55 protein-coding genes and 1 pseudogene are annotated in these 54,503 nt (G+C 74.5%); 31 read left to right on the top strand and 25 right to left on the bottom strand.

Annotated elements, in window-relative coordinates:
• The first annotated feature begins 97 nt into the window (after window positions 1-97).
• Window positions 98-1,087: an NAD-dependent epimerase/dehydratase family protein gene (locus tag IG05_RS0135760; RefSeq protein ID WP_030348260.1), complete on the top strand. Its 990-nt coding sequence runs from the start codon at window positions 98-100 to the stop codon at window positions 1,085-1,087.
• A gap of 67 nt (window positions 1,088-1,154) precedes the next feature.
• On the opposite strand, the gene IG05_RS0135755 is transcribed toward IG05_RS0135760, so the two are convergent.
• Together IG05_RS0135755 and IG05_RS0135750 are read right to left on the bottom strand one after the other, a co-directional pair.
• Window positions 1,155-2,264, bottom strand: coding sequence for a sensor histidine kinase (locus IG05_RS0135755; protein WP_030348259.1), 1,110 nt, complete (start codon window positions 2,262-2,264; stop codon window positions 1,155-1,157).
• Window position 2,265: 1 nt separating this feature from the next.
• Window positions 2,266-3,048, bottom strand: coding sequence for a response regulator transcription factor (locus IG05_RS0135750; RefSeq protein ID WP_078894710.1), 783 nt, complete (start codon window positions 3,046-3,048; stop codon window positions 2,266-2,268).
• 124 nt (window positions 3,049-3,172) lie between these two features.
• Here IG05_RS0135750 and IG05_RS0135745 point away from each other — a divergent pair, with 124 nt between their 5' ends.
• Genes IG05_RS0135745 through IG05_RS0135735 form a run of 3 tightly spaced genes read left to right on the top strand, consistent with a single transcriptional unit; the run spans window position 3,173 to window position 5,273 of the window.
• The gene (locus IG05_RS0135745) at window positions 3,173-3,877 is read left to right on the top strand and encodes a glycosyltransferase family 2 protein (RefSeq protein ID WP_030348257.1); all 705 of its coding nucleotides are present in this window, start codon (window positions 3,173-3,175) and stop codon (window positions 3,875-3,877) included.
• Window positions 3,874-4,503, top strand: a complete 630-nt coding sequence (locus tag IG05_RS0135740; RefSeq protein ID WP_030348256.1) for a TIGR04282 family arsenosugar biosynthesis glycosyltransferase — start codon at window positions 3,874-3,876, stop codon at window positions 4,501-4,503. The genes IG05_RS0135745 and IG05_RS0135740 overlap by 4 nt, the downstream gene beginning before the upstream one ends.
• Window positions 4,500-5,273 (top strand): class I SAM-dependent methyltransferase, encoded by a 774-nt coding sequence (locus IG05_RS0135735; protein ID WP_030348255.1) that lies wholly within the window; start codon window positions 4,500-4,502, stop codon window positions 5,271-5,273. Before IG05_RS0135740 ends, IG05_RS0135735 begins: the two co-directional genes overlap by 4 nt.
• A gap of 313 nt (window positions 5,274-5,586) precedes the next feature.
• Here the strand turns inward: IG05_RS0135735 and IG05_RS0135725 are convergent, their stop codons facing one another.
• Window positions 5,587-6,822, bottom strand: coding sequence for a molybdopterin-dependent oxidoreductase (locus tag IG05_RS0135725; protein ID WP_030348253.1), 1,236 nt, complete (start codon window positions 6,820-6,822; stop codon window positions 5,587-5,589).
• Between the two features lie 112 nt (window positions 6,823-6,934).
• On the opposite strand from IG05_RS0135725, the gene IG05_RS0135720 reads away from it, so the two are divergent.
• Window positions 6,935-8,290, top strand: a complete 1,356-nt coding sequence (locus IG05_RS0135720; protein ID WP_037815338.1) for a hypothetical protein — start codon at window positions 6,935-6,937, stop codon at window positions 8,288-8,290.
• Between the two features lie 89 nt (window positions 8,291-8,379).
• Here the strand turns inward: IG05_RS0135720 and IG05_RS50350 are convergent, their stop codons facing one another.
• Window positions 8,380-9,075: a chaplin gene (locus tag IG05_RS50350; RefSeq protein ID WP_030348251.1), complete on the bottom strand. Its 696-nt coding sequence runs from the start codon at window positions 9,073-9,075 to the stop codon at window positions 8,380-8,382.
• 305 nt (window positions 9,076-9,380) lie between these two features.
• Here IG05_RS50350 and IG05_RS0135710 point away from each other — a divergent pair, with 305 nt between their 5' ends.
• From IG05_RS0135710 to IG05_RS0135700, 3 genes are all read left to right on the top strand, one after another.
• Entirely contained in the window at window positions 9,381-9,941 is a 561-nt protein-coding gene (locus tag IG05_RS0135710; RefSeq protein WP_030348250.1) for a DUF2243 domain-containing protein, read from the top strand.
• Window positions 9,941-10,744: a cytochrome c oxidase assembly protein gene (locus IG05_RS0135705; protein WP_030348249.1), complete on the top strand. Its 804-nt coding sequence runs from the start codon at window positions 9,941-9,943 to the stop codon at window positions 10,742-10,744. Before IG05_RS0135710 ends, IG05_RS0135705 begins: the two co-directional genes overlap by 1 nt.
• A gap of 229 nt (window positions 10,745-10,973) precedes the next feature.
• Window positions 10,974-11,321 (top strand): tetratricopeptide repeat protein, encoded by a 348-nt coding sequence (locus IG05_RS0135700; protein ID WP_030348248.1) that lies wholly within the window; start codon window positions 10,974-10,976, stop codon window positions 11,319-11,321.
• Between the two features lie 70 nt (window positions 11,322-11,391).
• On the opposite strand, the gene IG05_RS0135695 is transcribed toward IG05_RS0135700, so the two are convergent.
• From IG05_RS0135695 to IG05_RS0135685, 3 genes are read right to left on the bottom strand one after another with little or no spacing between them, the layout of a single operon-like run.
• Window positions 11,392-12,321 carry a M56 family metallopeptidase gene (locus IG05_RS0135695; RefSeq protein WP_030348247.1) on the bottom strand — a complete coding sequence of 310 codons (930 nt, stop codon included), beginning with the start codon at window positions 12,319-12,321 and terminating at the stop codon, window positions 11,392-11,394.
• Between the two features lie 6 nt (window positions 12,322-12,327).
• Window positions 12,328-12,726 carry a BlaI/MecI/CopY family transcriptional regulator gene (locus tag IG05_RS0135690; RefSeq protein WP_030348246.1) on the bottom strand — a complete coding sequence of 133 codons (399 nt, stop codon included), beginning with the start codon at window positions 12,724-12,726 and terminating at the stop codon, window positions 12,328-12,330.
• Window positions 12,727-12,768: 42 nt separating this feature from the next.
• Window positions 12,769-14,169, bottom strand: coding sequence for a PepSY-associated TM helix domain-containing protein (locus tag IG05_RS0135685; RefSeq protein ID WP_030348245.1), 1,401 nt, complete (start codon window positions 14,167-14,169; stop codon window positions 12,769-12,771).
• A 133-nt stretch (window positions 14,170-14,302) separates the two neighbouring features.
• Between IG05_RS0135685 and IG05_RS0135680 the strand changes: the two genes are divergently transcribed.
• A complete protein-coding gene (locus tag IG05_RS0135680) occupies window positions 14,303-14,947 on the top strand; it encodes a peptide deformylase (RefSeq protein ID WP_030348244.1) in 645 nt (214 codons plus the stop codon).
• Between the two features lie 8 nt (window positions 14,948-14,955).
• Here the strand turns inward: IG05_RS0135680 and IG05_RS0135675 are convergent, their stop codons facing one another.
• Window positions 14,956-16,386 (bottom strand): dihydrolipoyl dehydrogenase family protein, encoded by a 1,431-nt coding sequence (locus IG05_RS0135675; RefSeq protein ID WP_030348243.1) that lies wholly within the window; start codon window positions 16,384-16,386, stop codon window positions 14,956-14,958.
• Window positions 16,387-16,528: 142 nt separating this feature from the next.
• Here IG05_RS0135675 and IG05_RS0135670 point away from each other — a divergent pair, with 142 nt between their 5' ends.
• A complete protein-coding gene (locus IG05_RS0135670; protein ID WP_030348242.1) occupies window positions 16,529-16,906 on the top strand; it encodes a thioredoxin family protein in 378 nt (125 codons plus the stop codon).
• 25 nt (window positions 16,907-16,931) lie between these two features.
• On the opposite strand, the gene IG05_RS0135665 is transcribed toward IG05_RS0135670, so the two are convergent.
• A complete protein-coding gene (locus IG05_RS0135665) occupies window positions 16,932-17,933 on the bottom strand; it encodes a LacI family DNA-binding transcriptional regulator (protein ID WP_030348241.1) in 1,002 nt (333 codons plus the stop codon).
• 142 nt (window positions 17,934-18,075) lie between these two features.
• Between IG05_RS0135665 and IG05_RS0135660 the strand changes: the two genes are divergently transcribed.
• Together IG05_RS0135660 and IG05_RS0135655 are read left to right on the top strand one after the other, a co-directional pair.
• Entirely contained in the window at window positions 18,076-18,756 is a 681-nt protein-coding gene (locus tag IG05_RS0135660) for a TetR/AcrR family transcriptional regulator (protein ID WP_030348240.1), read from the top strand.
• Window positions 18,753-19,901: an FAD-dependent oxidoreductase gene (locus IG05_RS0135655; RefSeq protein WP_030348239.1), complete on the top strand. Its 1,149-nt coding sequence runs from the start codon at window positions 18,753-18,755 to the stop codon at window positions 19,899-19,901. The genes IG05_RS0135660 and IG05_RS0135655 overlap by 4 nt, the downstream gene beginning before the upstream one ends.
• A 57-nt stretch (window positions 19,902-19,958) precedes the next feature.
• Here the strand turns inward: IG05_RS0135655 and IG05_RS0135650 are convergent, their stop codons facing one another.
• Window positions 19,959-20,639, bottom strand: a complete 681-nt coding sequence (locus tag IG05_RS0135650) for a TetR/AcrR family transcriptional regulator (RefSeq protein ID WP_030348238.1) — start codon at window positions 20,637-20,639, stop codon at window positions 19,959-19,961.
• Between the two features lie 99 nt (window positions 20,640-20,738).
• On the opposite strand from IG05_RS0135650, the gene IG05_RS0135645 reads away from it, so the two are divergent.
• From IG05_RS0135645 to IG05_RS0135610, 8 genes are all read left to right on the top strand, one after another.
• Window positions 20,739-21,296 (top strand): NAD(P)H-dependent oxidoreductase, encoded by a 558-nt coding sequence (locus IG05_RS0135645; RefSeq protein ID WP_030348237.1) that lies wholly within the window; start codon window positions 20,739-20,741, stop codon window positions 21,294-21,296.
• Between the two features lie 339 nt (window positions 21,297-21,635).
• A complete protein-coding gene (locus IG05_RS0135640; protein WP_030348236.1) occupies window positions 21,636-22,601 on the top strand; it encodes an alpha/beta hydrolase in 966 nt (321 codons plus the stop codon).
• Between the two features lie 122 nt (window positions 22,602-22,723).
• On the top strand, window positions 22,724-24,148 hold the full coding sequence (locus IG05_RS0135635) for an amidase (protein WP_030348235.1): 1,425 nt from the start codon (window positions 22,724-22,726) through the stop codon (window positions 24,146-24,148).
• Window positions 24,149-24,174: 26 nt separating this feature from the next.
• Window positions 24,175-24,393, top strand: coding sequence for a hypothetical protein (locus IG05_RS0135630; RefSeq protein ID WP_030348234.1), 219 nt, complete (start codon window positions 24,175-24,177; stop codon window positions 24,391-24,393).
• Window positions 24,394-24,526: 133 nt separating this feature from the next.
• Window positions 24,527-26,014, top strand: a complete 1,488-nt coding sequence (locus IG05_RS0135625) for an SPFH domain-containing protein (protein ID WP_030348233.1) — start codon at window positions 24,527-24,529, stop codon at window positions 26,012-26,014.
• A gap of 109 nt (window positions 26,015-26,123) precedes the next feature.
• Window positions 26,124-26,489: a cupin domain-containing protein gene (locus IG05_RS0135620; protein ID WP_051790617.1), complete on the top strand. Its 366-nt coding sequence runs from the start codon at window positions 26,124-26,126 to the stop codon at window positions 26,487-26,489.
• Between the two features lie 9 nt (window positions 26,490-26,498).
• Complete coding sequence (locus tag IG05_RS0135615; protein WP_030348231.1) at window positions 26,499-26,927, top strand: VOC family protein; 429 nt, start codon at window positions 26,499-26,501, stop codon at window positions 26,925-26,927.
• Between the two features lie 28 nt (window positions 26,928-26,955).
• Complete coding sequence (locus IG05_RS0135610) at window positions 26,956-27,402, top strand: type II toxin-antitoxin system PemK/MazF family toxin (protein WP_030348230.1); 447 nt, start codon at window positions 26,956-26,958, stop codon at window positions 27,400-27,402.
• Between the two features lie 65 nt (window positions 27,403-27,467).
• Here IG05_RS0135610 and IG05_RS0135605 read toward each other — a convergent pair whose 3' ends face one another.
• The gene (locus IG05_RS0135605; protein ID WP_030348229.1) at window positions 27,468-28,316 is read right to left on the bottom strand and encodes a TIGR02452 family protein; all 849 of its coding nucleotides are present in this window, start codon (window positions 28,314-28,316) and stop codon (window positions 27,468-27,470) included.
• Window positions 28,317-28,586: 270 nt separating this feature from the next.
• Between IG05_RS0135605 and egtA the strand changes: the two genes are divergently transcribed.
• The 4 genes from egtA to egtD are packed head-to-tail and all read left to right on the top strand — an operon-like array spanning window position 28,587 to window position 33,005.
• Window positions 28,587-29,930, top strand: coding sequence for an ergothioneine biosynthesis glutamate--cysteine ligase EgtA (gene egtA, locus IG05_RS0135595; protein WP_030348228.1), 1,344 nt, complete (start codon window positions 28,587-28,589; stop codon window positions 29,928-29,930).
• The gene (egtB, locus tag IG05_RS0135590; protein ID WP_030348227.1) at window positions 29,927-31,270 is read left to right on the top strand and encodes an ergothioneine biosynthesis protein EgtB; all 1,344 of its coding nucleotides are present in this window, start codon (window positions 29,927-29,929) and stop codon (window positions 31,268-31,270) included. Before egtA ends, egtB begins: the two co-directional genes overlap by 4 nt.
• On the top strand, window positions 31,270-32,049 hold the full coding sequence (gene egtC, locus IG05_RS0135585) for an ergothioneine biosynthesis protein EgtC (protein ID WP_030348226.1): 780 nt from the start codon (window positions 31,270-31,272) through the stop codon (window positions 32,047-32,049). The genes egtB and egtC overlap by 1 nt, the downstream gene beginning before the upstream one ends.
• Window positions 32,046-33,005: an L-histidine N(alpha)-methyltransferase gene (gene egtD / locus IG05_RS0135580; RefSeq protein WP_030348225.1), complete on the top strand. Its 960-nt coding sequence runs from the start codon at window positions 32,046-32,048 to the stop codon at window positions 33,003-33,005. Before egtC ends, egtD begins: the two co-directional genes overlap by 4 nt.
• Before the next feature lie 15 nt (window positions 33,006-33,020).
• Here the strand turns inward: egtD and IG05_RS0135575 are convergent, their stop codons facing one another.
• The gene (locus IG05_RS0135575) at window positions 33,021-34,277 is read right to left on the bottom strand and encodes an extracellular solute-binding protein (protein ID WP_030348224.1); all 1,257 of its coding nucleotides are present in this window, start codon (window positions 34,275-34,277) and stop codon (window positions 33,021-33,023) included.
• A gap of 207 nt (window positions 34,278-34,484) precedes the next feature.
• On the opposite strand from IG05_RS0135575, the gene IG05_RS0135570 reads away from it, so the two are divergent.
• Window positions 34,485-34,700: a dodecin gene (locus IG05_RS0135570; protein WP_030348223.1), complete on the top strand. Its 216-nt coding sequence runs from the start codon at window positions 34,485-34,487 to the stop codon at window positions 34,698-34,700.
• 18 nt (window positions 34,701-34,718) lie between these two features.
• On the opposite strand, the gene IG05_RS0135565 is transcribed toward IG05_RS0135570, so the two are convergent.
• Window positions 34,719-35,210: a nucleotidase gene (locus IG05_RS0135565; RefSeq protein ID WP_030348222.1), complete on the bottom strand. Its 492-nt coding sequence runs from the start codon at window positions 35,208-35,210 to the stop codon at window positions 34,719-34,721.
• 165 nt (window positions 35,211-35,375) lie between these two features.
• Here IG05_RS0135565 and IG05_RS0135560 point away from each other — a divergent pair, with 165 nt between their 5' ends.
• From IG05_RS0135560 to IG05_RS0135550, 3 genes are all read left to right on the top strand, one after another.
• Window positions 35,376-36,383, top strand: coding sequence for an LLM class flavin-dependent oxidoreductase (locus tag IG05_RS0135560; RefSeq protein ID WP_030348221.1), 1,008 nt, complete (start codon window positions 35,376-35,378; stop codon window positions 36,381-36,383).
• A gap of 120 nt (window positions 36,384-36,503) precedes the next feature.
• Window positions 36,504-36,701 (top strand): antitoxin, encoded by a 198-nt coding sequence (locus IG05_RS0135555; protein WP_030348220.1) that lies wholly within the window; start codon window positions 36,504-36,506, stop codon window positions 36,699-36,701.
• Window positions 36,702-36,730: 29 nt separating this feature from the next.
• Window positions 36,731-39,061 carry an ATP-binding cassette domain-containing protein gene (locus IG05_RS0135550; protein ID WP_030348219.1) on the top strand — a complete coding sequence of 777 codons (2,331 nt, stop codon included), beginning with the start codon at window positions 36,731-36,733 and terminating at the stop codon, window positions 39,059-39,061.
• A gap of 34 nt (window positions 39,062-39,095) precedes the next feature.
• On the opposite strand, the gene IG05_RS0135545 is transcribed toward IG05_RS0135550, so the two are convergent.
• The 8 genes from IG05_RS0135545 to IG05_RS0135510 all read right to left on the bottom strand — a co-directional run bounded on the left by IG05_RS0135545 (window position 39,096) and on the right by IG05_RS0135510 (window position 46,618).
• A complete protein-coding gene (locus IG05_RS0135545) occupies window positions 39,096-39,665 on the bottom strand; it encodes a hypothetical protein (protein ID WP_030348218.1) in 570 nt (189 codons plus the stop codon).
• 30 nt (window positions 39,666-39,695) lie between these two features.
• A complete protein-coding gene (locus IG05_RS0135540) occupies window positions 39,696-40,256 on the bottom strand; it encodes a hypothetical protein (RefSeq protein WP_030348217.1) in 561 nt (186 codons plus the stop codon).
• A 98-nt stretch (window positions 40,257-40,354) separates the two neighbouring features.
• Window positions 40,355-41,188: a lysophospholipid acyltransferase family protein gene (locus tag IG05_RS0135535; RefSeq protein ID WP_037815329.1), complete on the bottom strand. Its 834-nt coding sequence runs from the start codon at window positions 41,186-41,188 to the stop codon at window positions 40,355-40,357.
• Window positions 41,188-41,958 carry a GNAT family N-acetyltransferase gene (locus tag IG05_RS0135530; RefSeq protein ID WP_030348215.1) on the bottom strand — a complete coding sequence of 257 codons (771 nt, stop codon included), beginning with the start codon at window positions 41,956-41,958 and terminating at the stop codon, window positions 41,188-41,190. Before IG05_RS0135530 ends, IG05_RS0135535 begins: the two co-directional genes overlap by 1 nt.
• A 158-nt stretch (window positions 41,959-42,116) precedes the next feature.
• Window positions 42,117-43,145, bottom strand: coding sequence for a hypothetical protein (locus IG05_RS0135525; protein ID WP_051790614.1), 1,029 nt, complete (start codon window positions 43,143-43,145; stop codon window positions 42,117-42,119).
• 104 nt (window positions 43,146-43,249) lie between these two features.
• Window positions 43,250-43,999, bottom strand: a complete 750-nt coding sequence (locus tag IG05_RS0135520) for a succinate dehydrogenase/fumarate reductase iron-sulfur subunit (RefSeq protein ID WP_030348213.1) — start codon at window positions 43,997-43,999, stop codon at window positions 43,250-43,252.
• The gene (locus IG05_RS0135515) at window positions 43,996-45,945 is read right to left on the bottom strand and encodes a fumarate reductase/succinate dehydrogenase flavoprotein subunit (RefSeq protein ID WP_030348212.1); all 1,950 of its coding nucleotides are present in this window, start codon (window positions 45,943-45,945) and stop codon (window positions 43,996-43,998) included. Before IG05_RS0135515 ends, IG05_RS0135520 begins: the two co-directional genes overlap by 4 nt.
• A 1-nt stretch (window position 45,946) precedes the next feature.
• Entirely contained in the window at window positions 45,947-46,618 is a 672-nt protein-coding gene (locus IG05_RS0135510; protein ID WP_030348211.1) for a succinate dehydrogenase, read from the bottom strand.
• A 120-nt stretch (window positions 46,619-46,738) separates the two neighbouring features.
• Here IG05_RS0135510 and IG05_RS0135505 point away from each other — a divergent pair, with 120 nt between their 5' ends.
• Window positions 46,739-47,623 (top strand): LysR family transcriptional regulator, encoded by an 885-nt coding sequence (locus tag IG05_RS0135505; RefSeq protein ID WP_030348210.1) that lies wholly within the window; start codon window positions 46,739-46,741, stop codon window positions 47,621-47,623.
• A gap of 308 nt (window positions 47,624-47,931) precedes the next feature.
• Here IG05_RS0135505 and IG05_RS0135500 read toward each other — a convergent pair whose 3' ends face one another.
• Window positions 47,932-48,822 carry an NAD(P)H-binding protein gene (locus IG05_RS0135500; protein ID WP_030348209.1) on the bottom strand — a complete coding sequence of 297 codons (891 nt, stop codon included), beginning with the start codon at window positions 48,820-48,822 and terminating at the stop codon, window positions 47,932-47,934.
• A 127-nt stretch (window positions 48,823-48,949) separates the two neighbouring features.
• On the opposite strand from IG05_RS0135500, the gene IG05_RS0135495 reads away from it, so the two are divergent.
• Window positions 48,950-49,861, top strand: a complete 912-nt coding sequence (locus IG05_RS0135495; protein ID WP_030348208.1) for a LysR family transcriptional regulator — start codon at window positions 48,950-48,952, stop codon at window positions 49,859-49,861.
• Here the strand turns inward: IG05_RS0135495 and IG05_RS0135490 are convergent.
• The 3 genes from IG05_RS0135490 to IG05_RS0135480 form a co-directional block, all read right to left on the bottom strand.
• Window positions 49,798-51,942, bottom strand: a complete 2,145-nt coding sequence (locus IG05_RS0135490; protein ID WP_030348207.1) for a putative bifunctional diguanylate cyclase/phosphodiesterase — start codon at window positions 51,940-51,942, stop codon at window positions 49,798-49,800. The two genes, IG05_RS0135495 and IG05_RS0135490, sit on opposite strands and share 64 nt — an antisense overlap.
• On the bottom strand, window positions 51,939-52,751 hold the full coding sequence (locus IG05_RS0135485; protein WP_030348206.1) for an SAM-dependent methyltransferase: 813 nt from the start codon (window positions 52,749-52,751) through the stop codon (window positions 51,939-51,941). Before IG05_RS0135485 ends, IG05_RS0135490 begins: the two co-directional genes overlap by 4 nt.
• 276 nt (window positions 52,752-53,027) lie before the next feature.
• A complete protein-coding gene (locus IG05_RS0135480) occupies window positions 53,028-53,993 on the bottom strand; it encodes an SCO0930 family lipoprotein (protein ID WP_030348205.1) in 966 nt (321 codons plus the stop codon).
• Window positions 53,994-54,286: 293 nt separating this feature from the next.
• On the opposite strand from IG05_RS0135480, the pseudogene IG05_RS49630 reads away from it, so the two are divergent.
• Window positions 54,287-54,503 (top strand): annotated as a pseudogene (locus tag IG05_RS49630) (hypothetical protein); the annotation flags it as partial.

Raw genomic sequence — 54,503 nt, 5'->3', positions numbered from 1 at the left:
CCCGCCACCCGGCCCGGCAGCGGCCCGGCCTTACGGAGCCGTGACGTGTGGGCGCGGCCGGGTGGCGCGGCGCCGGGGCGGGCCTAGCGTTGGGCGCATGCGTGTACTGGTCACCGGCGGTGCCGGGTTCATCGGGTCCCATGTCGTGGAGGCGCTGACGGCGCGCGGGCACGAGGCGGTCGTCTTCGACGTGCGGGCGGATCCGGGCGCGGACGTGCGCGATCCGGCGGCGGTCGCCCGGGCCGTGGCCGGGGTGGACGCCGTCTGCCACCAGGCCGCGATGGTCGGTCTGGGGACGGGGTTCGGGGACGCGGTGGAGTACGTCTCCCGCAACGACCTGGGCACCGCCGTCCTGCTCGCCGCCATGGCGGAGGCGGGGGTACGGCACCTGGTGCTGGCCGGGTCGATGGTGGTGTACGGCGAGGGGCGGTACGCCTGCCCGCGCGACGGGGTCGTACGGCCGGGCCCGCGGACGGTCGCCGACCTGGACGCGGGGCGGTTCGAGCCGAGGTGCCCGGTGTGCGGTGCGGAGCTCGTTCCGGGTCTGGTCGGCGAGGACGCGCCGGCCGATCCGCGCAACGTGTACGCCACGACCAAGCTCGCGCAGGAACACCTGGCCGCGGCCTGGGCCCGGTCGACGGGCGGGTCCGCCGTGTCGCTGCGCTACCACAACGTGTACGGGCCCCGGATGCCCCGTGACACCCCGTACGCCGGTGTCGCCTCCTTCTTCCGGTCCGCGCTCGCCCGGGGCGAGGCGCCCCGGGTGTTCGAGGACGGGAGGCAGCGCCGGGACTTCGTGCACGTGCGGGACGTCGCCGCCGCCAACGCCGTGGCGCTGGAGGCCCGTTGCGCCCCGGGCTTGCTCACCGCGTACAACACCGGAAGCGGCGAGCCGCACACCGTCGGGGAGATGGCCCGCGCGCTGGCCGGCGCGCACGGCGGTCCCGCGCCGGTGATCACCGGGGAGTACCGCCTGGGGGACGTACGGCACATCACGGCCGACTCCGCGCGGCTGCGCAGCGACCTGGGCTGGAAGCCGGAGGTCGGCTTCGCGGAGGGCATGCGCGAGTTCGCCGCCTGCGAGTGAGCCGGGGCCAGGGCCCTTCGTTCGGATCAGGCCGGATCAGGGTCCGGCCTGATCCGGACGGCAGGCTCTAGGGTGCCGCGGGCAGGGTGACCTCGAAGCGGCAGCCGCCGGGGATGTTGTGCACGGTGGCCCGGCCCCGGTGGGCCTCGACGATGCCGCGTACGATGGCGAGGCCCAGGCCCGCGCCGGCCGGCGGGGTGCGGGCGTCGGTGCCGCGCCAGCCGGTGTCGAAGACGCGGGGCAGGTCCTGCTCGGGGATGCCGCCGCAGCCGTCCGTCACGGAGACGACCACGCCGTCGGGCGAACGCTCGGCGGCGACCGCGACCGTGCCGTCGGCGGGCGTCCGGCGGATGGCGTTGACCAGCAGGTTGCCCAGGACGCGGCTCATCTCCTTGGCGTCGACCTCCACCGGGACCGGCTCCACCCGGTCGCCGACCAGCCGGACGCCGTGCGCGCGGGCGAGCGGGTCCGCTCCGGCGAGGGCGTCGCCGACGAGGTCGTACAGGGAGATCCGGGACGGGGCGAGCGGCAGGGTGCCGGCGTGGATGCGGGAGAGTTCGAAGAGGTCACCGACCATGTCGTTGAGGCGCTCGACCTCGGTGCGCATCTGTTTCAGATAGCGGGCGGGGTCGTCGGCGACGCCGTCCTCCAGGGCCTCCGACATGGCGCGGAGCCCGGCGAGGGGGGTGCGCAGGTCGTGGGAGATCCAGGCGACCAGTTCCCGGCGTGAGGTCTCCAGCAGGCGTTCCCGCTCCCGGGACGCGGCGAGCCGCGCGCTGGTGGCCGCCAGTTCGCGGCTCAGCTCGGCCAGTTCGGCGGTGGCCGGGGCCGCGGGGGCGGCGAAATCGCCGGCCTCGCCGAACGAGCGGGCCGCCAGGGCCAGTTCGTGGCTGCGGGCGACCACCCAGCGGCCGAGCAGGAGGGCGGTGGCCAGGGAGACCACGGCCGCCATCGCGACGACCGTCGTCACCACGGTCAGGTCGTGCGGGGAGAGGAACATCGCCCAGGCGACCGCGAGGGTGCCGGTGAGCACGCCGCCGACACCGACCGCGGCGACGACGGTGAGGGACACGGTGAGCGAGCGGCGCCGCAGCAGCCGGAGCGCGGCGGCCCCCGCGAGGCCCGTGACGGCGGCCCCGGCGAAGGCGTACAGGGCGATGAGCAGGGTGTCGCGCATGTCAGCCCTCCTCGTCCCGGCCGCTCGGGTCGAAGCGGTAGCCGACGCCCCACACGGTCTGGATCAGCCGCGGCCGGGCCGGGTCGTCCTCGGTCTTGCCGCGCAGCCGGCGGATGTGGACCGTCACGGTGGACAGGTCGCCGAAGTCCCAGCCCCACACCTCGCGCATCAGGTCCTCCCTGCTGTACGCCCGCCCCGGGTGCCGCAGGAAGAAGGCGAGGAGGTCGAACTCACGCAGGGTGAGGGCGAGTTCATTGCCGTTCTTGGTGGCGCGGCGGGCGGTGGGGTCCAGCGTGAGGCCGGCGGCGGCCAGCGGGCCGGCGGCCCCGGCGGGGCGGGCGCGGCGGAGCACCGACTGCACCCGCAGGACCAGTTCGCGGGGGCTGAACGGTTTGGTCACGTAGTCGTCGGCGCCGACCTCCAGCCCCAGGATGCGGTCGTCCTCGTCGCCGCGTGCGGTGAGCATGACGACGGGTACGGCGGCCCGTGCGCGCAGCCGGCGGCAGACCTCCAGGCCGTCCATGCCGGGCAGCATCAGGTCGAGGACCACCAGGTCCGGCCAGTGCGCAGCGGCGCGGACGAGGGCGGTGGGGCCGTCGTCGGCCCGGTCCACGAGGTACCCGGCGCGGCCCAGGTAGCCGGCGACGACCTCGGCCACGGTGGCGTCGTCGTCGACGACCAGGATCCGGGCGGCGCCGGGGGCGGACGACGGGGCCGGTGCGGGGGCGGCGGGGGCGGTCCCGCCGGTGGCTGTGCCCGTGCCGGGCGGGTGCGGCTGCTGCATGGTCCCAGCCTCGCACCGGGCCGTCGCGGGTGTCGCACCCGCGGCCCGTCCCCGGCCCCGACGTCCGCGTTTCGTAAGGAGCGCCGGTCCGGTATGTCCGCTTCCCGTTCGTAGGGTAAACGGCGTGACCACCTCATCACCCACTTCACCGGCGAGCGTGGACGTGGTGCTGCCGTGCCTCGACGAGGCGGCGGCCCTGCCCTGGGTGCTCGCCCGGATCCCGGCCGGCTGGCGCGCCCTCGTCGTGGACAACGGCTCCACCGACGGCTCGGCCGACATCGCCCGCGAACTCGGCGCGACCGTCGTCCACGAGCCGCGGCGCGGTTTCGGCGCCGCCTGCCACGCCGGGCTCACCGCCGCCACCGCCGACGTCGTCTGCTTCTGCGACTGCGACGCCTCCCTCGACCCCGGGCACCTGGTGCCCTTCGTGCGGGACGTCCTCGACGGCCGGGCCGACCTGGTCCTCGGCCGGCGGCGGGCGCGGGGCCGGGGCGCCTGGCCCGCACACGCCCGGGCCGGCAACCTCGCGCTCGCGCGGCTGCTGCGCCGCCGTACCGGACTGCGGCTGCACGACCTCGGCCCGCTGCGGGCGGCCCGCCGGGAACCGCTGCTCGCGCTCGGTCTGAGCGACCGGCGCAGCGGCTATCCGCTCCAGATGGTGGTGCGGGCGGCCGACGCCGGCTGGCGCATCACCGAGCACGACGTGCCGTACCTGCCGCGCGCCGGCACCTCCAAGGTGACGGGCACCTGGCGCGGCACCTGGCAGGCGGTGCGGGACATGAGCCGCGTCCTCGCCGAGCCCCCGGCCGACCGGGGGGCCGTACGGTGACCACGCTGCTCGTCATCGCCAAGGAACCGCTGCCGGGACGGGTCAAGACGCGGCTCACCCCGCCGTTCAGCCCCGAGGAGGCGGCCGCGCTCGCCGAGGCGGCGCTGGCCGACACCCTGCACGCCGTCGCGGCCACCCCGGCCGACCGGCGCGTGCTGGTGCTGGACGGGTCTCCCGGCCCCTGGCTGCCGCCCGGTTTCGAGGTCGTACCGCAGTGCGCGGGCGGCCTGGACGCCCGGCTCGCCGACGCGTTCGCCCGGTGTCCGGGTCCGGCGCTGCTCATCGGCATGGACACCCCGCAGGTCACTCCGGAGCTGCTGACCGTGGACCTCACCGGGTACGACGCGTGCTTCGGGCCGGCGGCGGACGGCGGGTTCTGGGCGCTGGGGCTGGCCGAGCCGGATCCGCGGCTGCTGCGGGGCGTGCCCATGTCGACGCGGTGGACGGGTGCCGTGCAGCGGCGGCGGCTGGTGGCCGCCGGGCTGCGGGTGTGCGACCTGCCCCGGCTGCGGGACGTGGACACCGCCGCCGACGCGGCGGCGGTCGCCGCGCTCGCGCCGCACGGCCGGTTCGCGGCCCGGTTCGCCCGGTGCACCGCGCACTCCGGCCCCGGGACCGCCCGATGAGCACCCCGCCGGCCCTCGCCTGGGCCGGCGCCGATCCCTACGCGGCCGCGCTGCGCAGCGGGCGCGGCCCGCTGTTCCTGCGGCGCAGCGACGGCTGGCTGCTGCCGCTGGAGGTCGAGCGGTGGTGCGCGCGGGCGGACCCGGTCGACCGGGCGGTGCTGGACCGCTGCGAGGGCGCCGTGCTCGACGTCGGCTGCGGGCCGGGGCGGCTGGTGGCGGAACTCGCGGTCCGGGGCCGTACCGTCCTCGGGATCGATGTGAGCGGGGCCGCCGTCGAGCACACCGTGCGGCTCGGCGGCCAGGCCCTGCGGCGCTCGGTGTTCGACCCGCTGCCCGGTGAGGGCCGCTGGGGCACGGTGCTGCTCATGGACGGCAACATCGGCATCGGCGGCGATCCGCGCGCCCTGCTGGACCGGGTGGCCCGGCTGCTGTGTCCCGGCGGCCTGCTGATCGCCGAGACGGCCGCGGTGGACGTCGACGAACGCTCCGAGGTGCAGGTCGTCGCCGGCGCCGGGGCGGGGACGGGCGGCGGCGCCTTCCCGTGGGCCCGGCTCGGCACCCCGGCCCTGCTGCGCCGCGCGGGCCGGGCCGGCTGGCGGACGGCGGGTCAGTGGACGGCCGGCGGGCGCCGTTTCGTCGCCCTGCGCAGCCTGCCCCGCCCGCGGCCGCGCAGCGCCAGCAGCAGCGCCGAGGCGCCGAACAGTACGGCGCTGATCAGCAGCCAGCGGGCGAGGAAGCCGTCCGGGGACAGGCCGGTGGCCGACCGGTAGCGTCCGGCGGTCATCCCGGTGATCAGCGGGAACCACACGAGCAGGAGCAGTCCGGACAGGGCGGCCGGGACGCGGACGTACAGCGTCCGGTCCCGCCGCCCGGCGGCGCCGAGCCCGCGGACGACCGCCCGGTCCGCCACCGTGTACAGCGGCAGCAGCACGAGGTCGTGCAGCAGGGCCGCCCCCACCACCCACAGCGCCACGGCCCGCCAGTCGCCCGCGAGCAGCCGCACCCCGGCGTACCCGGCGAGCGCGAACGAGCAGGCCAGCAGCAGGATCTGGAAGGGGTTGCCGAGGGTCGGGCGCGGGCGCATCACAGGTCTCCGAAGGTCAGCCGGGCCACCCACTTGGTGTTGAGCACACCGGGCGCCGCGGGCACGATGATCCGCGCCGGGTAGCCGTGGTCGGGGGACAGTTCCTCGCCGTTGACGTACAGGGCGAGCAGCGAGCGGGGGTCGGCCACCTGGTTGGCGCGCAGGGCGGCGCGGCGGAAGGCGCCGTGCCGCTGGAGCGACTCCACGAACACGTCCGGCGGGTCGCCGTCGTGGCCGACGAGCGCGGCGAGGTCGCGCAGCCGCACCCCGCGCCACCACTGGTCGGCGGTCGACCAGCCCTCCACGCAGGCGATGGGCAGCGACGCGCTGTGCAGCGGCAGCCGGAGCAGTTCGGTGCGGCTCAGGCGCACGGTCCCGGTGCGTCCGGTGACGACGAGCCGCCACCCGTCCCGGTGCGTGTCGGCCGGGGTGATCCCGGCGTACGCGGCCGTCTTGTTGATCTGGAACCCGTTCGGGCCGCCGCCGGGGTCGGCCGCGCCGTGCGGCGCGAGCAGGGCCGTACGGCGGAAGGGGCCGCCCAGGCTCTGTCCCACCGTGGTCAGGAACAGCAGCAGCGAACCGCCGCCGACCAGCGCCAGCGCCCCGCGCCGGGAGACGGTGGGCGCCTCGGGTCGCGGGCTGACCAGGTCGCTCTCCTCGCGCGGTCGCCGCCGTACCGCCCGCAGGGCCGTCGGCGCCTTCAGCACGGCGTGCGCGACGAACGCGGCGAAGAACACCCACGCGCCGTAGAAGTGCAGCGGGTAGAAGGAGCCCGGGAAGACGTACTCCAGCTGGACGTTGAGCACACCGGTCGTGAACTCGAACAGGCCGCCGCCGACGAGCAGCAGCAGGGAGATCCGCTCCAGCGCGTGGGCGACCGAGCGGGCCGGGGGCAGGGCGAACAGCCTCGGCACCACCGACCACAGCTTGGCCAGCAGCACCGGGATCAGGGTGATGCCGAGGGTGACGTGGAGGCCCTGCGTGAACCGGTACAGCCACACCGGGCCGGTGGGCCAGGCGAAGAGGTAGAAGCCGAGGATCCCCTTGTCCGGTGTCTGGTCGTTCACCCGGGACAGGTCCGGGTTGTAGGCCGCGTACGACACCAGTCCGGTCACGAACAGCACGGTGATGCCGACGAGCAGCACCAGACCGAGCACCGAGGTGAACCAGGAGCCGCGCAGCGGGCTGCGCCAGAAGCCGGGAGAGGAGGGAAGCCGCGGTGGATGGTCTCGCATGGTCCGACGGTAGGCCGGAAAACGCCGGTGACGGGTGCGCCACCCATGACGAAACGCTGACGTCCGGCCGCCGGTCCCGTTCCGCGCCCGGTCGTCCGCCTAGCGTTCCGGTGTGACCCAGGCTCCCCTCCGTGACCGGTACGCCGGCCTGCGCGCCGACCTCGGTGCCGTGACCGCCGCCGCGCTGCTCGTCCTCGTCGCCGTGCTCGTCGGCCGGCACCTCCAGGACACCCGCCGCACCCTGTTCGTGCACTGGCCGCCGCTGTTCGCCGACTGGGCCCCGCACCTGGGCCCGGGCACGCCGGCCGCGGTCGTGGTGGCGGCCGCCGTGGTGGCCTGCGGGCCGTCCGTGGCCGCCCGGCTGCCGTGGCGGGGGCTGCTCCTCGCGGCCTGGGGCACGGCGCTGGCCTGGACGTGGTCGCTGGCGCTGGTCGACGGCTGGCGGCGGGGCGTGGCCGGCCGGCTCACCACCCGCAACGAGTACCTCACGGTCGTCGGCCGCTTCCACGACATCCCGGACGCCCTGCGCGACTTCACCCACCACATCGTCAGCGGCTCCCCCGCCCCCTGGCCCGCCCACATCGCCGGGCATCCCCCGGCGGCCACCCTCACCTTCGTCCTGCTGGACCGGGCCGGGCTGCGCGGCGGCGGCTGGGCCGGCGCCTGGTGCGTCACGGTCGGCTCGACCGCCTGCGTGGCGGTGCTGGTGGCGGTGCGGGCCCTGGCCGACGAGCGTCTGGCCCGGCGGGCGGCACCGTTCCTGGTCCTGGCCCCGGCCGCGGTGTGGGTGGGGGCCTCGGCCGACGGGTACTTCGCGGCGGTCGCCGCCTGGTCCGTGGCACTGACGGCCCTCGCGGTCACCGGACGGTCCGTGGCCTGGGCGGCGGGCGGCGGTCTGCTGTACGGCCTGACCTGCTACCTCTCCTACGGCCTCACGCTCTTCGCGCTGATCGCCGCGGCGGTGCTGGTGGCGGGCCGGCACCGGGTCCGCGAACGGCCGGTCCTGCCGGTCCTGTTCCTGGCCGGGGCGGCCGTCGTCCCGGTGGTGTTCACCCTGGCCGGGTTCGACTGGTGGCAGGGGTACCGGCTGCTGGTCACGCGCTACTACCAGGGCGTCGGCGGCACCCGCCCCTACGGCTACTGGGTGTGGGCCAACCTGGCCTGCACGGTGCTGATCACCGGTCCGGCCACGGCGGCGGGGCTGCGGCGGACGGGCGCGCTGCCCGCCCGCCGCCGCGCGGCGCCCCGCCCCGAGGCCCGGCTCGCCCTCCTCGTGGCGGCGGCCCTGCTGGCTCTGCTGGTCGCGGACCTGTCCGGGATGAGCAAGGCGGAGACGGAGCGCATCTGGCTGCCCTTCGCGATGTGGCTGCTCGCGTCCTGCGCTTTCCTGCCACGACCGCGCGGCTGGCTCGCCGCGCAGGCGGTGCTCGCGCTGCTGCTGAACCACCTGCTGTTCACCGGCTGGTGACACCGCCCGCGGCGGTGCGGCGCCCGGGCCGGCCGGAGTGCTGCCGGCCGGCCCGGTGCTCCCGGGTCAGGCTGTGCCCGGGGAGCGGTTCAGCCCTCCCGGCCGGCCGCCCTGGACCGGAAGCGCCGGTACAGGACCGTTCCCCCCGTCATCGAGGCCAGGCCGGCGAGGGCCGCCGCCCAGGTGCCGTCCGTACCGGTGTGCGCGAGGGCGCCGGGCGGCTGCCGTACGACGACCGGGACCGGCTTCGGCTGCGGGTGCACCGTCGGCGGGTGGTACGGCCGGGGCGGCTCGGAGCGCACCGGCGGCGTGACCCGCGTGGGCGGCTTCGACACGGGCGGTGCGCTGGGCTCGGGGTGGTCGCCCGGGCCGTTCACGGACGTGTTGCCGAAGACGGGATTGCCGATGCCCACCACGTTCACGGTGTTGCCGCTGGCGTTCACGGGCAGGTCGACCGGCAGCTGGATGCCGTTGCCGGAGATCACGCCGGGCGAGTCCTGCTCGACGCCGCGGGCGGTGGCCCCGCCCGGCGCCGCGCCCTCCCCCTTCTCCTTCCCGGCGGTGTGGCCGCCCGCGTTGGCGCAGCGGTTGCCCATCGCCGGGTTGAGCAGCCCGAGGACGTCGACGGTGTTCCCGCACACGTTCACCGGGAGGTGCACCGGCAGCTGGATGCCGTTGCCGGAGATCAGCCCGGGCGAGCCGCCCGCGGCGGAGTCCGCGGCGGAGTCGGCGTGGACCGGCCCCGCCACTGCCATCGCACCGGAAGCGGCGGCGACGGCGATCACACTGTTTCGGGTAACCCGTTTCATCGGTTCCCTGTCCTTCCACATACGGTCGCGGGCAGTCACCCGCATCCGGTGAAACGCTGGCCAAACCGAGCAAGTTATGGCTTATCAGCCTTTCGCTCGGCACGAAGGACGCGTAAGTGGGCCCGCGGGGCCGGATCCGGGCGGAGAAGTTCAGGCCGTTCCGGCCGTTTCGCACACATGGCCGAGCGTGCCGCAGCGGTGAAGCGGGGGTAACTGGTAGCTCTCGGTAGGGCATCCACTGCCCCCCCGAACGACCGCGGACCCGACCGAGACGAGGAGCGATGGCCACCACCGTGCGTGACCCCCGAGCCGACACAGCGCCCGCCAGCCTGCAACTGCCCGGGATCATCCTGGGAGTGGGGCTCGGGGGATTCCTCGACGGCATCCTGCTGCACCAGTTCCTGCAGTGGCACCACATGCTCAGCAGCACGAACCACGACCGCATCGGCGTCCGGTACTACGACCCGCACACCGTCTCCGGACTGGAGATGAACACCGTGTGGGACGGCATCTTCCACACGGTGTGCTGGCTCGCCGTCCTCGGCGGACTCGCCGTCCTGTACAGCCGGGTGACCACCGGCCGGCGGCAGGTGTGGGCCTCGCGGGTGCTGTGGGGGTGGATCCTGACCGGCTGGGGCCTGTTCAACCTCGTCGAGGGCCTGCTGGACCACCAGATCCTCGGCATCCACCATGTCCACGGCGGGCCGTACCAGGTGTGGTGGGACATCGCCTTCCTGGTCCTCGGCGCGCTGCTGGTGGCCGGCGGCGGGCTGCTGCGGCGCGGCGCACGGCCCTTCGTCCCGGCGGCCCCGGGGACCGGACGCGACGGACGCGCGGCCTGATGGGGCACCACCACGCCCCCCACCACGGGGGCGGCGGCGTGCTCGGCGTGCTGCTGCCGGCTCTGGCCCTGCTGGTGTGCGCGGGCGGCTACCTGCTGCTGGTGCGCCTGGCGCGCCGGCGTGACCGGTCCTGGAGCCGCTGGCGGACCGTCGGTTTCGGCGCGGGCCTGGCCCTGCTGGCGGTGGCGCTGCTGCCGCCGCTCGCGCCGTTCGCCCACCGGGACTTCCGCGGGCACATGACCCAGCACCTGCTCCTCGGCATGTACGCCCCGCTCGCGCTCGTGATCGGCGCCCCGGTCACCCTGCTACTGCGCGCCCTGCCCGCCCCCCGCGCCCGCCGGGTCACCGCGCTCCTGCACAGCGGCCCGTCCCGCCTGCTCTCGCACCCGGTCCCGGCCCTGCTGCTGTCCACGGGCAGCCTGCCGGTCCTGTACTTCACCCCGCTGTACGACACCGTCCTGACCCATCCGGCCGGGCACTGGCTGCTGCACGCGCACTTCCTGCTGTCCGGGTGCCTGTTCGCGCACTCCGTCGCCGGGCCCGACCCGGCGCCGGCCCGTCCCGGGGTGCGGGCCCGGCTGCTCGTCCTCGGCTGCGCGATCGCCGTGCACGCGGTCGTCGCGCAACTGATGTACGGCGGCTTCTGGGTGCACGTGCACGCTCCCGTCCCCGAGGTCCGGGGCGGCGCGGAGATCATGTACTACGGCGGTGACATCGCCGAACTCCTGCTCGCGGCGGCCCTGGTCGCCACCTGGCGCCCGGAGCGGCCCGCGCTGCGCAGGCCGGCGGCACGAGCCGTCTAGCGGCCACGGACACGGCGGCCAGGTACGGCATCCGGCACGAGCAAGGTGTCCGGAGGGGCCACGCCCGGTTTCCGGGTGTGGCGGCCGGCCGTGAAGTGCGGGTCGCCGTGGACCGTGCGGTGGCCCCGCTCGGCCCGACCCGAGCGCACCCCAGGTAGTGGAATATTCAACAATCCCGTTCCGTTGTGGCCGTCGAAGGCGTCGAAGGAGGTCACGAGTGGAGACGCAAGTGGAGACCACGTACTACGACCGGGGCACCCCCGCCGAGCGCTGGGAGCGCGCGCGGCGGTACTTCGAGGCGAAGGACTACGCGGGCGCGGCCCGGGTGCTGGCCCGGCTGGTCGAGGAGGTGCCGGAGCAGACCGGACCGCGGCTGCTGCTGGCCCGCGCTTACTACCACTCGGCCCAGCTGCGCCGCGCCGAGGCAGAGCTGCGCACCATCGTGGAGCGCGACCCGGTGGAGCACTACGCCCGGCTGATGCTGGGCCGCACGCTCGAACGGCAGGCCCGGCACGAGGAGGCGGAGCGGCACCTGCGCATCGCCTCGGCGCTCGCGGGCGACTTCCCGCGGGAGTGAGCAGGGGGCCCGGTTCCCTTCGGGGACCGGGCTCCCGGCATGTCCCGGGCCGCCGGCCCGCCGCCGCGGATCACAGCGGGGTCGCCGCGTGCAGGACCAGGAACAGGGTGACGGCGGAGTTCGCCGACGACATCGCGGACACCAGCGCCCCGGCGGCCGCGCCCCAGGCGGCCAGGCCGACCGAGGTGAACGCCGACGGCCAGGTACGGGCCACCGGCGCGGGGGCCAGCAGCGCGGCCACCCGGCGCGGCACCGGACCTGCCGCCGCCAGCGCGGCCAGGGTCGGCGCCGGGGCGGCCGGGGACAGCAGGGCCGCCTTGCCGATGGCGCGGGCCACCGTGCGCCGGTCGCCGACCGCGCGGGCCGCCTCCTCGTCCGCCCACCGCTCGGCCGTGTAGACGACGGCGGTGCGCAGCGGACGCAGGAACGGGTTGGCGCGGGCCGCCAGGTGGGCGGCGAGCAGATGCCGGTGGTGACGGGCGCTCAGGTGGGCGCGCTCGTGGGCGAACAGGGCGCGCCGCTCCGCGGGTGCCAGCCCGGCCAGCAGCGCCGTGGTGACCACGATCCGGCCCCGGCCGCCTGGCAGGGCGTACGCGTACGGCGTGCTGTCCGGCAGGACCGCCACCGTGCGCCCCGGTACCCCGGCCAGCGCCCGGCGGGCCCGGCGGGTGACCCGGCGGTGCCGCCGGAGGGTGCGGGCGCAGGCGGCGGCGACCACGGCGAGCGCGGGGATGGCGGCCCGGCCGGCGACCTCGTCGTGCGGGACGGCGGCCCGCACCTCCGGGTCGGACCAGCCGTCCGGCAGGGGATTGCCGGGCAGTTGGGCGGTGCCGACCACCATGAGCAGGGCCAGGCACAGCATGCTGCAGACCGCCATGACGACGGCGACCGCGGTCAGCAGCCGGGTGGCGGTGCGCGGGTGCAGCCGGGTGGCGGCGAGCCGGGCGACCGGCCACGCGGACAGCGGCAGCACCAGTGGCAGGAAGACGAAGACCCCCATGAGCGGTCAGTCCTCCGTACCGCCGGTGTCCGGGCCCGGGATGTCCAGCAGGGCCCGCAGTACCTGCTCGTCGCCGGGCGGCAGGGCGGTGACGAAGCTGGCCAGGACCGCCTCGCGGTCCCGTTCGCCGTCCAGCAGACGGCGCATGCGCAGGGCGGCCAGCCGGGCCACGTCGGCCGTCGGCGTCCACAGGAAGGACCGGCCGTGCCGTTCGCGGGCGACCACGTCCTTGGCGAGCAGCCGGGTCAGGATGGTGACGACGGTGGTGTAGGCGAGGTCGCCTCCGAGGCGCTGCTGCACCCAGGCCGCGGTGACCGGACCGTCCGCCTCGCGCAGGGCGCCGAGGACCTGGCCCTCCAGTTCGCCCTGGCCGCGCCGCCTGGCCCGCTCGCCTTCCCGCGCCATCGTCGCGTGTCCCCTCTCTCGGCGTCGGCGTGTCGCCCCACGCTACTTCACCCCGCGGGCAGCGCCGTAGGTGCGGCGCCCGCGCCGGTGCGCGATCTCGCCGAGGACGATGTCGACGGCGAGGAAGCCGGCCAGCGGGATGCCGAGCAGCGGCACGAACCAGCCGAGCACGGCGACGGCCGCGAGCGCCGGGACGAGCTGGTACGGCGGCACCTCGGCCCAGGCGCCGCGCGGGACCGGCCGGCCGAAGGCGGACCCCCGGTTGCGCTGCCACCACATGCGGTAGCCCCACAGGATCAGCAGGATCAGGGCGAGCGCGAGCAGCGCGAGGGCGATCTGGTTGACGAGCCCGAACAGGACGCCGGTGTGCAGGTCGATGCCCCAGCGGGTGAGCTTGGCGAGCACCGGGTAGTCGGCGAACCGCAGCTCGTCGGTGACCTGTCCGGTGGCCGGGTCGACGGCGACGGAGTCCTGCTTGGTGGGCCAGCCGCGCTGGACCTGCCGGACCACCCAGGCGCTGTTCGCGTCCGCCGGGGGCACGATCTCCACCGGGTCGTCCAGCCCCTTCGCGCGGGCCGCCGCGAGCACCCTGTCCAGGCCCACGCCGTGCCCGGCCGTGCCGCCGGCGCCGGCCGCCCCACCGTGGCCCGCGTGCTCGCCGCCGGCCACGGCCGCCGAGACCGACGGGGTCGCCTGGCCCAGCGAGGTGCGCAGCTCGTCGATGTTCGCTCCGGCGTACGCCGACCAGGTCAGACCGGTGGCGGACAGGAACAGGAACCCGGCGGCCGTCCAGACGCCGACCGTGCCGTGCAGGCCCAGGGTGCGGCGCCGGCCGCTGGTGCCGCGGACCCCGCGCAGGGCGCGGCGCCGGGAGCACCACAGCACCAGGCCACCGCCCGCGATCACCCACAGCCAGCTGGCGGCCAGCTCGCTGTAGAGCCGGCCGGGCTCGCCCAGGTGGAGGTCGCGGTGCAGTTCGTCGATCCAGGTGCGCAGCGGCAGCGCGCCGGTCGAGCCGTACTGTTCCAGCGCGCCGCGGACCTTCCCGGTGTACGGGTCCACGAACACGGCGAGGGTGTGCCCGGGGCCGACGCCCTCGGCGCCGGAGAGCAGCACCCGGGTGGTGGCGCCGGCCTCGGGCGCGGGGCGCACGGCGGTCACGGTGCCCTCGGGGTGGGCCTTGCGGGCGGCGGCCACCTGGGCGGAGACCGGCAGCGCCCGCTCCCCCACCGGGACGGTCAGCTCGTGGTCGTACACGAGCTTCTCGGCCTGGAAGGAGCCCGCGTACAGCAGGCCGGTGACGGCGGCGACCAGCAGGAAGGGCGCGATCAGCACACCGGCGTAGAAGTGCAGGCGGAGCACGAGGGGGCGCAGGGGTGCCCGGCGGCCGCGACCCGCGGGGCGGGACGCCTCCGCCGGGGCGGTCGGGGGAGCGGTGGTCATCGGCGGGCTTCTCCGGGGCTCGGGTGCGGTAGCGCTGACGGTCCATGAGTCGGACCGCGAAGCGGCTGAGTTCCCCGGGGTGTTGGTGACCCGTGCCACAGGGACCGGTGGGCGGGCGTGGCATCCTGACGCGATGGCACCTCCCCGAGATCACGCGCCGCTCGCCGAGCGGGTCGAGGAACTCCTCGCCGCCGGCGGCCCCTTGCCCATCGTCGCGGCCGGACAGCCGGTGCTGCGGCACGGCACCGAGCCGTACGACGGCCAGCTCGGCCCCGCGCTGCTGGCCCGGTTCGTCGAGGCCCTGCGCGCCACCATGCACGCGGCCCCCGGTGTGGGCCTGGCCGCGCCGCAGGTCGGCGTGCCGCTCAGGATCGCGGTCCTGGAGGACCCGGCGCCGGTGCCCGAGGAGGTCGCGGCGGCCCGGGACCGTGTCCCGCAGCCGTTCCGGGTGCTGGTCAACCCGGTGTACGAGCCGGTCGGCACCGCCCGCGCCGCGTTCTTCGAGGGCTGCCTGAGCGTGCCGGGCTGGCAGGCGGTGGTGGCCCGGCACGCCGAGGTGCGGCTGCGCGCCGAGGACGAGCACGGCCGCCCCCTGGACGAGCTGTTCACCGGCTGGCCGGCGCGCATCGTCCAGCACGAGACGGACCACCTGGACGGCACCCTGTACCTGGACCGGGCGGAACTGCGCTCGCTGTCGACGAACGAGGCGGTCGCCGCGCTGTGGAACGAGCCGGCGCCCCGGCGGGCCGCCGAGGCGCTGGGCTTCGAACTGCCCTGACGGACGCCTCAGTTGTCCCGGTAGGCCTCCAGCAGCCGCAGCCACACCTCGCTCAGGGTCGGGTAGGACGGGACCGCGTGCCAGAGGCGGTCGACCGGGACGCGGCCCACGACGGCGATGGTGGCCGAGTGGACGAGTTCACCGACGCCGGGGCCGACGAAGGTGACTCCGCGCAGGATCTCCTCCTCCAGGTCCACGACCATGCGGGCGCGGCCCTTGTAGCCCTCGCCGTACAGCCCTGCGCCCGCCACGGAGGAGAACTCGACGTCGACGGCGCGGACGCGGTGGCCGGCCTGTTCCGCCTCGGCGAGGGAGAGACCGACCGCGGCGGCCTCGGGGTCGGTGAAGACGACCTGGGGTACGGCGTGGTGGTCGGCGGTGGCCGCGTGGGCGCCCCAGGGCTCCTCCGCGAGGGTGCTGCCGGACGCGCGGGCGGCGATCGCGGCGCCGGCGATGCGGGCCTGGTACTTGCCCTGGTGGGTGAGGAGGGCACGGTGGTTGACGTCGCCGACCGCGTACAGCCAGTCGGTGCCGGTGACGCGGAGGCTGTCGTCCACGTCCAGCCAGGAGCCGGGTTCCAGGCCGACGGTCTCCAGGCCGAGGTCGCCGGTGTGCGGGACGCGCCCGGTGGCGAAGAGGATCTCGTCGGCCTCGATCCGGTCACCGGCGGAGGTGACGGCCACGACCGTGCCGTTCTCGCGGCTGACGGACTCCACGGAGGTGCCGGTGCGGAGGTCGACGCCCGCCTCGGTGAGCGCCTCGGCGACCAGTTCCCCGGCGAACGGCTCCATCCGGTTCAGCAGGCCCTTGCCGCGGACCAGCAGGGTGACCCGGGAGCCGAGGGCCTGCCAGGCGGTGGCCATCTCGGTGGCGACGACACCGCCGCCCACCACGATCAGCCGGCCGGGAGCCGCTTTGCCGCTGGTGGCCTCGCGGCTGGTCCAGGGCTTGACGTCGGCGAGTCCGGGCAGGTCGGGCAGCTGGGCGCGGGTGCCGGTGGAGACGGCGACGGCGTGCCGGGCGGTGAGGGTGGTGACCGTGCCGTCGGAGGCGGTGACCGTGACCGTGCGCGGTCCGGCCAGCCGGCCCTGGCCGCGGTAGAGGTCGGTGCCGATGCCCTCCAGCCAGGCGACCTGGCCGTCGTCGTGCCAGTGGGAGGCGTACTCGTCCCGGCGGGCGAGGACCGCCGGGGCGTCGAGCGGGCCCCGGACCGCCTGGGCGAGGCCGGGCAGGCGGCGTGCGTCGGCCTGCGCGATGACCGGCCTGAGCAGGGCCTTGCTGGGCATGCAGGCCCAGTACGAGCATTCGCCGCCGAGCAGTTCGCTCTCCACGAGCGCGGTGGTCAGCCCGGCCGCGCGGGTGCGGTCGGCGACGTTCTCCCCCACGGGTCCGCCCCCGATCACCACGACGTCGTACGCGATGGATTCCGTTTCCGTCATGGGGTCAGTCTGGTGGGTGGTGTGCGCTGTGGCCACACGGGTACGCGCGCGGAACACAGGCGTGCACGGGTGGAATAGGCGGCCCGGCGACCGTGTTTCCGCCGTCGGCACACCCCCTACACCAGGAAGCGGGAAACACGCCATGAGCAGCACCGTGGAGCTGACCAAGGAGAACTTCGACCAGACGGTCAGTGAGAACGAGTTCGTTCTCATCGACTTCTGGGCGCAGTGGTGCCCTCCGTGCCGGCAGTTCGCGCCCGTCTACGAGAAGGCCGCCGCCGCCAATCCCGACCTGGTGTTCGGCAAGGTGGACACCGAGGCGCAGCCGGAGCTGGCCGCGGCCTTCGACATCCAGTCGATCCCGACGCTGATGATCATCCGGGACCAGGTGGCGGTCTTCGCCCAGCCGGGCGCGCTGCCGGCGCCGGTGCTGGAGGACCTGATCGGCCAGGCGCGCAACCTCGACATGGACGAGGTCCGCAAGAGCATCACCGCCCAGCAGGGCCAGGAACAGAAGTAGACCGTGCGGGGGCAGCGGTACCGGGTCAGCTGGACTCCCGCTGCACCACCGAGGCCCCCAGCACGGTGTGCACCTCCGGTTCGCCGCCGGGATCGCGCACCGCGCGGTCGACGAGCGCGGCGAGGGCGCGGCCCGACGGCAGCTCGATGTGGACCGTGCTCAGCCGGGGCCGCAGCAGCCGGCCCAGCATCAGGTCGTCCGCGCCGATGACGGCGACGTCGTCGGGGACGTGCAGGCCCTCGTCCTGCAGCGCGCGCATCAGCAGCATGGCGTACTCGTCGTTGTACGCGAACACCCCGTCCAGGCCCGACGCGCGCCAGCCGGCGGCCACTTCGGCGGCGGCCTCCTCGGTGTGGGCGAGCGGCAGCTCCGTCACGGTGGCGCCGGTGCCGTGCAGCGCCTCGCGCACGCCGGCGAGCCGGGGCCCGGAGTAGGCCTCGAGACCGGGCTCGGCGGGCAGGACGACACCGATCCGGCGCCGGCCCCGGTCGTAGAGGTGGGCGCCCGCGCAGTGGCCGACGGCGGCGTGGTCCATCAGCAGGGCGTGCGCCCCGTCGACGCGGCCGGGGCCGAGGGTGACCACGGCCCGGGTGCCGGAGCGCTTGAGCAGGGCGACGCCCTCCGGGCCGAGTCCGGCGCCGGGCACCAGGACGGCCACCGGCCGCAACTCGGCCCAGGCGCGGGTGGCTTCGTCGCCGTGCAGGCCGACGCTGCCGTACTGCACGACGGTGTAGTCGAGCCGGCCGAGCGCCCACTGGAGTTCGTTGAGGAACCCGCCGTACAGCGGGCCCACGGGGATGGCCGGGGCGGGCATGAGGACCATCCGGCTGTGCCCCGCGCGCAGGCTGCGGGCGGCGGCGTGCGGGACGTACCCCAGTTCCCGGGCGGCCTCGTGCACGCGCCGGCGGGTCGCCTCGCTGATCCGGACGGCGCTGGTGTTGTTGAGGACGTAGGACACGGTCGCGCGCGAGACGCCGGCCAGGCGGGCCACGTCGGCACTCGTGGGCGTGTTCGGTATCTGCACCATGACAGACCGCATCTTGGCAGAGGGGCGGGGACCGGGGCCGGGCGGGGCAAGGTGGTTCATCGTTCGACAAACACGGCACATCACGCGACGGTGCGAACGCGTTCGCCACGAACTTGTTCGTGGCGAACATGTTCGTTACGGCATGAACGACGCTCCACGCTCCCGCCGGGAGCGCCCCGCCAAACCCGCCCTGACCCGGGAGGGCATCGTCGCCGCCGCCGTCGCGATCCTGCGGGCGGAAGGGCTGGCCAAGGTGACCATGCGCCGGCTCGCCCGGGAACTCGACACCGGCCCCGCCTCGCTCTACGTGTACGTCCGCAACACCGACGAGCTGCACGCGGCCGTCCTCGACGAACTGCTCGGCACTGTCGGTCCGGCGCCGGCCGAGGGCGGCTGGCGGGAGCGGCTGGAGCGGGTGCTGACCAACTACACCGCGATGCTCCTGGAGCACCCCTCGCTGGCCCGCTCGGCGCTGACCGCCCGGCCGAGCGGACCGCACTACCTGCACCTGATCGAGACCCTGCTGCGGCTCCTGCGTGACGGCGGGGTGCCCGCCGCCCAGGCGGCCTGGGGCGTGGACCTGCTGCTGCAGCACGCCACGGCGACCGCCGCCGAGCACGCCGGCAACCAGTCGCCGGACGAGTGGCAGGCGCTGACCCGGGCCCTGCGCGAGGCGCCCGCCGCCACCCACCCGCACATCGCCGCCGACGCGGAGGCCCTGCTCTCCGGCACCCCCGGGGCCCGCCTGTCCTGGGCCTTCCGCGCCCTGATCAACGGCATCGAGCGGACCGCCGTACCGACCGAAGGCCAGGAGGCCCCATGACCGCCGCACCCCTCCCCCACCACCCCGTCGCCGTCGTCGGCGCGGGCCTCGGCGGGCTCGCCCTGGCCCGCGTGCTGCACGTGCACGGCATCGAGGCCGCGCTGTTCGACCTGGAGGCGTCGGCCGGCGCCCGGACCCAGGGCGGCATGCTCGACATCCACGAGGACTCCGGCCAGGAGGCGCTGCGGGCCGCCGGGCTGTACGAGGAGTTCCTCGCCCGGGTCCACCCCGGCGGCCAGGCCACCCGGGTCCTCGACCGGTACGGCACCGTCCACCTGGCCGAGCCCGACGACGGCACCGGCGGACGCCCCGAGATCGACCGCGGGGACCTGCGCGCACTGCTGCTCGGCTCACTGCCCGCGGACACGGTCCGCTGGGGCGCCAAGGTCACCGGCGCCCGCCCGCTGGACGGTGGCCGGCACCGGGTGACGCTCGCGGACGGCACCGCGTTCACCACCGATGTGCTGGTCGGCGCGGACGGCGCCTGGTCGCGGGTGCGCCCGCTGCTCTCCGCCGCCCGGCCCGCGTACACGGGCGTGTCCTTCGTGGAGGCGGACCTGCGGGAGGCGGAGCTGCGCCACCCGGCGAGCGCGGCGGTGGCCGGCGGCGGCATGCTGTTCGCGCTCGGCCCCGGCCGCGGCTTCCTCGCCCACCGGGAGACCGACGGCAGCCTGCACGTGTACGCCGCGGTGACGGCACCGGAGGACTGGCTGGACGGCATCGACTTCACCGACACCGAGGCGGCCAAGGCGGCCGTGCTCAAGGAGTTCGACGGCTGGGACGAGAGCCTGCGGGCGCTGGTCGCGGACGCGGACGGGGCGCTGGTGCCGCGCCGGATCCACGCCCTGCCGGCCGGCCACCGCTGGGACCGGGTCCCGGGGGTCACGCTGCTCGGGGACGCCGCCCACCTGATGTCGCCGTTCGCGGGCGAGGGCGCCAACCTGGCCCTGCTCGACGGCGCCGAACTGGGCCTCGCGCTGGCGGCGGCCCCCGGGGACACCGAGGCCGCGCTGGCCGCCTACGAGGCCCGGATGTTCCGGCGCGCGGAGGCGTCCGCGACGGACTCCGCGCGCGGCCAGGACCTGCTGTTCCGCGCGGACGCCCCCCAGGGCCTGGTGGCGGTGTTCACCGGGGAGGGCGACTGACCGGACGCCGGGCCCGGTACCGGCCGGGTGGCCGACCCTCCCGGTCCGGTACGACGGTCAGCGCGGCGCCTCCGTGCCGGTCACCCGGGCGACCAGGTCGAACCAGCCGGCCTCCAGCCGCTCCATGGGCAGCCCGCGCTGCCGGGTCAGGTGGTGGATCAGCGCGGGGTCCAGCGCCGCCAGCAGGGTGTGGGCGAGCAGGTCGCAGTCGGCGCCCGGCACGATCTGCCGGAGCAGCACCGTGATGTGCATGCGCAGCGAGCCGAACGCGGGGTGGGTGAACCGGCGGGTCGGCTCCGGCTGGGCGGCCAGCTGCAGGTCCAGCTGCTCGGCCGTGCGGTAGAGCACCGCCACGCCGAACGCCCGCAGCCGCTCCAGGGGCGGTGAGCCGGGGCCCAGCGGAGGCGGTCCGCTCAGGAAGTCGGCCTGGAGCTGCTTGGCCGAGTGGTCGAGCAGGGCCGTCAGCAGCCCGGTGCGGTCGCCGAAGCGGCGGAAGACGGTGCCCTTGCCCACCTCGGCGGCGGCGGCCACCGCCTCCATGGTGACGCCGGCCACCCCGTGCTCGGCGATCAGCCGGGCCGCGGCCTCCAGCAGCCGGGCCCGGTTGCGGGCCGCGTCGGCGCGCAGGCACGGCTCGTCGGACAGCGAGCCGACTTCCAGCAACTGGGGTGCGTCGAGGGGCTCCTGAGGCCTGGGGAAGGGGGGCAGGGCGCTGGACATGAAGACAGCGTAAAGCATCGGGAAGAAAACTGGACCCTGGTCCGCTTAGGGTGGTAGAAAGCTAAACGGACCCCGGTCCGGATCGTGACAGCGATGTTTCAGCCCTTTGGAGTTCCCATGTCCGTTCGCATCCTCGCGCTCGTCGGCAGCCTCCGCGCCGGTTCGCACAACCGCCAGCTCGCCGAGGCGGCCGTGAAGCTCGCGCCGGAGGGCGCCGAGATCGAGCTGTTCGAGGGCCTGGCCGACGTCCCGTTCTACAACGAGGACATCGACGTGGAGGGCGGCGTCCCGGCCGCCGCCGCCAGGCTGCGCGAGGCCGCCCGGGCCGCCGACGCGTTCCTGCTCTTCTCGCCCGAGTACAACGGCACCATCCCGGCCGTCCTGAAGAACGCCATCGACTGGCTGTCCCGCCCGTACGGTGCCGGCGCCTTCGGCGGCAAGCCCGTCGCCGTGATCGGCACCGCCTTCGGCCAGTACGGCGGCGTGTGGGCGCAGGACGAGGCCCGCAAGGCCGTGGGCATCGCCGGCGGCAAGGTGATCGAGGACATCAAGCTGGCCATCCCCGGCTCCCTGACCCGCTTCGCCGAGACCCACCCGGCCGACGACGCCGAGGTCGCCGCCCAGCTGACCGAGGTCGTGGCCCGCCTGCACGGCACCGTGGGCGCGGCGGCCTGAACCGCCCGGACCCCGGCGCGGAGCCGACCGCAGGACTCCCCGCAGGCGTCCGAGCCGTACCCCCCGGCAAGGGCCGGAGCCACCGCGGCTCCGGCCCTGCCGTCTACCCCGTCCCGCCCGTCCGAACCCCGCGAGCCGCTCCGCCGCCGGGGGCCCGGCCGGCGGAGCACGGCTTTCGCAGGTCGTCGTCCGGGCGGGACGGGGTAGACGGCTGGTGACCGGGTACGCCGTGGCGGCGCGCCCGACGAGGGGGCCGCCGCCGGAGGAGGGGGGGTCCGCCCGGCAACGGGCCACCGCCCGGTGCGCCTACGCGTCAGACGCATCCTGGGAGGAGTCGCGATGTCCTTGGTCCCGCCGCCGTTCGATCCGGAGCTCGCCACCGTGCTGGAGTCGTTCCCGGAGGTGCTCGCGCCCGGCCTCACCCCGGACGACGTCGAGGCCGCCCGGCGCACCGCCGCCCTCGGGCTGATCGACGTGACCCTGGACGGCGCCTTCGAGGCGGAGGACCGTTCGGTGCCCGGACCCGAGGGCGACCCCGAGGTGTCCCTCCTCGTGTGCCGGCCCACCGCCGCTCCCGCCCGGACCGGGCTGCCGGTCGTCTACCACGTGCACGGCGGCGGCCTGGTGGCCGGCACCAACCGGGCCGGCGTGACCGAACCCCTGGCCTGGGCCCGCGAACTGGGCGCGGTGGTGGTGTCGGTGGAGTACCGGCTGGCGCCCGAACACCCGCACCCGGCACCCGTCGAGGACGTGTACGCCGGACTGCTGTGGACCGCGGAGCACGCCCGGGAGATCGGCGGCGACCCGGACCGGATCGTGGTCGCGGGCGCCAGCGCCGGCGGCGGGCTGACGGCGGCGCTCGCCCTGCTGTGCCGGGACCGGCGGGGCCCGCGCCCGCTCGGCCAGCTGCTGATGTGCCCGATGCTGGACGACCGCAACGACACCCCCTCCAGCCGTCAGATGGCCGGCCGGGGCGTGTGGGACCGCACCGCCAACGAAACCGCCTGGACGGCCCTGCTCGGCGACCGCCGCGGCGGCCCGGACGTCTCCCCCTACGCGGCCCCGGCCCGCGCCGCCGACCTCTCCGGCCTGCCCCCGGCCTTCCTGGACGTCGGCTCGGCGGAGACCTTCCGGGACGAGGTGGTCGGCTACGCCTCGCGCATCTGGCAGGCCGGCGGCGTGGCCGAACTCCACGTCTGGCCGGGTGGCTGCCACGGCTTCGACACCCTCGCCCCGGAGGCCTCCCTCTCCCGCACGGCCCGCACGGCCCGCGTCGCCTGGCTGCGCCGGCTGCTGGCGCGGTGACGGCCGGTCCGGCCACCCGTGCGACATCCGTGCATCCGCCGCGGGAAAACCGTGTGCCCGCCGCCGTGCGGAGGTTACCGTTCGGTAGACATCGTGCCCGGCCCTCCCGGAGGTGCTCCCCCATGACGCCCGACCGTGCCGCGGGTCTTGCGGAGAGTTGTCGTGCTCTTGCCGACGGGGAGATGAGTTCCCGGGAGCTGGTGGAGCAGGCGCTGGCGCGGATCGAGGGGGCGCGGGCGACGCTCAACGCCTTCCGGATCGTGCGCGCCGAGGCCGCGCTCGCCGAAGCGGACGCCGCCGACCGGGAGTTGGCCGCCGGCGGGCGGCGCCCGCTGCTCGGGGTGCCGGTGGCGGTGAAGGACGACATGGACGTGGCGGGTGAGCCGACCGCGTTCGGCTGCCGGGGCGTCTTCCCGCCGGTGGCCGCGGACGGGGAGGCGGTACGGCGGCTGCGTGCGGCCGGTGCGGTGATCGTGGGCAAGACGAACACCTGCGAGCTGGGACAGTGGCCGTTCACCGAGGGGCCGGCCTTCGGCGAGACCCGCAACCCGTGGAACACCGGCCACACGCCGGGCGGCTCCTCGGGCGGGTCGGCCGCGGCCGTCGCCGCCGGCCTCGTCCCGGCCGCGCTCGGCTCCGACGGCGCCGGCTCGGTGCGCATCCCCGCCTCCTGGACCCACCTGATCGGCATCAAGCCGCAGCGCGGCCGCGTCTCGACCTGGCCGCGCGCCGAGTCCTTCCACGGCATCACGGTCAACGGCACCCTCGCCCGTACGGTCGCCGACGCGGCCCTGCTGCTGGACGCGGCGAGCGGCAACCACGACCGCGACCGGCACCGGCCGCCCGCGCTGGTGGTGGCGGACGCGGCCGGCCGCGACCCGGGCCGGCTGCGCATCGCCCTGTCCCTGAAGCCGCCGTTCACCGCCGTGGCCGCCCGGCTGCACCCGGAGATCCGCGCCCGGGTCGTCGAACTCGCGGAAAGACTGGCCGGGTTGGGCCACGTGGTGGAGGAGGCCGACCCGCCGTACGGGCAGATCGGGCTGACCTTCGTGCCACGGGCCACCGCCGGCATCGCCGAGTGGGTCCGCGAGGCACCCGATCCCGCGCTGCTCGACCCGCGCACCCGGGGCGCGGCCCGGCTCGGCCGGCTGCTCGGCGGGGCCCCGCTGCGGGCGGCCCGGCGGGCGGAGGCGGTGCTGCACCGGCGGATCGGCGCGTTCTTCGGGTCGTACGACGTGGTCCTCGCGCCGACGACCGCCCTGCCCCCGCCGCGGATCGGCGCCTTCTCCCGGCTCGGCGGGCTGGCCACCGACCGGGCGATCATCGCGGCCTGCCCGTACGCCTGGCCGTGGAACGTGCTCGGCTGGCCGGGGGTGAACGTGCCCGCCGGTTTCACCGGTTCCGGACTCCCGGTGGGCGCGCAGCTGCTCGGCCCGGCCCACAGCGAACCGCTCCTGGTGTCCCTGGCCGCGCAGCTGGAGGCGGAGCTGCGCTGGCACGAGCTGTGGCCGCCGCGGCGGGCGGACGCGGACGACCCGGCCGTGTGACGGGGCTCCGCCCGTACGCTGGGGCCATGGAGGACGCGTCGATGGTCGGGCTGATGGGGCGGGTGACGGGGACGGTCGGGCCCGGTCTGGTGGGCGAGGTGATCGTGCGGGTACGCGGCGGCGCGGAACACTTCCTCGCCCATCCGGCCGACGGCAGGTCCCGGATCACCACCGGGACGGTGGTGATGGTCATGGAGCACCTGCCGCCGAGAACGGTCTACGTCACCGCGGCGTACGACAGTTGAGCGCCCGTCGCCCCAGGTGAGGGCGGCGTGCGTCAAGATTGCAACAAGGATTCGCCGGCGTCTTCACCCCGGCCCCCGGCAGGCGCACACTCCCTTCGTTCGGTGCCGGACGGGCACCATGCAAAGGGGGCGTATGCCGATGGTTGTCGGCGTCGTTGCGGGGGCGGTCGTCGTGGCCGTCCTCGTACTGATCGGTCTGTTCAAGATGATGTGGCGGGTCGCCGAGCCGAACGAGGCACTCGTCATCTCCGGGTCGAACCACCGCACGGAGGGCCTGGAGGAGGGCATGGGCTTCCGCATCGTCACCGGGCGGGGCACGCTGGTGCTGCCCGGGGTGCAGGCGGTGCGCAAGCTCTCGCTGGACCTGAACGAGACCGAGCTGCACGTGGACTGCGTGACGCACCAGGGCATTCCGCTGAAGGTGCGGGGCGTGGTCATCTTCAAGGTGGGCGACGACTTCGTGTCGATCGCGAACGCGGCCCGCCGGTTCCTGGACCAGCAGCGGCTGATGGCGGAGCGGGTGCACAACGTCTTCGCCGGTCATCTGCGGTCCATCGTGGGCGGGTTGACGGTCGAGGACATGATCCGCGACCGGGAGAAGCTGACCGGGCAGACCCGGGCGGCCTGCGGTACGGAGATGGAGAAGCTCGGTCTGATCGTGGACTCGCTGCAGATCCACGAGATCGAGGATCCGACCGGGTACATCCAGAACCTGGCGATGCCGCACGCGGCGGCCGTCCAGCGGGACGCCCGCATCGCGCAGGCGGAGGCGAACCGGCTGGCCACGGAGGCCGAGCAGCAGGCGGCGGCCCGGATGTCGGAGGCCACCCGGGACAGCGAGATCCTCCAGGCCGGCTACCAGGCCGAGCGTGACAAGGCGGCGGCCAAGGCCCAGCAGGCCGGACCGCTCGCCGCGGCCGCGGCCCGGCAGGAGGTCGTGGTGCAGGAGACGCGGGTCGCCGAACTGGAGGCGAACCGGCGCGAGCAGCAGCTCCAGGCGGACGTCCGCAAACCGGCGGACGCCCAGGCCTACGAGAAGCGGACGCTGGCCGAGGCCGAGCGCGACGCGCGGATCTCGGCGGCCCAGGCCAAGGCGAAGGAGACCGAGCTGGCCGCGGCGGCCGAGGCGACCCGGGTGAAGACCGCCGCGGCGGCCGAGGCCGAGGCGACCCAGACCCGGGGTACGGCGAGCGCCGCCGCCACCCGGGCCACCGGTGAGGCCGAGGCTGCCGCCGCGCAGGCGAGGGGTCTGGCGGAGGCCGAGGCGACCCGGGCCCAGGGCCTGGCGGAGGCCGAGGCCATCAAGGCCCGGGCGGCGGCCCTGGCCGAGAACCAGGAGGCGGTCGTCGCCCAGCAACTCGCCGAGAAGTGGCCGGAGATCGTCCAGGCCGGCGCGTCCGCGTTCGGCAACGTCGACAACATGGTGCTGCTCAACGGCGCCGACGGCATGGGCGAGCTGTTCGCGAAGGCGCTCACCATGGGCGGCACGGGCCTGGGCCTGGCCCGCAAGCTGCTCGCCACGACGGGCGACAACGGGCAGCCGGTGAACGGCGCTTCGCCCTCGCTCAACGGAGTGGTGGCGCCGCCGCCGCAGAAGATCCCCGTGGAGCAGGAGGGCTGAGGTCACCCGCCCGGCCGTGCGGCCGGTCACGGTGGGCAGGGAAACGGAACAGCCGAGGAGAACACCGGATGACGTCGCCGTCCGCGATCGACACCGCACCGGCCGGCCGGTGGCGGGCCCGCGCGTCCTGTGTGACACCCGCGCGCTCGCCGAGGCACCCCCGGTACCGGCCGGCGTGCTGTGGAAGCTGGCGGAGAGCGGGCGACAACTCGACGCGAACGTGGTCCGGTTGACGCCGGGCGGACGCATCACGGCCCACACCGAGACCCAGTTGGACGTGCTGGTGCTGGTCGTCGCCGGGCACGGCACGCTCGGCGACGGCACCGCGGAGGCGGTGGAGCCGCTCGCCGAGGGCGCCCTGCTCTGGCTGCCGCACGGCGCTCCGCGCAGCATCACCGCAGGCGAGGCCGGGCTGACGTACCTGACCGTCCACGGCCGGCGCCCGGGCATGCGCATCGGCGCGCGCGCCTGTTAGGGTGCGCCGATGCCGACGATCAAGCAGTTCCAGGTCACCTTCGACTGCGCGGAACCCGAGCGGGTCGCCCGGTTCTGGTGCGAGGTGCTCGGGTACGTCGTAGCGCCGCCTCCGGCGGGGTTCACCACCTGGGACGACTTCGACCGCTCCCGGCCCCCCGAGGACCGGGGTTCCTGGTTCGCGTGCAGTGATCCCTCGGGTGTGGGTCCGCGGCTGTTCTTCCAGCGCGTTCCCGAGGGCAAGGTCGTCAAGAACCGGGTGCACCTCGACGTGCGGGTGGGTACCGGGCTGGTGGGCGAGGAGCGCCTCGCCACGCTCGAAGCCGAGTGCGCACGACTGGTCGCGCTCGGGGCGGTCCGGGTGCAACTCCTGTACGACGGCCACGACTCGTGCATCGCGATGCAGGACGTCGAGGGCAACGAGTTCTGCATCGACTGAGCCCCCCGGACACCCTTAGGGTGCCTGCGTGAGTACGACCACCGAAGAGAACGTCCCCGGCCGTCACGGCCCGCACGCCACCACCGAGGCCGATCCGCGCGCGGTCGGCCGGGTGCGCACCGAGTACTCCCCCGCCCACGACGGCGACCCGGATCCCGGGGAGATCGTGTGGACCTGGGTGCCGTTCGAGGAGAACGACGGGCGGGGCAAGGACCGCCCGGTGCTGGTCGTGGCCCGGGAGCCGGGCCGCACCCTGCTCGCCGTCCGGCTGTCCAGCAGGCGGCACGACGACGACCGGGACTGGGTGGCGATCGGCAGCGGCCCCTGGGACCGGTCGGGCCGGGACTCCTGGGTGGCCGTGGACCGCGTGCTGCGCCTCCACGAGGAGGGCATGCGCCGGGAGGCGTGCGCCCTGGACCGGATGCGTTTCGACCTCGTCCGCCGGCGCCTGCACGAGCGCTACGGCTGGACCTGACCGGCCCGCACCACTCGAACCCGGCCGCCCGCCCGGGCACGGCGGCCGACCGCACCCCCGCACCTTCACCTACACCTGACGGACCCGGCCTCCGCCCCCGTCTGCGTGAACGCCCGTTCGAACGCCGTCCGCGCCACCGCCCCCGTTGTCCGGTCCAGCACGCCGAACACCACGTGTGCGAAGCGGTGGGCGAACCGGCCGCCGGGACCCAGCAGGGTGCGGAAGGCGCGGGCGACGAGGGCCGGGTCGTTCCGGAAGACGCCGCAGCCCCAGGCGCCGAGGACCAGGCGGCGGTAGCCGTGGGCCGCGGCCGTCTCCAGGACGCGTTCGGCGCGCACGGCCAGGGCGCCGGGCAGCCCGGCGGCCCGCTGCGGGGCCGTCCTGCGGATCACGCCCGCGTTGGGGGCGGCGGCCGTCAGGAAGCCCGCGCGGTACGGCTCGGCGAGCAGCCGGCCGCGGTCGTCGCGGAAGACGGGGACGGCCGGGGAGTGAATCACCCGGTCGGAGTAGAACGGGTCACGGTCGGCGCGGTGGTGGTCGTAGAAGGCACGGGCCGACAGCAGGCAGGTGTGCAGCGCGGAGGCGCGGCACAGGGCCTCCTCCTGGGCCTGCGCGCCGTTGAGGTAGCCGCCGCCCGGGTTCCGGGCCGAGGCGAAGTTCAGGACGGCGACGGGGGCGCCGGCCAGCCGGCGGGCCGCCTCCAGGCTGCTCTCGCCGGTGACCTCGAAGACCGTCGTGTTCGCGGGTGCTCCGGGCGGCACCGGCACCGGCGCGGGACCGAACAGCCGGGTGCCCGCCCGCGCGGCCTCGACCGCGTCCGCGACGGACACCTGCCGCCCGTCCGGTGTCCGGTACCAGCCCGCGGCGACGATACGTTCCGTCTCCGCGGCGACCCCGCGCAGGCGCGCGCTCACGGCGCCACCCCCGTGGGCGCCCCGACCACGGCCTGCGCGGTCTCCCCCGTCGTGCTCATGCAGGCATCCTGGGTGATGCTGGTGCCGCGGTGCAACGGAGTTTCCCGACCCGGGAACGGCCCGGAAACACGCAAAGAAACGGAGGTGACGGATCCGGAACGTCCCGGTTGGCACCCTTGTGCGATTCGCCGGAGTGGTTTTGGGTAGGACGAGCGCTGCCCGGACACGACGCCGGGCCGGTGGCACGGTGGAATTTCAGGAGGACCCGACATGTCGGACACACAGAGCGACGGCGGTGACTGTACGGAGCACCGCACCGCCGTCACCGAGGCCGAGGTGGAGGCCCTGGTCCGGGGCATCTGCTTCAAGACCGGCCCGCCCCGCACCCTCGGTGTCGAACTGGAGTGGCTCGTCCACTCCCTGGAGCTGCCGCAGCTCCCGGTCTCACCCGAACGGCTCGAAGCGGCCTACACCGCCCTGCGGGCCGTCCCCCTGGGCTCGGCGCTCACCGTCGAACCCGGCGGCCAGCTGGAGCTGAGCTCGCCGCCCGCCGCCTCCCTGATGGAGTGCGTCGACACCGTCTCCGCCGACCTGGACACCGTACGGTCGGTCCTGGCGAAGGACGGTCTCGGCCTCGCGGGCATCGGCCACGACCCCTGGCACACGCCCCGCAGATTCCTGCACGAGCCGCGCTACGACGCCATGGAGACCTGCCTGGACCGCACCGGTCCGGCCGGCCGTCACATGATGTGCACCACGGCCTCCGTCCAGGTCTGCGTGGACGCCGGCCACGAGGAACCGGGTCCGCTGGGGCACGCCAGGCGCTGGTGGCTGGCGCATCAGCTGGGCGCGGTCCTGGTGGCCGCGTTCGCCAACTCCCCGCTGCGGGGCGGCCGGCCCACGGGCTGGCAGTCCACCCGCCAGCTGACGTGGACGGAGATCGGTGCCGGCCGGGCCGGCGCCCCCCCGCTGGACGGTGAGCCGCGCACCGCCTGGGCCCGGCACGTGCTGGACTCGCCGGTGATGTGCGTCCGCCGGGAGAACGGGCCGTGGGAGGTGCCCGACGGGCTCACCTTCCGGGAGTGGACCCGTTCCCGGTCGCCCCGGCCGCCCACCCGCGCGGACCTGGACTACCACCTGACGACCCTGTTCCCGCCGGTCCGGCCCCGTGGTCATCTGGAGCTGCGGATGATCGACGCGCAGCCCGGCGAGGACGGCTGGCTGGTGCCGCTCGCGGTGACGGCGGCGCTGTTCGACGACCCGGAGGCCGCCGAGCGCGCCTACCGGACCGTGAAGCCGCTGGCCGAACGCGCCCTGAACCGGCCCGCGCCGCACAACCCGCTGTGGGTCGACGCGGCCCGGTTCGGGCTCGCCGACCCGGAGCTGCGCGAGGCCGCCGACACCTGTTTCGCGGTGGCCCTGGAGGCGCTGCCCCGGCTGGGCGCCACGGCCCGGGTCACCGACGCCGTGGCGGCGTTCCGGGACCGCCACGTGGCCCGGGGCCGCTGCCCGGCCGACGACCTGCTGGACCGGCTGACCGCGACCGACCCGCCCCGTTCCGGCCCGGCCGGGGGCGCCCGTACCGCCTACGGGAGGAAGGACATCCGTACATGACCGCGCCCGAGACCGACACCGAGACCCGGGCCGAAGGGACGGACAGCGAAGCGCTGCGCGAGCGCGCGCTGGCCTCCCTCCTCACCGCCCGAGACCGCACCACGCTGCTGACCAGCTGCGTCGACGAACCGGATCTCACCGCGCAGCACTCGCCGCTGATGTCCCCGCTGGTGTGGGACCTGGCGCACATCGGCAACCAGGAGGAGCAGTGGCTGCTCCGGACGGTCGGCGGCCGGGAGGCGATGCGGCCCGAGATAGACAACCTGTACGACGCCTTCGAGCACGCGCGTGCCGAGCGCCCCTCGCTGCCGCTGCTGCCGCCCGCCGAGGCCCGCCGGTACGCGGCCGAGGTGCGCGGCCGGGCGCTGGACCTGCTGGAGGCGGCCGACTTCCACGGCACCCGGCTGACCGAGGCCGGCTTCGCCTTCGGCATGATCGCCCAGCACGAACAGCAGCACGACGAAACCATGCTGATCACCCATCAGCTCCGCACCGGGCCGCAGGTCCTGACCGCCCCGGACCCGGATCCGCTCCCGCTGTTCACGGGACCGGCCGAAGTCCTCGTACCGGGCGGCCCGTTCACCATGGGCACCTCCAGCGAGCCGTGGGCCCTGGACAACGAACGCCCGGCGCACCCGCGGGAGGTGGCGCCTTTCTGGATCGACACCACCCCGGTGACGAACGCCGCGTACCAGGCGTTCATCGAGGACGGCGGCTACGGCACCGAACGCTGGTGGTCGCCCGAGGGCTGGGCGCACATCCGGCGGCACGGCATCTCGGCCCCGCTGTTCTGGCGGCGGGACGGCGGCCAGTGGCTGCGGCGCCGGTTCGGGATCACCGAACCGGTACCGCCGGACGAGCCGGTGCTGCACGTGTGCTGGTACGAGGCGGACGCCTACGCCCGGTGGGCCGGACGGCGCCTGCCCACCGAGACGGAGTGGGAGAAGGCGGCCCGCTTCGACCCGGCCACCGGCCGCTCCCGGCGCTACCCGTGGGGCGACGCCGACCCGGCGCCCGACCACGCCAACCTGGGCCAGCGGCACCTCAGGCCCGCTCCGGCCGGCAGCTACCCGGCCGGCGAGTCCCCGCTCGGCGTCCGGCAGTTGATCGGCGACGTGTGGGAGTGGACGGCGAGCGACTTCCTGCCGTACCCGGGCTTCGCGGCCTTCCCGTACAAGGAGTACTCGGAGGTGTTCTTCGGGCCCGAGCACAAGGTGCTGCGCGGCGGTTCGTTCGCCGTGGACCCGGTGGCGTGCCGGGGCACGTTCCGCAACTGGGACTACCCGATCCGCCGGCAGATCTTCTCCGGGTTCCGCACCGCCCGCTCGGAGACCGTCTGATGTGCCGTCACCTCGCCTATCTGGGCCCCGAGGAGCCGCTCGGCCGGCTCCTCGTGGAGCCCCCGCACAGCCTGTTCCGGCAGTCGTGGGCGCCGCGCCGGCAGCGGCACGGGACGGTCAACGCCGACGGTTTCGGGGTGGGCTGGTACACCTCCGGCGATCCGGTCCCGGCGCGCTACCGGCGCGCCGGGCCGATCTGGGCCGACCTGTCCTTCGCCGACCTGGGCCGGGTGGTGCGCTCGGGCGCCGTGCTCGCCGCCGTCCGGGACGCGACCCTGGCGGGGGCGGACGCCGAGGCCGCTGCGGCACCGTTCGCGTCCGGGCGGTGGCTGTTCAGCCACAACGGGATGATCGCGGGCTGGCCGGACTCGGCGGCGCCCCTGGTGTCCGCGCTGCCGCCGGTCGACCTGCTGTCGCTCCAGGCCCGCACCGACTCGGCGTTCGTCTGGGCACTGGTCCTGCACCGGCTGCGCAACGGGGACGAACCGGACGACGCCTTGGGCGAAACGGTTCGCCAACTGGCCCGGGCCGCCCCCGCCTCCCGTCTGAACCTGCTGCTGACCGACGGAGCCACGATCGCCGCCACCGCCTGGGGCGACTCGCTCTGGTACCGCACGGAGCCGGGCCGGAACACCGTCGTGGCCTCCGAGCCGTACGACGACGACCCCCTCTGGCAGGAGGTCCCCGACCGCACCGTGCTCACCGCGAGCCGCGCCGGTGTGCTGCTCGCCCCCTTGGACGAACCGGCGTCCGCCTCACCGAAGGAGCCCTGCCGTTGAGCCCCCTGCACGTCACCCGCACGCTCCCCGAGGACGCGACGGACGCCGCGCTGCGCGCCGACGTCCTGCACGGCCTCACCGCCGCGCCGAAGTGGCTGCCGCCGAAGTGGTTCTACGACGCCCGCGGCAGCGAGCTGTTCGAGCAGATCACCGAACTGCCCGAGTACTACCCCACCCGCGCCGAGCGGGAGATCCTCGCCGACCGGTCCGGTGAGATCGCCGCCGCGAGCGGTGCCCGCACCCTGGTCGAGCTGGGTTCGGGCTCCTCGGAGAAGACCCGCTATCTGATCGACGCGCTCCCCCTGTCGGCGTACGTCCCGGTCGACGTCAGCGAGAGCGCCCTCACCCAGGCCGGGCAGACCCTGATCGACGAGCGCCCGGACCTCGACGTCCACGCCCTCATCGCCGACTTCACCGCCCCGCTGACCCTGCCCGCGACGCCCGGACCCCTGCTGGTGGCGTTCCTCGGCGGCACGATCGGCAACCTGCTGCCCGCCGAACGCGCCCGCTTCCTGGACTCCGTGCGCTCGCTGCTCGCCCCGGGCGACGGGCTCCTGCTCGGCACGGACCTGGTCAAGGACGAGGGGGTGCTGGTCCGGGCGTACGACGACGCGGCCGGGGTGACGGCCGCGTTCAACAAGAACGTGCTGGCCGTGGTCGACCGCGAACTGGGCGCCGACTTCGACCCGGACGCGTTCGACCACGTGGCCCTGTGGAACGCCGAGCGGGAGTGGATCGAGATGCGGCTGCGCTCCCGTACCGCGCAGACCGTGAAGGTGCCCGCGCTGGACCTCGCCGTGGACTTCGCGGCGGGCGAGGAGCTGCGCACCGAGGTGTCGGCCAAGTTCCGGAGGGAGGGTGTGACCGCGGAACTGGCCGCCGCGGGCCTGGAGCTGACCCACTGGTGGACGGACCCGCAGGGCCGCTTCGCGCTGTCGCTGAGCGTGCTGCGGTGAGCCGGCTGCGGCCGGTCAGCCCACGTTCGGGGTGAGCAGCTCGGTGATCTTGCGGGAGGCTCGGCGGGCCTCGGTCGCCGGGTCCGCGCCGTTCAGCACCCGGGTCATGTACTCCTTGATCGGGTTGTCGGCCTCCACGTCGGCCCACTGAGGGCTGTGGGGGGTCGCCCGCCCGTGTGCCGCGCCCGCGGCCATGGCGGCGACCCCCTCCTCCCCGGCGACCGCGCCGGCCAGGGTGGTCTTGTTGGGCACGTAGTTCATGGTGCGGGCGAGTTCGGTGTCCCACTTGGCGCCGGTGAGCGCCGCGACGACGGCGGTCGCGGCGAACTGGTCGCCGGTGTTGCGCGGGACGACCAGGTCGGAGCCGCCGGTGAAGACGGTGCCGGGCCGGCCGGCGGTCGTGCCGGGCACGGGGAAGAAGCCGAGCTTGCCCTTCAGTGCCGGGTTCTGCTTGAGGATGGACTGGGCGAGCCCGGGTACGGCGATGATCTGGGCGGCCTTGCCGCCGGCGAACACCCCTGCCTGGGGCGGGTGTTCCTCGTCGGCGTCCACGGGCCCCTTGCCGAGCGCCTGGAGCCGGCGGTAGAAGTCCATGCCGCGCAGCGCGGCCGGGGAGTCCAGGGTGCCCCGCCAGGTGTAGTCCTGTTCCCGGGCGAGGTCGCCGCCCTCGTCCCAGATGAAGCCGGAGAGCGTGTACCAGTCCTGTCCGGCGAGGTAGATGCCCTGTGTGTCGCCGGAGTCGAGCTTCTCGGTGGCGGCGAGCCATTCCTCGCGGGTCCTCGGCGGGCGGGTGACGCCGGCCTGTTCGAACAGGTCCTTGCGGTAGATGACGACGCGGTTGGCCGCGTACCAGGGGATGCCGTACTGCTTGTTGCCGTCCTTGCCGGGCTGGGCGAGGCCGGGCAGCCACTTCTCCTTGCCCCAGTCCCGCATCGACTCCAGGGTGAGGTCGGTGAGCCGGCCGCCGTCGGCGTACAGCGGCACCTGGGTGTTGCCGACCTCGATGACGTCCGGGCCGTCGCCGGACTCCGCCTTCAGTGCGGTGCGGACCTTCTCGACGATGCCGGTCCACTGCTGGATACGGATGTCCAACCGCAGGTCGCCGTGGGTGCGTTCGAAGTCCTCGGTGAACCGCTGCAGGAACTCCCTGGAAGCGCTGTCCTTCATCAGCCACACGGTGACGGTCCTGCGCTCGTGGTCGCCGGGGAGCATCCCGCAGCCGCTGACGAGGGAGCCGGTGACGCAGATGAGGGCGAGCAGACGTCGTCTCACGAGGGGTCCTGTTCTGTCGGGCAGGGGTGCGGGGACAGGGAAGGGGCCCGGCGTGGGGGACGAGCGGGGGCTCGTACGGGTGAGCTGGATTTTGGTATGGACCAATGCGGAGGTCAAGGGCTACCCGGCGGTACAGCGGCGACGCCGTGCGGACGGAGCGCGGATACGGCACGGTGGAGTACGGCGTGACACGAGAGGAGCACCCGCATGTCGAACCACACCTACCGGGTCACCGAGATCGTCGGCACCTCCCACGAGGGACTCGACCAGGCCATCCGCAACGGCATCGCCCGAGCCGACCAGACCCTGCGCAACCTGGACTGGTTCGAGGTGACCCAGGTCCGCGGCCAGATCGAGAACGGCCGGGTCGAGCACTACCAGGTGGGCCTGAAGGTGGGCTTCCGGCTGGAGGACGGCGACTGAGCCGGCCGACGCGGCTTCTCAGGTACGCCCCTCGCGCTCCTGCGCCTCCTCCAGCACGGCCGACTTCGCGGCCCAGCGGGCCCGTACGACGGTGAACCCGGCGCGCTCGGCGTCGTCGCACACCAGCTCGTCGTCGTCCACCAGCACCCGCACCTCCCGGTCCCGGGCGAGCCGGCGCAGGATCTGCAGCTTGGTGAACCGGGCCGGTCTGCGGTCGGTGTCGCTCCGCATGTGGACGGGCCCCTCGGGCAGTCCGTGGGCAGCGAGCCAGTCCAGCGTGTCCCGGCGGCACCGCTCGGGGCGGCCGGTGAGGTAGACGACCTCACACGTGCCGGCGCTCTCCTCGGCCAGCGCCACGCCCTCCGCGAGCGGCGGGTCCTGGGGCGCGGCGGCGAAGAACGCGTCCCAGTCGCGCGGCCTGCTCGTCAGGAAGTGCTGGCGGTGGGCGGTGTCGGCCAGCGTGTTGTCGAGGTCGAACACGGCCAGCGGGCGCTTGCTGCTGTCTGTCACACCGGCCACCCTAGCCAGCCCGCGGGCCCCGGCGGCCTCCGCGCCCCCGCTGACGCGCCGCACGCTGACGCGCCGCACGCGCCGCACGCGCCGCACCGTGCGTGGCCGCGCGCCGACCCGGCGTGGCCGCGGGAATCCCGTGCCCGCCAGGGCGTTGAACCCTGCGTGAGCAGCTCAGTGATCAGCCGGACCCGGTTCTCCGTCCTCGACCGCTCCCGCACCCGCGAGGGCCGCCCGCCCGGCGAGGCGCTGCGGGACACCGTCGCCCTGGCCCGGGAGGCGGAGGCGCTCGGCTACCACCGGTTCTGGGTGTCGGAGCACCACGGGGTGCCGGGGGTGGCCGGCTCGGCACCGACCGTGCTGGCCGCCGCGGTCGCCGCGGCCACCCGCACCATCCGGGTCGGCACCGGCGGGGTCATGCTGCCCAACCACCAGCCCCTCGTGGTGGCCGAGCAGTTCGGGGTGCTGGAAGCGCTGTTCCCGGGGCGGATCGACATGGGGCTGGGCCGCTCCGTCGGCTTCACGGACGGGGTCCGCAGGGCGCTCGGCCGGGACAAGGACGATGCCGAGGACTTCGCCGCGCAGCTCGGGGAACTGCTGGGCTGGTTCACGGGCGGCTCACCGGCCGGGGTGCACGCCCGCCCCGCGGAGGGCCTGAGGGTGCCGCCGTTCGTGCTGGCCATGGGCGAGGGCGCGCGCATCGCGGCGCGCGCGGGCCTGCCCATGGTCATCGGTGACCTGCGCGGCCGCGAGAAGATGCTGCGCGGCATCGACGAGTACCGCTCGCTGTTCCGCCCCTCCGCCTGGGCGTCCGAGCCGTACGTGGTGATCTCCGGCACGGTCGCGGTCGCCGGCACCGAGGCCGGGGCGCGCCGGCTGCTGGTCCCCGAGGCCTGGTCGATGGCGTACTCCCGCACCCACGGCACGTTCCCGCCGCTCGCCCCCGCCGAGTCGGTCGAGGCCCGCACGATGACCGCGAGGGAGCGGGACTTCCACGAGTCCGCTCTCGCCGGGCACCTCGCCGGCACCGCCGAGCAGGTCGCCCACGAGCTGGAGGCGGTGCTGAAGGAGACCGGCGCCGAGGAGGTGCTCGTCACCACCAGCACCTACGACCGTACGGCCCTGCTGGACTCCCACCGGCGGCTCGCCGCGCTCTTCGCGCCGGACCGCTGAACGCAGGACCGCCGAACGCCGCACCGCCGGGCACCGGGCCGCCGGGCCGTTCGAGATGCGGACCCGGCGCGGGCCGGTGACCCTGGGAGGGCGAACCCGAAAGCGACAAGGAGGGCCGCCATGTCCTTCATGGACAAGATCAAGGGCATGCTCAAGGGCCACGAGGGCATGGCCGACAAGGGCATCGACAAGGGCGGGGACTACGCCGACCAGCGCACCGGGGACAAGTACCGGTCCCAGGTCGACACCGGCCAGGACAAGCTGCGGGACGAGTTCGGCACCCGGCCGCAGGACCCGGGCAACCCTCCGCGGGCGTAGCGCACGGGGGCGGTTAGAGTATCCCCCCGATGCACAGCCCCCATGATCCGTACGTCCGCGTCCGCGGCGCCCGCGAGCACAACCTCAGGAACGTGGACGTGGACATCCCCCGCGACGTCCTGGCCGTGTTCACCGGCGTGTCCGGGTCGGGCAAGTCCTCGCTGGCGTTCGGCACGGTCTACGCCGAGGCCCAGCGGCGGTACTTCGAGTCGGTGGCGCCGTACGCGCGCCGGCTGATCCACCAGGTCGGGGCGCCGAAGGTCGGCGAGATCACCGGGCTGCCGCCCGCGGTCTCGCTGCAGCAGCGACGCGCGGCCCCCACCTCGCGCTCCTCGGTGGGCACGGTCACCAATCTCTCCAACTCGCTGCGCATGCTGTTCTCGCGCGCCGGCACCTACCCGCCCGGCGCCGGGCGGCTCGACTCGGACGCGTTCTCGCCGAACACGGCGGCCGGCGCCTGCCCGGCGTGCCACGGACTCGGGCGGGTGCACGAGACCACCGAGGAACTGCTGGTCCCGGACCCTTCGCTGTCCGTCCGCGAGGGCGCCGTCGCGGCCTGGCCGGGTGCCTGGCAGGGCAAGAACCTGCGGGACATCCTGGACACGCTCGGGTACGACGTGGACCGGCCCTGGCGCGAGCTGCCCGCCGAGCAGCGCGCGTGGATCCTGTTCACCGACGAGCAGCCGGTCGTCACCGTGCACCCGGTCCGGGACGCGGACCGCATCCAACGGCCGTACCAGGGCACGTACATGAGCGCCCGCCGGTACGTGCTGAAGACCTTCGCCGACACCAAGTCGCCCACCCTGCGGGCCAAGGCGGAGCGCTTCCTGACCAGCGCGCCCTGCCCGGTCTGCGGGGGCAGCCGGCTGCGGCCCGAGGCGCTCGCGGTGACCTTCGGCGGCCGGACCATCGCCGAGCTGGCCGCGCTGCCGCTGACCGACCTGGCGGGACTGCTCGACGGCGACGGCGAGACGGCCAGGGTGCTCACCGCCGACCTGAAGTCCCGGATCGCGCCGGTGGTCGAACTGGGCCTCGGTTACCTCAGCCTGGACCGGGCCACCCCCACCCTGTCCGCGGGCGAGCTGCAACGGCTGCGGCTCGCGACCCAGTTGCGCTCCGGGCTGTTCGGTGTCGTCTACGTGCTGGACGAGCCGTCGGCCGGACTGCACCCGGCGGACACCGAGGCGCTGCTGACCGTGCTGGAGCGGCTCAAGGCGGCCGGGAACTCGGTGTTCGTGGTGGAGCACCACCTGGAGGTGGTGCGCGGCGCCGACTGGCTGGTCGACGTGGGCCCCGGCGCGGGCGAGCACGGCGGCCGGGTGCTGTACAGCGGGCCGCCGGCCGAGCTGGCCTCGGTCGAGGAGTCGGCGACGGCCGCGTTCCTCTTCGACGAGTCCCCCGGTCCGGCGCGCGAGGTCCGCGAGCCGCGCGGCTGGCTGACGGTGGGTCCGGTGACCCGGCACAACCTGCGCGCGGTGACGGCCGCGTTCCCGCTCGGCGCGTTCACCGCGGTCACCGGTGTCTCCGGCTCCGGGAAGTCCACGCTGATCGGCGAGCTGACGGAGGACGTGGCGGGGGTCGGGCGGCTGGTACGGGTGGACCAGCGGCCCATCGGGCGCACCCCGCGCTCCAACCTGGCCACCTACACGGGCCTGTTCGACGTCGTGCGGAAGGTGTTCGCCGGCACCGAGGAGGCGCGGGCGCGCGGGTACGGGGTCGGGCGGTTCTCGTTCAACGTGGCGGGCGGGCGCTGCGAGACCTGCCAGGGCGAGGGGTTCGTCAGCGTGGAGCTGCTGTTCCTGCCGAGCACGTACGCGCCCTGCCCGGACTGCGGCGGCGCCCGCTACAACCCCGAGACGCTCCGGGTGACGTACCGGGGACGGAGCATCGCCGACGTGCTCGACCTGACCGTGGAGGCCGCCGCGGAGTTCTTCGCGGACACCCCGGGCGCCGCCCGCAGCCTGGGCACCCTGCTCGACGTGGGCCTCGGCTACCTGCGGCTCGGCCAGCCGGCGACCGAGCTGTCCGGCGGGGAGGCGCAGCGGATCAAGCTGGCGAGCGAACTCCAGCGCGGGCGCCGCGGCCACACGCTGTACCTGCTGGACGAGCCGACGACCGGACTGCACCCGGCCGATGTGGAGGTGCTGATGGAGCGGCTGCACGGGCTGGTCGACGCCGGGCACACGGTCGTCGTGGTCGAGCACGACATGACGGTGGTGGCGGGCGCCGACTGGGTGATCGACCTGGGTCCGGGCGGCGGTGACCGGGGCGGCCGGATCGTGGCGGCCGGCCCGCCGCCGCGGGTGGCGCGGACCCGGGACAGCGCCACGGCGCCCTACCTCGCGCGGGTCATGCCCTGAGCCGGGCGGGGCGCCGTGGACGGTGGAGCGGGGCTCAGGTGCTCAGCAGGCGGTTGAAGAAGGAACGGTAGCGCCGCAGCGCTCCCCGGAGTTCCTCCGTGTCCACCTTCTCGCCCTCGCCCCACTGGCTCTCCAGGTCCTGCTTGTGCTGGGCGAAGGTGGAGGCCAGGGTCTGCATGACGTCCGCCACCAGGGTGTCGGCCTCGTGCACGGCCTCCCGGGGGTCGTCCACGAACCGGTTCTGGATCGTCTGCCAGCGGTCGCGGAAGGCGCGCTCGTCGTCGTCCGTCAACAGTTGCGGAGTCTCGTCCTCCGCGGACCGAGCACTGGTGGCGGCCGGGGCCCCCGCGGTCTCGGAAGCGCCGGCGTCGGCGTCGGTGCCGGCGTCGGTGCCGGCCCCGTCGCCGGCGGCCGTGTCGCCCTCGCTCTGCGTGCCGGTGTCCGGTGTTCCGCCGCTCGGTGTCCCGGTGCTCTCACCGGGGTACACCGGGGCTCCCTCGGGGGCTTGCGCCGGCTCGGCGTCCGCACCGGCGGCCGTCGGCTGGGCGAGGTCCTCGGTCGACAGCTCGCCCGTGGTGCGGCCCACGTCCTCGTGCCTGTCCATGCGTTCCTCCGTGCGCAGTGGTGATCGCGGTCAGGACCGGGCGGGCTGCGCCCGGCCGCCGCCGTCGGAGAGCAACTCGTCGAACAGGGCGCGGTAGTGCACCATGGCGCCCCGCAGCTGTTCGGTCGTCGCCTGCTTGCGGGTGGAGAGGGACTCCACCTCGTGGGCGGCCCGGTAGTGCTCCAGCGTGGAGCCGTGCTCCACCGAGAGGTCCTTCATCTGCTGCTCGTACCCCTCGGTCGGATACCCGCGCTCGTGCATCAGGGAGGTCACCAGCCGGTCCGCGTCGTGCACCGCGTCCTCCGGCCGGTCGACGAACTCCTCCTGGACACTGGTCCACTCCCGCGTGTAGCGGTCCCGTGAGACGGGGGGCAGCGGTTTGATGTCCAGCGAGTCGTGTCGCCTCTCGCGTTCCCTGAGCTCACGCTCGGCGGCGAGCCGGCTGTCGGATCCCTCGACCGTCCGTTCGTACTCCGGGCCGAAGCGCTCACGGAGGTGACGGCGTCGCATCAGCAGTGAGACCGCCACAGCGGCCAGAGCGATCACCACCACGATCGGAATGATGATCGCCAGAAGCGTTCCCGTGGACATGGGCACACGCTCCTCAGGGAGTAGTGATGTGCACTCTCCGACTTCCCCCTCGCGCCAGATCTACTCATTCCAGACATTCATCACCTTCGTTCCGTGCGCTACGCGTTCGCGGCGGCGCGCTCTCCGGCGGTGACCAGGGCCGCGTGCGTCCAGGCCGGCTCCGCGGCCGCCGGCTGGGCGGCCCGGGCCAGGGAGCGCCGGTCGGGGTGGGCGCCCGGCGGGATCACCGGCCGGACCTCCACCTCGGCGACCAGGCCGCGGGCCCGGGCCACCCGCCACAGCGAGGCCACCAGGCTGTCCTCGCCGACGAAGGCGGCCGCGGTGCCGGGCCCGCCGTCCTGCCGGCGGTAGCGCAGGCTGACCGGCTGGACGGGCACGCCCGCGTCGAGCGCGGCCTGGAAGACGGCCCGGCGGAACCGGCCGTGGGCGCGTCCGCACCAGGTGCTGCCCTCGGGGAAGGCGGTCACGGCCGCGCCCGCGCGCAGGGCGCCGGTGATCCGGGCGACCGTGCCGGGCAGGGCGCGCAGCCGGTCCCGTTCGATGAACAGGGCCCCGCCACGCGCGGCGAGCGCACCCGCCACGGGCCACCGCCCGACCTCCGTCTTGGCGAGCATCCGGGCCGGGCGTACGGCGGCGAGCAGCGGGATGTCCAGCCAGGAGACGTGGTTGGCGACCAGCAGCAGCCCGCCGGCCGGCGCGGCGGTGCCGGTGATCCGCACCCGCACCCCGACGGCCCGCACGATCCAGCGGCACCACCGCCGGACCCACTCGGCGGGGATCCTCCCGCCGAACAGGGACAGCACGGCACCGGCCAGCACCAGAGCCGCGACCGCGGTCAGCCGCAGCACGGCACGGGGTACGGCCGCGGCGGGCGGGTCCGGCGCCGCACAGGCGTCCGGGGTGCAGGGCGCGGTGGGCAGCCAGCCGCTCATCAGGCCGGGAGGAGGGAGAGGAAGTGCCGCAGGTAGCGCGGGTCGACCCGGCGCATCGACAGCAGCACGTACAGGTCGGCGACCCCGAAGTCGGGGTCGTGCGCGGGCTCCCCGCACACCCAGGCGCCGAGCCTGAGATAGCCGCGCAGCAGGGCGGGGAGGTCGGTGCGGGCGGCCGGGGCCTGGGCGTGGGGAGTCCACGGCAGCAGCGGCCGGACCCGGAACTCGGCGGGCGCGAGGTGCCGGTCCTTGACCCGCTCCCAGGTGCCGGCGGCCAGGGCACCGCCGTCGGCGAGCGGTACGGAGCAGCAGCCCGCGAGCCATTCGTGGCCCCGGTCGGTCATGTAGCGGGCTATGCCGGCCCAGATCAGGCCGATGACGGTGCCGTCGCGGTGGCCGGGGTGGACGCAGGAGCGGCCGACCTCGACCAGGCCGGGCCGGATCGCGTCGAGCGCGGACAGGTCGAACTCGCCCTCGGAGTAGAGCCGGCCGGCGACCGCGGCCCGCTCCGGGGGCAGCAGCCGGTAGGTGCCGACGACCTGCCCGGTCGCCTCCTCGCGCACCAGGAGGTGGTCGCAGTAGGCGTCGAAGGCGTCGATGTCGTGCCCCGGTTCGGCGCTGGTCAGCAGGGCGCCCATCTCCCCGGCGAAGACCTCGTGGCGCAGCCGCTGCGCGGCACGCACGTCCGCCTCGTCGCGGGCGAGGGTGACGGTGTAGCGGGTGGGCGCCGCGGGCTGCGGGGGACGGTCGAGGGTGGTCACGCCGGTCATGGCTGTCTCCTGGGCACGGGCCGGGTCGTCGGCAGGGGCGGCGGGCCCGGTGGTTACGGCCCGCCGCTCCTGTTCTTCCGACGCCGGTTGGCGTGCGTGTGACCGGTGCCAGGAGCGCGGATGTGGGCGTGGTGAACGCCTCGGTCGGCCGTCCCCGGTCAGGCGTCCTTGGTGACGCACCCGGCGAGCAGCCGCGCGGCCTCCTCCTCGCCGAGCACCCGCTCCAGGACGAGGTCGCCCGTCATGTGCGGGAAGAAGCGGCCCGCCGGCCAGCTCCGCTGGTACGGCGGCGGGTCCAGGACGAGCAGCCGTACGCCGTCCACGACGGGGATGTCCGAGGGGGTGCCCTCGTTCCACACCCAGTCGCCGGCCGGGGTGACGAGGTTGAAGGCGCCGGTGGTGTGCACCTGGCCGGGCTGGTCGCGGCAGACGGCCGCCTCCTCGGCGGACGGGGCGCTGCCGGGCAGGTGGCCGCCGCCCACGAGGACGTCGGCGAGCAGGGTGTGCAGCTGGAAGTTGTCGCCGATGCCGGTCATGCGCAGCGCGTAGCCGGTGCCGGTGGGGCGGTGCAGGACGACCAACGGCTCGTCGTCGAGCACGAGCAGCGCGTAGGCCAGGCACTTGAAGTCGTGGCCGGAGGCCTCCTCGACCGCGCGCAGCTCCCGCAGGAGGCCGGCGCGGGTCCCGGCGTCGAGGGCGGTGCGGACGGCGGCGTGGTTGAGCATGGCGACGGCGGCCATCTCCCACTGGTGCAGGGTCAGCCAGGCCACGGCCGCGTCCGGGCCGACCCGGTCGAAGAGGCCCTCGTGCGGCTCCTCGGCCTCCGGGTCGGGGAAGTCGCCGCCGCCGGTGGCCGCCCAGCGCTCGCAGAACTCGCGGGCGTCGTCGAGCGTCCCGGCGAGCCCGGCGAGGACTCCCGGCCCGCAGGCGGAGGCGTCGGCCCCGCGCTCGACGCAGGCGCCGGTGATCACGGCGACGGTGGCGCGGGGTCCCGGCGGCACCTCGCCGAGTATGCCGGCGAGCCGCGGCCCGGCCTGCTGGAACTCCGCGTCCGCCGCCTCGCCGAAGTAGCGGTGCATGTCCTGGAAGCACCGCTGCGACCGGTCGGCGTCCTGCTCGCCCACGGCGGCCTCGAAACCGGTGACGGCGTCGAGGAACCGCTGCTTGCCCTTGTTTCCGAAGATCATGCGCGGAGACTACCGGGGCCCCGGACACCAGACGGGGCCGGGGAGCACCACTCCCGGCCCCGCCCGCCCGCCTCCGTCCGGCGAACGTCCTCAGGTGGTGACCGCTACCGCTTCCCCGCCTTCCGGATCGCCCGCAGCCATTCCTTGTTCATGCTCGTGATCGACACCAGCGGGATCCCCTTGGGGCAGGCGGTGGCGCACTCCCCCGCCAGCGTGCAGCCGCCGAAGCCCTCCGCGTCCATCTGGGCCACCATGTCCAGCACCCGTGTCTCCCGCTCGGGCGCGCCCTGGGGCAGCACGTTGAGGTGGTTGACCTTGGCGGAGGTGAACAGCATCGCCGCGCCGTTCGGGCACGCGGCCACGCACGCACCGCAGCCGATGCACTCGGCGTGCTCGAACGCGAAGTCGGCGTCGGCCTTGGGCACCGGGGTGGCGTGGGCCTCCGGCGCGGACCCGGTCGGCGCGGTGATGTAGCCGCCGGCCTGGATGATCCGGTCGAACGCCGACCGGTCCACCACCAGGTCCTTGATCACCGGGAACGCGGACGCCCGCCACGGCTCGACGTCGATCGTGTCGCCGTCCCGGAAGGACCGCATGTGCAGCTGGCAGGTGGTGGTGCGCTCCGGGCCGTGCGCGTCGCCGTTGATGACCAGGCTGCACGCGCCGCAGATGCCCTCGCGGCAGTCGTGGTCGAAGGCGACCGGCTCCTCGCCGGAGAGGATGAGCTGTTCGTTGAGGACGTCCAGCATCTCCAGGAAGGACATGTCGGGCGAGATGCCGTCCACCTCGTAGGTGGACATCGCTCCTTCGGCGCCGGCGTTCTTCTGCCGCCAGACGCGCAGGGTGAGCTTCATGCGTAGCTCCGCTGGGTGGGGTGGACGTACTCGAAGACCAGGTCTTCCTTGTGCAGGACGGGCGCCTCGCCGGTGCCGGTGAACTCCCAGGCGGCGGCGTACGAGAACGCGTCGTCCTTGCGGGCGGCTTCGCCGTCCGGGGTCTGGGACTCCTCGCGGAAGTGGCCGCCGCAGGACTCGCCGCGGTGCAGCGCGTCGAGGCACATCAGCTCGGCGAGCTCCAGGTAGTCGACGATGCGGTTGGCCTTCTCCAGCGACTGGTTGAACTCCTCGCCGGTGCCGGGCACCTTGATCCGCCGCCAGAACTCCTCGCGGATCTGCGGGATCCGCTCCAGGGCCTTGCGCAGCCCCGTCTCGCTGCGGGCCATGCCGCAGAACTCCCACATCAGCTCGCCCAGTTCGCGGTGGAAGGAGTCCGGGGTGCGGTCGCCGTCCACGGCCAGCAGCAGGTTGATCCGGTCCTCGGTCTCGGCCAGCACCTCCTGTACGACGGGGTGCTCCTCGGTGACCGGCTCCTGGTGCGGGTTGCGGGCCAGGTAGTCGTTGACGGTGGCCGGCAGCACGAAGTAGCCGTCGGCGAGGCCCTGCATCAGCGCCGAGGCGCCGAGCCGGTTGGCCCCGTGGTCGGAGAAGTTGGCCTCGCCGATCGCGAACAGACCCGGGACGGTGGTCTGGAGGTCGTAGTCGACCCACAGGCCGCCCATCGTGTAGTGCACGGCCGGGTAGATCCGCATCGGCACCTCGTACGGATCCTCGTCGGTGATCCGCTGGTACATGTCGAAGAGGTTGCCGTACTTCGCCTCTACGGCCCTGCGCCCCATGCGCCGGACGGCGTCGGCGAAGTCCAGGTAGACGCCCTGGCCGCCGGGGCCCACTCCCCTGCCCTCGTCGCACACGTTCTTCGCGGCGCGGGAGGCGATGTCCCGGGGCACGAGATTGCCGAAGGACGGGTAGATGCGCTCCAGGTAGTAGTCGCGCTCGTCCTCGGGGATCTCGTTCGGCGGCCGGGTGTCGCCCTGGGCCCTGGGCACCCAGATCCGGCCGTCGTTGCGCAGCGACTCGCTCATCAGCGTCAGCTTCGACTGGTGGTCGCCGGTGCGCGGGATGCAGGTGGGGTGGATCTGGGTGAAGCAGGGGTTGGCGAAGTAGGCGCCGCGCCGGTGCGCCCGCCAGACGGCGGTCGCGTTGGAGTTCATCGCGTTGGTCGACAGGTAGAAGACGTTGCCGTAGCCGCCGGAGGCGAGGACGACGGCGTCCGCGAAGTACGTGTCGATCCTCCCGGTGACGAGATCGCGCGCCACGATCCCGCGCGCCCGTCCGTCGACCACGATCAGGTCGAGCATCTCGGTACGGGGGTGCAGCTCCACGTTCCCCGCGGCGATCTGCCGGGAGAGCGCCTGGTAGGCGCCCAGCAGCAGCTGCTGTCCGGTCTGGCCGCGGGCGTAGAACGTGCGCGACACCTGCACGCCGCCGAAGGAGCGGGTGTCGAGCAGGCCGCCGTACTCGCGGGCGAACGGCACGCCCTGGGCCACGCACTGGTCGATGATCTCGACGGAGATCTGCGCGAGCCGGTGGACGTTGGACTCGCGGGCCCGGAAGTCGCCGCCCTTGACGGTGTCGTAGAACAGGCGGTGGACGGAGTCGCCGTCGTTGCGGTAGTTCTTGGCCGCGTTGATACCGCCCTGCGCGGCGATGGAGTGGGCGCGGCGCGGGGAGTCCTGGTAGCAGAACTGGACGACGCGGTAGCCCTGTTCGGCGAGCGTGGCGCCCGCGGAGCCGCCGGCCAGGCCGGTGCCGACGACGATGATCGTGTGCTTGCGCCGGTTGGCGGGGTTGACCAGCTTCGCCTCGAAGCGGCGCTTGTCCCAGCGTTCGTGGACGGGCCCGGCGGGCGCCTTGGTGTCGGTGACCGGCGCGCCGGTCGCGTAGTCGGCGTAGGTTGTCATGTCAGCTCACCACTCCGGTCATGACGCCCACGGGTACGGCGATGAAGCCGGCCGTGAGCAGCAGCGCGAGGACGTTCGCGAGGGTCTTCAGGGCGCGGTCGCGCCTGCGGCTGCCGACGCCGAGGGTCTGCGCGGCGCTCCAGAAGCCGTGCCGGATGTGCAGGCCCAGCGCCAGCATCGCGACGATGTAGACGACGTTGCCGTACCAGGTGGAGAAGGTGTCCACGACGTTCTGGTACGGGTGGCCCTCCTGGAAGCCGCCGGAGTGCACGGTGCCGGTGGTCAGGTCGAGGATGTGCCAGACGATGAAGAGGCCGAGGATGACGCCGCCCCAGCGCATGGTGCGGGTCGCGTAGCCGGCCCGCGGCTTCTTGTGCACGTACTTGTCGGGGCGCGCCTTGATGTCGCGGCGGCTGAGCTGGTAGGCGGACGTGGCGTGGGCGACCACGGCGACGACGAGGACGATCCGGATGAGCCAGAGCGTCCACTCGTAGTGCATGAAGGGTTCGCCGACGGTGCGCAGCCAGTGCGCGTAGTGGTTGAACTCGCCCGCGCCGAAGTAGATCTTCAGATTGCCGATCATGTGCGCGACCAGGTAGAGCAGCATGATCAGGCCGCTGACGGCCATCACGGTCTTCTTGCCGACGGAGGAGTCCCACATCGTGCGCGCCATGGACGGCCGTCGGTCCGTCCGCGTTGCCAGTGCCATGGAACAGCACGCTAGGGCCGAAGGTCCCGATCGGTCCAAGACATGGTCCAGCTCGTTTCCATAGGCTGGAGCTATGCTGAGGGGGTGCAGTTCCAGCAGCTCCAGTACTTCGTGGCCGTAGCCGAGACCCGGCACTTCACCCGGGCCGCCGAGCGCGTCCATGTCGCCCAGCCGTCGCTGTCCCAGCAGATCAAGGCGCTGGAGCGGGAGTTGGGCGCGGACCTGTTCCTGCGGGCCCGGGGCAACATCACGCTCACCGACGCCGGCGAGGCGCTGCTGCCGCTCGCCCGGCGCATCCTGGCCGACGCCGACACCGCCCGGCACGAGGTGCAGGAACTGGTGCAGCTGCGGCGCGGGCGGGTACGGCTGGGGGCGACGCCGAGCCTGTGCACGGGGCTGCTGCCGGACGTGCTGCGGGCCTTCCACGACCGGTATCCCGGCATCCGGCTGCTGGTCGAGGAGGGCGGCTCCCACGACCTGGTGCGGGAGCTGGCGCGCGGCGCGCTCGACCTCGCGCTGGTCGTACTGCCGCTGCCGACGCCGGCGCCCGCGCTGACGACCGTGGAGCTGCTGCGCGAGGACCTGGTGGTGGTGTCCTCACCGGAGGCGCCGGTGCCCGGCCGGGACGGGCGGGCGGTGGAGATCGGCGACCTGGAGCGCGAGCGGCTGGTGATGTTCCGGCACGGGTACGACCTCAGGGAGCTGACCGTCGCCGCGTGCCGCTCCGCCGGGTTCGAGCCGGACTTCGCGGTGGAGGGCGGCGAGATGGACGCGGTGCTCGGCTTCGTCCGCGCCGGTCTCGGGGTGGCCGTCGTGCCCCGCATGGTGGCCGCACGCGCGGGCCGGGGCCTGCGGGTCACCCCCCTGGCCCGCCCCGGCCTGCACCGCACCATCGCCCTCGCCCACCGCAGCGACGTGGCTCCGCCCCGCGCGGCCCGGGAGCTGCAACGGATGCTGCTGGAACGCTAGCCGGTACGGCACCCGGCCGACGGGGCGGCCGGGGCAGGCGGGGAGCGGCGGGACGCGCCGGTCGGGGGCCGGTGAGACCCCCTCCGCCGGCCGACCGACACCACGACGACGGAAGCCCGCGGACGCAACAAGACCCGCCGGTCACAGGCCGACGGCACCCCCTCCCCCAGCCGGCGGACGCCAGGGCGGCGGAAGCCGGTGGGGCGTCGGTCACGGGCCGGTGCGACCGTCGGCAGCATCCCGTCCCCCGGCCGGCCCTCGTCGTGGCGGTGGAGGCCGGTGGGTGCATGGGGCCAAGGGGAACGGGGTCAGTGCAGGGTGGCCGGTTCGAGTACCTCCTCGCACCAGCGGCGGAAGGAGGTGGGCGCGGTCTCCGGCGTGCTGGGTGCCCCGCTGCCGTAGAAGCCCTGTTCGGCGGTCGCGGCCGCGAGGTCGGCCACGCCCTGGGCCCAGTCCTCGCTCGCGCCGTGCCGCAGCACCGACGCCTTGTACTCCGCCCCGCTGATCCGCTGGAAGCGCACCGGCCGGCCCAGCACCTCGGAGACCACGCGCGCCATGTCCTCCGGGGTGAGCGCGTCGGGGCCGACGACGGGGACGTCCTCCTGGCCGGTCCAGGAGCCGTCGAGCAGCAGCCGGGCCGCCGCGGTGCCGACGTCGCGGGTGGTGCAGGTGCGCAGCACCCGGTCGCCGTACGTCGCCATGGCGAGCACGCCGCCGTCGCGGATCGCGGCGGCCTGGTGGAGCAGGTTCTCCATGAGGTACGGCGGGCACAGCGCCCGGTGGTGCACCCCGGTGGCCCGGACCTCGTCGTCCATGGCCAGCGAGGCCGAGATCTGCCCGGCCTCGCTGGCGACGCCGCGGCCCAGCGTGGAGACGGCGACGACCCGTGCGACGCCCTGGGTGCGGATCGCGTCCACCAGCGGCCGGGTGAAGGCGCGGAAGTGGCCCTCGACGCTGTCGGCGGCGGGCGCCGGCGGCACCAGCCAGAACACCCGGTCGACGCCCGCGCACGCCTTGGCGGTGACCTCGGGGTCGGCGTGCGAGCCGGCGACGGCCTCGACCCGGTCGCGCACGCGCGGGGACAGGCGCGCGGGATCACGCACGATCACGCGGACGTCCCCCGCCGCGTCCCCGGCGTCGAGGAGCGAGTCGAGGACCCGGCTGCCGATCTGGCCGGTCGGGGTGGTGACGAGGATCATGGAAGGCTCCTGGAGGGCAAGGGGTGGGTGGGGCGTGATCGAGCGTGCCGTCCGGCGCCCGGGAACTGAAGGACCGCTTCGCTCCCGCTTGTTACCCTCAGGGCAATACCGGAGGGAGGGCGAAGCCGTGGAGTCCCGCCCGCTGCGCTACTTCGTCGCCGTCGCCGAGGAACTGAACTTCGCCCGTGCGGCCGAACGGCTCGGCATCTCCGCCCCGCCCCTGTCCCGGGCGATCCGCCGGCTGGAGTCGGATCTCGGGGTCACCCTCTTCGAACGGACCACGCACAGCGTCGCCCTGACCCGCGCGGGCGAGGTGCTCCTCGGGGAGGCGCGGTTCGCGCTGGACGCCCTGGAGGCGGCCGGGCGGCGGGCCCGGCGCGCGGCCGGCCCGGACCGGAAGCTGGTCCTGGCGGTCAAGGCCGACGGCGACGCGGGACTGCTGGAGCCGCTCCTGGAGCGCTTCGCCGCCGACCCGGCCGCCCTGCCGGTGACGGTCCGGCTGTGCGGCTGGCAGGAACAGCCGCCACTGCTGCGGCGCGGGGAGGCCGACGCCGCGCTGGTCCACGAGCCCTTCGACCGCACCGGCCTGGACAGCGAGCCCCTGATCGCCGAGCCGCGTGTCGCGGCGCTCAGCGCGGCCCACCCGCTCGCCGCCCGCGACCACGTCCTGCTCGCCGACCTCGGGCTGCGCCCCGGGGATCTGCACCGGTTCCTGGAGCAGATGCGGCACGGGGGCCGCGACCTCGCCCAGCTGCTCACCCGCGTCGCCCTGGGCGAACTGGTCACCGTGCTGCCGACGTCCGTCGCCGGCCGCTATCCGCGTCCGGGCGTCGTCTACCGGCCCGTCCCGGACGCGCCGTCCTCGCTGCTGGCGGTCGCCTGGCCGCAGCAGTCCCGGTCCACGGCCACCGCGGCACTCGTCCGGGCGGCCACCGCCGTGGCCGCGTCCGCCCGGGAGGAGGACGACGGATCCGGTCAGCCCGTCGCGTCCACCAGCGCCAGGTCCTGGAGCCGCTCCGGCGGGCCCGGGCGGGCGTAGTACCAGCCCTGGGCCGTGTCGCAGCCCAGTATCCGCAGCTGTTCGGCCTGCGCACCGGTCTCCACGCCCTCGACCGTGACCGCCAGGTCGAGGCTGTGGGCGAGGGAGACGATGCCCTCCACGATCTTCAGGTCGACGGGGTCGGCGGGGAACCGCTGCATGCTCTGGGTGAAGGAGCGGTCGAGCTTGAGGATGCTCACCGGCAGGCGGCGCAGGTTGGCGAGGTTGGAGTAGCCGGTGCCGAAGTCGTCCAGGGCGATGTCGACACCCATCTCGGCCAGCCGCCGCAGGGGCTTGAGCAGGTCGTCGTCGGCGCCGATGAGCGCGGACTCGGTGACCTCCAGGCACAGGGCGTCCGGGGTGACGCCGCAGCGTTCGAGGATGTCGACCGTGTCCTGCACCAGGCCCGGGTGGCTGAGCTGGCACGGCGACAGGTTGACGTTGATGCGCAGCGGACCGGCGGAGGTCTCCTCGCCGTAGCGCTCGCGCCAGGCGCGGGCCTGGCGGATGGACTCCTCCAGGACCCAGCGGCCGAGGGGCACGATCAGGCCGGTGTGCTCGGCGAGGGGGATGAACCGGTCGGGGCCGAGGACACCGTGCTGCGGGTGCAGCCAGCGCACCAGGGCCTCGGCGCCGCGCACACTGCCGTCGCCGAGGTGGACCAGCGGCTGGTACTCGATGAAGAACTCGCCGCGTTCCAGGGCGGTCGGCAGGGCCGTGGTCAGGCCGTGGCGGGTGATGGCGCGGGCGTCGGCCTCCGGGTCGGCCAGCTCGAAGCGGTTGCCGCCGGCCGATTTCGCCCGGTACATGGTGATGTCGGCGCTGCGCAGCACCTCGGCGGCCGTGCGTTCGCCGGCGGGGCCCTCCACGATGCCGAGACTGCCGCGGACCAGCAGGTCGCGGCCGTCGATGCTGATCGGGGTGACCAGCGCGTTCATGATGCGCTCGGCGAGTTCGTCCACCGTGCGTTCGGTGCCGGGACCGGTGGTGAGGGCCACGAACTCGTCGCCGCCGAGCCGGGCGACCATCTCGCCGGGCGCGGTCGCGCAGGACTGGAGCCGGTCGGCGACCTCGACCAGCAGCCGGTCGCCGGCCGCGTGGCCGAGGCTGTCGTTGACCGTCTTGAAGCCGTCCAGGTCCAGGTAGCACAGGCCGAAGCGCTGACCCTCGCCCGCGCCCAGCGCCTTCTCCAGGCGTTCGAAGAACAGGGAGCGGTTGGGCAGGCCGGTGAGGGCGTCGTGCGTGGCCTCGTAACGCAGCCGGAGGTTGAGCAGCCGGCGCTCGGTGGTGTCCTCCATGAGGGCCAGCTGGTACTGCGGGGCGCCGTCGGCGTCGCGGAGCAGGGAGACCGTCAGGTTGGTCCACAGGGCCGTGCCGTCGGGGCGGTTGAAGGCCTTCTCCAGGTGGTAGTGCTCGCGTACGCCCTGCACCAGTTCGTCGTAGAGCCGCCAGGTCTGCGGGGCGTCCTCGGGGTGGACCCAGTCCTGGACGCGGCGGCCGCGCAGGGTCTGTTCGGTGAGGCCGAACATGCGCAGCAGCGCCTCGTTGACCTGGAGGACGTTGCCGTCGAGGTCGGCGATGCCGATTCCTATCGCGGCCCCCTCGAACACCGCGCGGAAGCGGGCCTCGCTCGCGTGCAGCGCCTGGGCCACCACGCCCTGGGCACGCAACGCGGCCTGGGCGATGGCCTCCTGCTCGGCGAGGGTGCGCTCGCGCAGCGCCTGGGCGTAGCCGGCGGCCATCGCGTGCTGCAACCGCGAGGAGCGCATGCGCAGTTCGTCCTGGGGGCCGTCCTCGCCGCAGTACAGGACCAGGTAGGCGTCGACGCAGTCCAGGGTGCGGGCGAGCGCCTCGGGGTCGGTGCAGTGCGCCTCGACCAGGGCGGCGCCGACGGCCTTCGCCGCGTCCGCGTCGAAGCTGCGGGCCCGCAGCAGATCGCTCAGCCGGCGGGCGAGCGGCAGGAGTTGTTCCTCGAACTCGGCGCGGGTGAGCGACGTCGAGGTCACCGGGAAGAGTGCCCGGCTCCAGATCGTCGTCAGCCGGCGCAGTCTGCCCTCCGGCTCGTCCGGCTCCGCGCTCACGCCGTACGCCCCACGCCGGCGAATCCGGAGAAGGCATACGGGTCCTCGTCCTCCGGCGCCGATTCCGGGCGCCAGTGCGGCATCGGCACCAGTCCGGGTTCCACCATGTCGTACCCCTCGAAGAACCGCGCGATCTCGTCGCGCGAGCGCATGATCAGCGGGTTGCGAATGTCCTTGTATACGTCCACCGCACCCTCGGCCCGCTCGGCGGGCAGCGGGATTCCCTCGTACGAGGCATGGGTGAGGATCAGCAGGCTGCCGGGCGCGAGTGCCTCGCGCAGCTCGGCCACCGCACCGTACGGGTCGTCCGCGTCTTCCACGAAGTGCAGTATGGCAACGAGGAGGAGGGCCACTGGCCGATTCAGGTCGATCAGGCGGTCCAGTCGGGGGCTGGAGAGGATCTCCTGGGGCTTCAGCAGGTCCGCCGCGATCACGTCGGTGCCGTCGTCGCCCGCCAGCACCGCCTCGCTGTGGGCGACCGCCACCGGGTCGTGGTCGACGTACAGGACACGGGCGCCCGGTACGGCCGCCTGCGCCACCTCGTGGACGTTGCCGAAGGTCGGGATGCCCGAACCGATGTCGAGGAACTGGGTGATGCCCTCGCCGGCCGCGAACCGCACGGCCCGGCGCATGAACGCCCGGTTGGCCTGCATGATCTTCGGCAGCCCCGGCAGGAAGTCCATGGCCCTGCGGGCCGCTTCCCGGTCCACCTCGAAGTTGTGCGAACCGCCCAGGTAGTAGTCGTAGATCCGCGAGACGCTCGGCACCGAGATGTCGATGCTCCGGGGGGCCCAGGCGGGGCGCTCCATGTATCACTCCAAGGCGTAGGCGACCGGGACAGGCGATCCGGTGTTCGAGCTGAGGCTACTGATCGCCCGCCAAACGGGCGACCTGAACCGGAAATTGACCGTCCGTTCCCGGTCACTGCCTGCGGCAAGTGCCCGTATGGCCCCGCTGTGTGACGGCTGTCCGGCCCTGCGCGCGCCCACCGCACACGACGATCCGCCCCCTCCGTGCGGTGCGGAGGGGGCGGATCTGCGGCCGTGCGCCGGGCCGGGCGGGACGATCGACCCTGGGGAGGTGATCTACTTGCCCGGCGCGCCGACCGGCTTGCCGTCGGGCGAGACGGCGTACCAAGTGCCGCCCACGCCCTGACCGTTGGTGTCACCCGGGGCCTTGTCCCCGGAGAAGGTGTAGATGGGCCAGCAGTTGACGCTCATCTGCTTCACCCCGTCGGGACGGGTGAACGGCATCAGGCCCTTCTTCTTCACGCCCTCGGTGTCGTCGGCCTTGACCGGGCCGACGGCCGGCCACTTCTCCAGGCAGGCCCCGGTGCAGTTGGAGACGGACTTCGGCCAGGCCTGGTCCTTCATGAAGCGGTAGACGGTCATGCCGTTCTTGTCGACGACGATGTCGCCCAGCTTGGGGTCCTTGCGGACGGACAGCCCGGGCAGGTCGGACAGCGTGGCCTTCTTGCCGTTGGGGGCGAGCGCGAACCACTTCCCGCCCACGCCCTGGCCGTTGACGTCACCGGCGTTGACGTCCTTGGCGTAGCGGTAGGCGGGCCAGCCGCCGATGGTGAGCTGCTTGCTGCCGTCGGCGCGGGTGACCTCGCCGAGCAGCGCCTTGTCGATGCCGGCGCCGGCGGTGGCGTCGTCGGCGGGGACCGGCGGCCAGGTGGTGGCGCAGTCGCCGTCGCAGTTGGACTTGGGCGGGTTGGCGGTGTCCTTGTCGAACCGGTAGAGGGTGAGGCCGGAACCGTCGGTGAGCACGTTGCCCAGGTCCGGGTTGGCGGCCACGGTGAGCTTGCCCGCGGGGGTGACCGGGGCCGGGGAGGCGGAGGTCTTGTTGCCGTCGGCACCGTATCCGTTGCCCCCGCCGGTCGCGGTCCCGGCGCCCGGGCTGCCGTAGTCACCGGCGGGGGCCGTGGCCCCGACGTTCTGGGCCGCCGACGCGGGAGCGGTGGCGTTGTCCTGACCGCACGCCGTCGTCAGCGCCAGCACCGAAGCGGCTGTGGCCACCAGTGAGGCGGTCCGCCAGGAGGTCTTCATCGTCAAACTCCCCATTATCGCCTGGATATTGCAGCGCCTGCTGCGCCGCCGCACGGTCATGGGTACGCGGCGCAGGGGCCGCGGTGTTCAACGGCGGCCGGAATTTCTTTCGGGACCCTGCGACGCGCCCGGTGAGCCATCGACTCCCACACCGGGACGGAGCGGCGCGATACGGGTTCTTCCGCCCGTCAAACCTGCGATCACCCCATCTCCCTCTTTCGGAGCAATCTCGGCCTACTCCCGGGCACGGCGTCCGGTCGCGCCTCATGATCTTCGTCGTGCATGGATCCGAAGTGACCCGACGCGCGCCCGCCACACGGGTGGTGGCCCTCTTGACGCTGACCTGGGCACTGACGGGCTGTCCGGCCGGCAGCGCGTCGGCCGACGCCTGCGCGTACGCCTCGACGGGCCCGGACGGCACGGTGGCCGTGGCCTACGCCGGCGGCCACCACTGGCCCGACCCGCCCTGCCCGAAGCCGCCCCCGCCCCCGTGCCCGCCCACGCCGACGC

Origin of the sequence: Streptomyces sp. NRRL S-1022, from assembly GCF_000720135.1 — a bacterium.
Lineage (GTDB): Bacteria > Actinomycetota > Actinomycetes > Streptomycetales > Streptomycetaceae > Streptomyces.
Note: the sequence above shows the minus strand (reverse complement) of the source record. Positions and strands in the feature narration are given on the sequence as shown.

Coding starts and splice junctions, on each gene's coding strand:
- IG05_RS0135760 (WP_030348260.1), top strand. CDS start 98: ATGCGTGTACTGGTCACCGGCGGTGCCGGGTTCATCGGGTCCCATGTC.
- IG05_RS0135755 (WP_030348259.1), bottom strand. CDS start 2,264: ATGCGCGACACCCTGCTCATCGCCCTGTACGCCTTCGCCGGGGCCGCC.
- IG05_RS0135750 (WP_078894710.1), bottom strand. CDS start 3,048: ATGCAGCAGCCGCACCCGCCCGGCACGGGCACAGCCACCGGCGGGACC.
- IG05_RS0135735 (WP_030348255.1), top strand. CDS start 4,500: ATGAGCACCCCGCCGGCCCTCGCCTGGGCCGGCGCCGATCCCTACGCG.
- IG05_RS0135725 (WP_030348253.1), bottom strand. CDS start 6,822: ATGCGAGACCATCCACCGCGGCTTCCCTCCTCTCCCGGCTTCTGGCGC.
- IG05_RS0135710 (WP_030348250.1), top strand. CDS start 9,381: ATGGCCACCACCGTGCGTGACCCCCGAGCCGACACAGCGCCCGCCAGC.
- IG05_RS0135705 (WP_030348249.1), top strand. CDS start 9,941: ATGGGGCACCACCACGCCCCCCACCACGGGGGCGGCGGCGTGCTCGGC.
- IG05_RS0135695 (WP_030348247.1), bottom strand. CDS start 12,321: ATGGGGGTCTTCGTCTTCCTGCCACTGGTGCTGCCGCTGTCCGCGTGG.
- IG05_RS0135690 (WP_030348246.1), bottom strand. CDS start 12,726: ATGGCGCGGGAAGGCGAGCGGGCCAGGCGGCGCGGCCAGGGCGAACTG.
- IG05_RS0135685 (WP_030348245.1), bottom strand. CDS start 14,169: ATGACCACCGCTCCCCCGACCGCCCCGGCGGAGGCGTCCCGCCCCGCG.
- IG05_RS0135680 (WP_030348244.1), top strand. CDS start 14,303: ATGGCACCTCCCCGAGATCACGCGCCGCTCGCCGAGCGGGTCGAGGAA.
- IG05_RS0135675 (WP_030348243.1), bottom strand. CDS start 16,386: ATGACGGAAACGGAATCCATCGCGTACGACGTCGTGGTGATCGGGGGC.
- IG05_RS0135670 (WP_030348242.1), top strand. CDS start 16,529: ATGAGCAGCACCGTGGAGCTGACCAAGGAGAACTTCGACCAGACGGTC.
- IG05_RS0135665 (WP_030348241.1), bottom strand. CDS start 17,933: ATGGTGCAGATACCGAACACGCCCACGAGTGCCGACGTGGCCCGCCTG.
- IG05_RS0135660 (WP_030348240.1), top strand. CDS start 18,076: ATGAACGACGCTCCACGCTCCCGCCGGGAGCGCCCCGCCAAACCCGCC.
- IG05_RS0135655 (WP_030348239.1), top strand. CDS start 18,753: ATGACCGCCGCACCCCTCCCCCACCACCCCGTCGCCGTCGTCGGCGCG.
- IG05_RS0135650 (WP_030348238.1), bottom strand. CDS start 20,639: ATGCTTTACGCTGTCTTCATGTCCAGCGCCCTGCCCCCCTTCCCCAGG.
- IG05_RS0135645 (WP_030348237.1), top strand. CDS start 20,739: ATGTCCGTTCGCATCCTCGCGCTCGTCGGCAGCCTCCGCGCCGGTTCG.
- IG05_RS0135640 (WP_030348236.1), top strand. CDS start 21,636: ATGTCCTTGGTCCCGCCGCCGTTCGATCCGGAGCTCGCCACCGTGCTG.
- IG05_RS0135635 (WP_030348235.1), top strand. CDS start 22,724: ATGACGCCCGACCGTGCCGCGGGTCTTGCGGAGAGTTGTCGTGCTCTT.
- IG05_RS0135630 (WP_030348234.1), top strand. CDS start 24,175: ATGGAGGACGCGTCGATGGTCGGGCTGATGGGGCGGGTGACGGGGACG.
- IG05_RS0135625 (WP_030348233.1), top strand. CDS start 24,527: ATGCCGATGGTTGTCGGCGTCGTTGCGGGGGCGGTCGTCGTGGCCGTC.
- IG05_RS0135615 (WP_030348231.1), top strand. CDS start 26,499: ATGCCGACGATCAAGCAGTTCCAGGTCACCTTCGACTGCGCGGAACCC.
- egtA (WP_030348228.1), top strand. CDS start 28,587: ATGTCGGACACACAGAGCGACGGCGGTGACTGTACGGAGCACCGCACC.
- egtB (WP_030348227.1), top strand. CDS start 29,927: ATGACCGCGCCCGAGACCGACACCGAGACCCGGGCCGAAGGGACGGAC.
- egtC (WP_030348226.1), top strand. CDS start 31,270: ATGTGCCGTCACCTCGCCTATCTGGGCCCCGAGGAGCCGCTCGGCCGG.
- IG05_RS0135570 (WP_030348223.1), top strand. CDS start 34,485: ATGTCGAACCACACCTACCGGGTCACCGAGATCGTCGGCACCTCCCAC.
- IG05_RS0135555 (WP_030348220.1), top strand. CDS start 36,504: ATGTCCTTCATGGACAAGATCAAGGGCATGCTCAAGGGCCACGAGGGC.
- IG05_RS0135550 (WP_030348219.1), top strand. CDS start 36,731: ATGCACAGCCCCCATGATCCGTACGTCCGCGTCCGCGGCGCCCGCGAG.
- IG05_RS0135545 (WP_030348218.1), bottom strand. CDS start 39,665: ATGGACAGGCACGAGGACGTGGGCCGCACCACGGGCGAGCTGTCGACC.
- IG05_RS0135540 (WP_030348217.1), bottom strand. CDS start 40,256: ATGTCCACGGGAACGCTTCTGGCGATCATCATTCCGATCGTGGTGGTG.
- IG05_RS0135535 (WP_037815329.1), bottom strand. CDS start 41,188: ATGAGCGGCTGGCTGCCCACCGCGCCCTGCACCCCGGACGCCTGTGCG.
- IG05_RS0135530 (WP_030348215.1), bottom strand. CDS start 41,958: ATGACCGGCGTGACCACCCTCGACCGTCCCCCGCAGCCCGCGGCGCCC.
- IG05_RS0135525 (WP_051790614.1), bottom strand. CDS start 43,145: ATGATCTTCGGAAACAAGGGCAAGCAGCGGTTCCTCGACGCCGTCACC.
- IG05_RS0135520 (WP_030348213.1), bottom strand. CDS start 43,999: ATGAAGCTCACCCTGCGCGTCTGGCGGCAGAAGAACGCCGGCGCCGAA.
- IG05_RS0135515 (WP_030348212.1), bottom strand. CDS start 45,945: ATGACAACCTACGCCGACTACGCGACCGGCGCGCCGGTCACCGACACC.
- IG05_RS0135510 (WP_030348211.1), bottom strand. CDS start 46,618: ATGGCGCGCACGATGTGGGACTCCTCCGTCGGCAAGAAGACCGTGATG.
- IG05_RS0135500 (WP_030348209.1), bottom strand. CDS start 48,822: ATGATCCTCGTCACCACCCCGACCGGCCAGATCGGCAGCCGGGTCCTC.
- IG05_RS0135485 (WP_030348206.1), bottom strand. CDS start 52,751: ATGGAGCGCCCCGCCTGGGCCCCCCGGAGCATCGACATCTCGGTGCCG.
- IG05_RS0135480 (WP_030348205.1), bottom strand. CDS start 53,993: ATGAAGACCTCCTGGCGGACCGCCTCACTGGTGGCCACAGCCGCTTCG.